This window comes from Bacteroides sp. 1_1_30 (assembly GCF_020982715.1).
GTDB classification, from domain to species: domain Bacteria; phylum Bacteroidota; class Bacteroidia; order Bacteroidales; family Bacteroidaceae; genus Bacteroides; species Bacteroides xylanisolvens.
Genome location: NZ_JAJKHN010000037.1, coordinates 1 through 57,671 on the forward strand (window position 1 = coordinate 1; position 57,671 = coordinate 57,671).

The 57,671-nt window shown below is 41.7% G+C and carries 42 protein-coding genes, 1 tRNA gene, 1 pseudogene and 1 riboswitch (1 of these 45 running past the window's edge); of the genes and pseudogenes, 31 read left to right on the forward strand and 13 right to left on the reverse strand.

Annotated elements, in window-relative coordinates; translation table 11 throughout:
• Positions 1-523: 523 nt before the first annotated feature.
• The 8 genes from LPH68_RS26850 (at position 524) to guaA (ending at position 10,081) form a co-directional block, all read left to right on the forward strand.
• Positions 524-604 carry a potassium-transporting ATPase subunit F gene (locus tag LPH68_RS26850; protein ID WP_073343870.1) on the forward strand — a complete coding sequence of 27 codons (81 nt, stop codon included), beginning with the start codon at positions 524-526 and terminating at the stop codon, positions 602-604.
• A 31-nt stretch (positions 605-635) separates the two neighbouring features.
• Entirely contained in the window at positions 636-2,342 is a 1,707-nt protein-coding gene (kdpA, locus tag LPH68_RS12585) for a potassium-transporting ATPase subunit KdpA (RefSeq protein ID WP_008025316.1), read from the forward strand.
• An 18-nt stretch (positions 2,343-2,360) separates the two neighbouring features.
• Positions 2,361-4,394, forward strand: coding sequence for a potassium-transporting ATPase subunit KdpB (gene kdpB, locus LPH68_RS12590; RefSeq protein WP_008025315.1), 2,034 nt, complete (start codon positions 2,361-2,363; stop codon positions 4,392-4,394).
• A gap of 16 nt (positions 4,395-4,410) precedes the next feature.
• Positions 4,411-4,983: a K(+)-transporting ATPase subunit C gene (locus LPH68_RS12595; RefSeq protein ID WP_004312961.1), complete on the forward strand. Its 573-nt coding sequence runs from the start codon at positions 4,411-4,413 to the stop codon at positions 4,981-4,983.
• A 121-nt stretch (positions 4,984-5,104) separates the two neighbouring features.
• On the forward strand, positions 5,105-5,869 hold the full coding sequence (locus tag LPH68_RS12600; protein ID WP_087322362.1) for a hypothetical protein: 765 nt from the start codon (positions 5,105-5,107) through the stop codon (positions 5,867-5,869).
• Positions 5,870-5,952: 83 nt separating this feature from the next.
• A complete protein-coding gene (locus LPH68_RS12605) occupies positions 5,953-7,083 on the forward strand; it encodes a sensor protein KdpD (RefSeq protein WP_008025310.1) in 1,131 nt (376 codons plus the stop codon).
• Positions 7,084-7,102: 19 nt separating this feature from the next.
• Positions 7,103-8,542 (forward strand): PAS domain-containing sensor histidine kinase, encoded by a 1,440-nt coding sequence (locus tag LPH68_RS12610; RefSeq protein WP_008025308.1) that lies wholly within the window; start codon positions 7,103-7,105, stop codon positions 8,540-8,542.
• 231 nt (positions 8,543-8,773) lie between these two features.
• Positions 8,774-10,081: a glutamine-hydrolyzing GMP synthase gene (gene guaA / locus LPH68_RS12615; RefSeq protein WP_230296950.1), complete on the forward strand. Its 1,308-nt coding sequence runs from the start codon at positions 8,774-8,776 to the stop codon at positions 10,079-10,081.
• Between the two features lie 220 nt (positions 10,082-10,301).
• On the opposite strand, the gene LPH68_RS12620 is transcribed toward guaA, so the two are convergent.
• Positions 10,302-10,375, reverse strand: a tRNA-Met gene (locus tag LPH68_RS12620).
• Between the two features lie 224 nt (positions 10,376-10,599).
• Between LPH68_RS12620 and LPH68_RS12625 the strand changes: the two genes are divergently transcribed.
• From LPH68_RS12625 to LPH68_RS12640, 4 genes are all read left to right on the forward strand, one after another.
• Positions 10,600-10,986: an START-like domain-containing protein gene (locus LPH68_RS12625; RefSeq protein WP_004306400.1), complete on the forward strand. Its 387-nt coding sequence runs from the start codon at positions 10,600-10,602 to the stop codon at positions 10,984-10,986.
• 76 nt (positions 10,987-11,062) lie between these two features.
• Positions 11,063-12,961: an LptF/LptG family permease gene (locus tag LPH68_RS12630; RefSeq protein ID WP_032812063.1), complete on the forward strand. Its 1,899-nt coding sequence runs from the start codon at positions 11,063-11,065 to the stop codon at positions 12,959-12,961.
• A 5-nt stretch (positions 12,962-12,966) separates the two neighbouring features.
• Complete coding sequence (locus tag LPH68_RS12635) at positions 12,967-14,184, forward strand: bifunctional 3,4-dihydroxy-2-butanone-4-phosphate synthase/GTP cyclohydrolase II (protein ID WP_004309056.1); 1,218 nt, start codon at positions 12,967-12,969, stop codon at positions 14,182-14,184.
• A gap of 82 nt (positions 14,185-14,266) precedes the next feature.
• Positions 14,267-15,460 carry a pyridoxal phosphate-dependent aminotransferase gene (locus tag LPH68_RS12640; RefSeq protein WP_004306402.1) on the forward strand — a complete coding sequence of 398 codons (1,194 nt, stop codon included), beginning with the start codon at positions 14,267-14,269 and terminating at the stop codon, positions 15,458-15,460.
• A 226-nt stretch (positions 15,461-15,686) separates the two neighbouring features.
• On the opposite strand, the gene LPH68_RS12645 is transcribed toward LPH68_RS12640, so the two are convergent.
• Positions 15,687-15,857, reverse strand: a complete 171-nt coding sequence (locus LPH68_RS12645) for a DUF362 domain-containing protein (protein WP_002559159.1) — start codon at positions 15,855-15,857, stop codon at positions 15,687-15,689.
• Between the two features lie 180 nt (positions 15,858-16,037).
• Between LPH68_RS12645 and metA the strand changes: the two genes are divergently transcribed.
• The 4 genes from metA to LPH68_RS12665 are packed head-to-tail and all read left to right on the forward strand — an operon-like array spanning position 16,038 to position 20,517.
• Complete coding sequence (metA, locus tag LPH68_RS12650; RefSeq protein ID WP_004314573.1) at positions 16,038-16,955, forward strand: homoserine O-succinyltransferase; 918 nt, start codon at positions 16,038-16,040, stop codon at positions 16,953-16,955.
• On the forward strand, positions 16,952-18,781 hold the full coding sequence (locus LPH68_RS12655; RefSeq protein WP_230296949.1) for a U32 family peptidase: 1,830 nt from the start codon (positions 16,952-16,954) through the stop codon (positions 18,779-18,781). The genes metA and LPH68_RS12655 overlap by 4 nt, the downstream gene beginning before the upstream one ends.
• Positions 18,778-19,962 carry a hypothetical protein gene (locus LPH68_RS12660; RefSeq protein ID WP_008025284.1) on the forward strand — a complete coding sequence of 395 codons (1,185 nt, stop codon included), beginning with the start codon at positions 18,778-18,780 and terminating at the stop codon, positions 19,960-19,962. The genes LPH68_RS12655 and LPH68_RS12660 overlap by 4 nt, the downstream gene beginning before the upstream one ends.
• A 36-nt stretch (positions 19,963-19,998) precedes the next feature.
• Positions 19,999-20,517 carry a GNAT family N-acetyltransferase gene (locus LPH68_RS12665; protein WP_004314570.1) on the forward strand — a complete coding sequence of 173 codons (519 nt, stop codon included), beginning with the start codon at positions 19,999-20,001 and terminating at the stop codon, positions 20,515-20,517.
• A gap of 532 nt (positions 20,518-21,049) precedes the next feature.
• Here LPH68_RS12665 and LPH68_RS12670 read toward each other — a convergent pair.
• From LPH68_RS12670 to LPH68_RS12695, 6 genes are all read right to left on the reverse strand, one after another.
• On the reverse strand, positions 21,050-23,515 hold the full coding sequence (locus tag LPH68_RS12670) for a TonB-dependent receptor (RefSeq protein ID WP_162613583.1): 2,466 nt from the start codon (positions 23,513-23,515) through the stop codon (positions 21,050-21,052).
• 256 nt (positions 23,516-23,771) lie between these two features.
• Positions 23,772-24,374 (reverse strand): response regulator transcription factor, encoded by a 603-nt coding sequence (locus LPH68_RS12675; RefSeq protein WP_008640722.1) that lies wholly within the window; start codon positions 24,372-24,374, stop codon positions 23,772-23,774.
• A gap of 16 nt (positions 24,375-24,390) precedes the next feature.
• A complete protein-coding gene (locus tag LPH68_RS12680; RefSeq protein ID WP_087322360.1) occupies positions 24,391-26,040 on the reverse strand; it encodes an NAD(P)/FAD-dependent oxidoreductase in 1,650 nt (549 codons plus the stop codon).
• 66 nt (positions 26,041-26,106) lie between these two features.
• Positions 26,107-27,474 carry a DNA repair protein RadA gene (gene radA / locus LPH68_RS12685; protein ID WP_008025275.1) on the reverse strand — a complete coding sequence of 456 codons (1,368 nt, stop codon included), beginning with the start codon at positions 27,472-27,474 and terminating at the stop codon, positions 26,107-26,109.
• A gap of 11 nt (positions 27,475-27,485) precedes the next feature.
• Positions 27,486-28,685 carry an ATP-binding protein gene (locus tag LPH68_RS12690; protein WP_008025260.1) on the reverse strand — a complete coding sequence of 400 codons (1,200 nt, stop codon included), beginning with the start codon at positions 28,683-28,685 and terminating at the stop codon, positions 27,486-27,488.
• A gap of 103 nt (positions 28,686-28,788) precedes the next feature.
• On the reverse strand, positions 28,789-29,826 hold the full coding sequence (locus tag LPH68_RS12695) for an asparaginase (protein ID WP_008025258.1): 1,038 nt from the start codon (positions 29,824-29,826) through the stop codon (positions 28,789-28,791).
• A 401-nt stretch (positions 29,827-30,227) separates the two neighbouring features.
• On the opposite strand from LPH68_RS12695, the gene thrA reads away from it, so the two are divergent.
• The 3 genes from thrA to thrC all read left to right on the forward strand — a co-directional run bounded on the left by thrA (position 30,228) and on the right by thrC (position 35,402).
• Positions 30,228-32,663, forward strand: a complete 2,436-nt coding sequence (gene thrA / locus LPH68_RS12700) for a bifunctional aspartate kinase/homoserine dehydrogenase I (protein WP_008025257.1) — start codon at positions 30,228-30,230, stop codon at positions 32,661-32,663.
• Positions 32,664-32,764: 101 nt separating this feature from the next.
• On the forward strand, positions 32,765-33,973 hold the full coding sequence (locus tag LPH68_RS12705; RefSeq protein WP_004315262.1) for a cofactor-independent phosphoglycerate mutase: 1,209 nt from the start codon (positions 32,765-32,767) through the stop codon (positions 33,971-33,973).
• A gap of 127 nt (positions 33,974-34,100) precedes the next feature.
• Positions 34,101-35,402 carry a threonine synthase gene (gene thrC / locus LPH68_RS12710; protein WP_004315261.1) on the forward strand — a complete coding sequence of 434 codons (1,302 nt, stop codon included), beginning with the start codon at positions 34,101-34,103 and terminating at the stop codon, positions 35,400-35,402.
• A gap of 172 nt (positions 35,403-35,574) precedes the next feature.
• Here the strand turns inward: thrC and LPH68_RS12715 are convergent, their stop codons facing one another.
• Genes LPH68_RS12715 through LPH68_RS12725 form a run of 3 tightly spaced genes read right to left on the reverse strand, consistent with a single transcriptional unit; the run spans position 35,575 to position 39,068 of the window.
• Entirely contained in the window at positions 35,575-36,201 is a 627-nt protein-coding gene (locus tag LPH68_RS12715) for a thiamine diphosphokinase (RefSeq protein WP_004315260.1), read from the reverse strand.
• Positions 36,198-36,806, reverse strand: a complete 609-nt coding sequence (gene pnuC, locus LPH68_RS12720) for a nicotinamide riboside transporter PnuC (RefSeq protein WP_004315259.1) — start codon at positions 36,804-36,806, stop codon at positions 36,198-36,200. The genes LPH68_RS12715 and pnuC overlap by 4 nt, the downstream gene beginning before the upstream one ends.
• 12 nt (positions 36,807-36,818) lie before the next feature.
• Positions 36,819-39,068, reverse strand: coding sequence for a TonB-dependent receptor (locus LPH68_RS12725; RefSeq protein ID WP_128859434.1), 2,250 nt, complete (start codon positions 39,066-39,068; stop codon positions 36,819-36,821).
• A riboswitch (TPP riboswitch) is annotated at positions 39,069-39,165 on the reverse strand.
• Positions 39,166-39,209: 44 nt separating this feature from the next.
• On the opposite strand from LPH68_RS12725, the gene LPH68_RS12730 reads away from it, so the two are divergent.
• From LPH68_RS12730 to LPH68_RS12770, 9 genes are all read left to right on the forward strand, one after another.
• A complete protein-coding gene (locus LPH68_RS12730) occupies positions 39,210-39,830 on the forward strand; it encodes an RNA polymerase sigma factor (RefSeq protein WP_008020090.1) in 621 nt (206 codons plus the stop codon).
• Positions 39,831-39,944: 114 nt separating this feature from the next.
• Positions 39,945-41,111 carry a FecR family protein gene (locus LPH68_RS12735; RefSeq protein ID WP_004315256.1) on the forward strand — a complete coding sequence of 389 codons (1,167 nt, stop codon included), beginning with the start codon at positions 39,945-39,947 and terminating at the stop codon, positions 41,109-41,111.
• A 34-nt stretch (positions 41,112-41,145) separates the two neighbouring features.
• On the forward strand, positions 41,146-44,523 hold the full coding sequence (locus tag LPH68_RS12740) for a SusC/RagA family TonB-linked outer membrane protein (RefSeq protein WP_004315255.1): 3,378 nt from the start codon (positions 41,146-41,148) through the stop codon (positions 44,521-44,523).
• Positions 44,524-44,534: 11 nt separating this feature from the next.
• Positions 44,535-46,007, forward strand: coding sequence for a RagB/SusD family nutrient uptake outer membrane protein (locus LPH68_RS12745; RefSeq protein WP_151923084.1), 1,473 nt, complete (start codon positions 44,535-44,537; stop codon positions 46,005-46,007).
• Positions 46,008-46,025: 18 nt separating this feature from the next.
• Positions 46,026-46,718, forward strand: a complete 693-nt coding sequence (locus LPH68_RS12750; RefSeq protein ID WP_008770671.1) for a DUF4843 domain-containing protein — start codon at positions 46,026-46,028, stop codon at positions 46,716-46,718.
• 18 nt (positions 46,719-46,736) lie between these two features.
• Entirely contained in the window at positions 46,737-48,218 is a 1,482-nt protein-coding gene (locus tag LPH68_RS12755; protein WP_004315252.1) for a PKD-like family lipoprotein, read from the forward strand.
• Between the two features lie 12 nt (positions 48,219-48,230).
• Positions 48,231-50,807, forward strand: a complete 2,577-nt coding sequence (locus tag LPH68_RS12760) for a zinc-dependent metalloprotease (protein ID WP_008025245.1) — start codon at positions 48,231-48,233, stop codon at positions 50,805-50,807.
• A gap of 4 nt (positions 50,808-50,811) precedes the next feature.
• On the forward strand, positions 50,812-53,352 hold the full coding sequence (locus tag LPH68_RS12765) for a zinc-dependent metalloprotease (RefSeq protein WP_004315250.1): 2,541 nt from the start codon (positions 50,812-50,814) through the stop codon (positions 53,350-53,352).
• A gap of 153 nt (positions 53,353-53,505) precedes the next feature.
• Positions 53,506-54,414: a mechanosensitive ion channel family protein gene (locus tag LPH68_RS12770; protein ID WP_007767329.1), complete on the forward strand. Its 909-nt coding sequence runs from the start codon at positions 53,506-53,508 to the stop codon at positions 54,412-54,414.
• A gap of 105 nt (positions 54,415-54,519) precedes the next feature.
• Here LPH68_RS12770 and LPH68_RS12775 read toward each other — a convergent pair whose 3' ends face one another.
• Positions 54,520-54,759, reverse strand: coding sequence for a hypothetical protein (locus LPH68_RS12775; RefSeq protein WP_128859437.1), 240 nt, complete (start codon positions 54,757-54,759; stop codon positions 54,520-54,522).
• Positions 54,760-54,828: 69 nt separating this feature from the next.
• Complete coding sequence (locus tag LPH68_RS12780) at positions 54,829-56,115, reverse strand: O-acetylhomoserine aminocarboxypropyltransferase/cysteine synthase family protein (RefSeq protein WP_128859438.1); 1,287 nt, start codon at positions 56,113-56,115, stop codon at positions 54,829-54,831.
• A gap of 177 nt (positions 56,116-56,292) precedes the next feature.
• Between LPH68_RS12780 and LPH68_RS12785 the strand changes: the two genes are divergently transcribed.
• The 3 genes and pseudogenes from LPH68_RS12785 to LPH68_RS12795 all read left to right on the forward strand — a co-directional run.
• Positions 56,293-56,763 carry an Lrp/AsnC family transcriptional regulator gene (locus tag LPH68_RS12785; protein WP_004315247.1) on the forward strand — a complete coding sequence of 157 codons (471 nt, stop codon included), beginning with the start codon at positions 56,293-56,295 and terminating at the stop codon, positions 56,761-56,763.
• A 216-nt stretch (positions 56,764-56,979) separates the two neighbouring features.
• Positions 56,980-57,606 carry a CatB-related O-acetyltransferase gene (locus tag LPH68_RS12790; RefSeq protein WP_151923085.1) on the forward strand — a complete coding sequence of 209 codons (627 nt, stop codon included), beginning with the start codon at positions 56,980-56,982 and terminating at the stop codon, positions 57,604-57,606.
• 11 nt (positions 57,607-57,617) lie between these two features.
• Positions 57,618-57,671, forward strand: a pseudogene (locus LPH68_RS12795) (GNAT family N-acetyltransferase) (its annotated part continues 75 nt past the right edge of the window); the annotation flags it as partial.

The following is a 57,671-nucleotide window of genomic DNA, read 5'->3' on the forward strand; positions in this document are numbered from 1 at the left end:
CATTCCGAACAGAGAAGTTAAGCCTCGTCACGCCGATGGTACTGCGTAACAGTGGGAGAGTAGGTAGCCGCCGTTTTAAAGAAGCCCCTTGATTCAGCAACGAATCAAGGGGCTTTCTGTTTTGGGTACTTTGCAAAATTTCTGTTTTTTGATTTATCAATGATACTTTGGTATACTTGTATTTCCTCTTTTACTACTCTTTTTTATTTTCACCTCTCTATTATATTGTTTTTCATAATAGCATAATCCATTTCAAAATGGTAAGGTGTTTTCCGTTTGTTATTCTTTTTAGTTCTTTTTTATTGTTTTGAAAATCAATAGCTTACTTACTTTTCTCTTTTTCTGGCATACCTTTAGCATTACTTATGGCAAATAATTAGGATTATTAATCATTTAAAAGGTAAAAACATGGGAATAACACTATCATTTATTTTCTGCTTGTTAAGCGGTTTCGCTTGTTTCTGGCTATTTTGGAAATGTGTAGACTGGTTTGAGAATATTTAAAGAAAAAGGAGAATTGATTATGTACACAGCATTATTCGTATTAGGTATTGCGATCTTCGGTTATTTGATGTACGTGCTCGTCAAACCCGAAAAGTTTTAAAGTAACACACACAGTTTAAGGTAAAAAGTATATGAATATAGAAATTTTAGGCGTGGTTGTTCAGATAGCCTTGATGGTGATTCTGGCTTATCCACTGGGAAAATACATTGCCAAGGTCTACAGAGGAGAAAAGACTTGGTCTGATTTTATGGCTCCTATCGAAAGAGTCATTTATAAAGTTTGTGGAATCGACCCCAATGAAGAAATGAACTGGAAACAATTCCTGAAAGCATTGTTGATTTTGAATGCTTTCTGGTTTTTCTGGGGAATGGTACTCTTGGTTTCACAAGGATGGTTGCCCTTAAATCCGGACGGCAACGGACCGCAGACTCCGGATCAGGCATTCAATACCTGTATCAGTTTTATGGTGAACTGTAACTTGCAGCACTATAGCGGTGAAAGCGGACTGACTTATTTTACTCAACTGTTCGTCATCATGCTTTTCCAGTTTATTACCGCAGCAACAGGTATGGCTGCTATGGCAGGTATTATGAAGAGTATTGCTGCAAAAACAACCAAAACGATTGGTAACTTCTGGCAATTTCTGGTAATAAGCTGTACACGTATTTTATTGCCTCTTTCTCTGATTGTAGGTTTTATCCTGATTCTCCAGGGAACTCCGATGGGATTTGACGGTAAGATGAAGGTAACTACGATGGAAGGCCAGGAACAAATGGTTTCTCAAGGTCCTACGGCTGCGATTGTTCCTATCAAACAATTGGGTACAAATGGTGGTGGTTATTTTGGTGTAAACTCTTCTCATCCGTTGGAGAATCCGACATATCTTACTAATATGGTAGAATGTTGGTCTATCCTGATTATCCCGATGGCAATGGTACTTGCGCTGGGATTTTATACCCGCAGAAAGAAGTTGGCTTACAGTATATTCGGAGTTATGCTTTTCGCTTTTCTGGTAGGCGTATGTATTAATGTCAGTCAGGAAATGGGTGGTAATCCACGCATTGATGAATTGGGAATTGCGCAGGATAATGGTGCGATGGAAGGTAAAGAGGTTCGTTTGGGAGCCGGAGCAACAGCATTATGGAGTATTGTAACTACTGTAACCTCTAATGGTTCTGTGAATGGTATGCATGATTCTACTATGCCGCTGTCCGGAATGATGGAGATGCTGAATATGCAGATTAACACTTGGTTTGGCGGTGTAGGTGTAGGATGGATGAATTACTATACATTTATTATCATTACAGTGTTTATCAGCGGTTTGATGGTAGGACGTACGCCGGAATTTCTCGGCAAGAAAGTGGAAGCCCGCGAAATGAAAATCGCTACGATTGTAGCTCTGCTTCATCCGTTTGTCATTTTGGTATTTACAGCACTCTCAAGTTATATTTATGTGTACCATCCTGATTTTGTGGAAAGTGAAGGTGGATGGTTGAACAACTTGGGATTCCACGGTTTAAGTGAGCAACTTTATGAGTACACTTCTTGTGCCGCCAATAACGGTTCCGGTTTTGAAGGTTTGGGAGATAATACTTATTTCTGGAATTATACGTGTGGTATTGTTCTGATTTTGAGCCGTTTTATTCCTATCATCGGGCAGGTTGCCATTGCCGGATTACTGGCACAGAAGAAATTCATTCCGGAAAGTGCCGGCACATTGAAGACCGATACATTGACTTTCGGAGTCATGACATTTGTGGTTATCTTCATTATTGCTGCGCTGTCGTTCTTCCCGGTACATGCATTGAGTACAATTGCTGAACATTTAAGTTTGTAATACTGAATTAGAGAAGATATGAAAGATAATAAATCAGCTTCTTTGTTTCCAAAGGAGCAAGTTATAGAAAGTTTGAAACAGTCATTCGTGAAACTGAACCCGCGGATGATGATAAAGAACCCGATTATGTTTACAGTAGAAGTGGCTACAGTGGTCATGCTACTCGTAACGCTCTACTCCATTGTAAATTCTTCACAAGGTTCGTTTGCTTACAATATTGCTGTGTTTATCATTCTGTTTGTAACCTTGTTGTTTGCCAATTTTGCCGAAGCTATTGCCGAAGCGCGTGGTAAAGCACAGGCCGACAGCTTGCGTAAGACTCGTGAAGAGACACCGGCAAAGAAAGTGGAAGGCAATAAAATTGTTACCGTCAGTTCTTCACTGTTGAAGAAAGGAGATGTGTTTGTTTGTGAGGCCGGAGACGTAATTCCTTCCGATGGTGAGATTATTGAAGGCTTGGCTTCTATTGATGAAAGTGCTATCACCGGCGAGTCTGCTCCGGTTATTCGTGAGGCAGGTGGCGACAAGAGTTCCGTAACGGGTGGCACGAAGGTATTGTCCGATCATATAAAAGTACTGGTGACTACTCAACCGGGAGAAAGTTTCCTTGATAAGATGATTGCATTGGTGGAAGGTGCTTCCCGTCAGAAAACCCCGAATGAGATTGCGTTGACTATTCTGCTGGCAGGTTTTACGCTTGTTTTCGTCATAGTGTGTGTTACCTTGAAACCGTTTGCCGACTATAGTCATACGGTCATCACCATTGCTTCGCTTATTTCTTTATTTGTGTGTCTGATTCCGACAACTATCGGTGGACTTCTCTCTGCCATCGGTATTGCCGGTATGGACCGCGCGCTCCGTGCCAACGTGATTACTAAATCCGGTAAAGCAGTAGAGACTGCTGGTGATATTGATACGTTGTTGCTGGATAAAACGGGTACTATCACCATCGGTAACCGTAAAGCAACTCATTTCCATACGGCTCCGGGTGTCAATTTGCACGATTTTGTAGAGACTTGTCTATTGTCTTCCTTGTCCGATGAAACGCCGGAAGGTAAGTCTATCGTAGAACTGGGACGCGAGTCGGGCATCCGTATGCGTAACCTGAATACAACGGGAGCACGAATGATTAAGTTTACGGCTGAAACCAAATGTTCGGGAGTAGACCTGGCAGATGGAACTCAAATTCGTAAAGGTGCTTTCGACGCTATCCGTAAGATGGTGGAAGGTGCAGGAAATGAATTCCCAAAAGAAGTGGAAGAGGTCATCTCTTCTATCTCCAGTAATGGTGGTACGCCGTTGGTAGTATGTGTAAACAAGAAAGTGACCGGTGTCATTGAGTTGCAGGATATTATCAAACCGGGTATTCAGGAACGTTTCGAACGTCTGCGTAAGATGGGAGTGAAGACGGTCATGGTGACAGGAGATAACCCATTAACTGCAAAATATATTGCCGAAAAAGCCGGTGTGGATGATTTTATCGCTGAAGCTAAACCGGAAGATAAGATGGAATATATCAAGAAGGAACAGCAGGCTGGTAAATTGGTTGCAATGATGGGAGACGGAACGAACGATGCTCCTGCTCTGGCACAAGCCAATGTAGGTGTAGCCATGAATAGTGGTACACAGGCTGCGAAGGAAGCCGGTAATATGGTCGATCTGGATAACGATCCGACGAAACTGATCGAGATTGTGGAAATCGGTAAACAATTGCTGATGACACGCGGCACTCTGACCACTTTCTCTATCGCCAATGACGTAGCGAAGTATTTTGCGATCGTTCCGGCCTTGTTTATGATTGCTATTCCTGAACTGGCAGCTCTGAATATCATGCATCTGCATAGTCCTGAAAGCGCCATTCTTTCAGCGGTCATTTTTAATGCGATTATTATTCCGATTCTGATTCCGCTGGCTTTGCGTGGCGTGCAATACAAACCGATAGGTGCAAGTGCTTTACTTCGCCGTAATCTGTTGATCTATGGTTTGGGTGGTGTGATTGTTCCTTTTGTGGGAATCAAGTTGATAGATTTATTGGTAGGTTTATTCTTTTAATTAAAAAACAATAGCAATGAAAACTTTATTGAAGTCATTAAAAATAACACTTGCTTTTTGTGTCTTTTTCTCCGTGTTCTATATCCTTATCTTGTGGTTGTTTGCGCAGGTTGCAGGTCCTAATAAGGGAAATGCCGAGGTAGCTACGCTGGATGGGAAAGTAGTGGGAGCAGCTAATGTGGGCCAGATGTTTACAAAAGATATTTATTTCTGGGGACGCCCGTCTTCTGCCGGTGACGGATATGATGCTACGAGTTCTGCAGGTAGTAATAAAGGTCCTACGAATCAGGAATATCTGGATGAAGTGAAAGCGCGTATTGATACTTTCCTTGTACATCATCCTTATTTAGACCGTGCGGATGTGCCTGCCGAAATGGTTACAGCCAGTGCTTCGGGGCTAGATCCTGATATTACTCCCCAATGTGCATACGTACAAGTGAAGAGAGTGGCACAAGCACGCGGATTAACAGAAGAACAAGTAAGAGCGATTGTTGATAAAAGCATCGAAAAACCGTTCCTGGGATTGTTGGGAACAGAAAAGGTGAATGTGCTGAAATTGAATATAGCTCTTGAAGAAAGTAATAAGTAGATGAAGATCAGGAGCAGCGTTCCTGTCCGAATCGTTTGGGTGATACCAGCGGTTCAAATAAACAGGGGGGGATGGGGCGCTGCTTTTTTACAGGAACATAAAATAGAATTAGATAAGAAGTATGAAAAGTTTTTTTAGTAAAAAGAGTATTTTAGGAACAATGGCTGTAGCGGCCGTATGTATGTTGGGAACTGGCAATGCACAAGCACAAGAGTTTACTATACAAGGTGATTTGGTAAGTTCGTATGTATGGCGTGGTATTTATCAGGGGGGGGCCGCTTCTTTTCAACCGACTTTGGGAGTTAGCGTAGGTAATTTCTCACTTACTGCATGGGGATCAACCAGTTTGAGTGAGAGTAATAAAGAAATTGACCTCACTGCAGCTTATAAGTTTGGTGAAGCAGGACCGACACTTTCAGTAGCCAGTCTTTGGTGGAACGGACAAGCTGATGTAGTCAATGGAGAACTAACAAATGATTATTTCCATTTTAAGAGTGGCGACACCGGACATCATTTTGAAGCAGGATTAGCTTATACGCTTCCTGTTGAAAAATTCCCGTTGTCTATTGCATGGTATACCATGTTTGCCGGTGCTGACAGGAAGATGACTGACAAGGGGGAAGAAAAACAGGCATATTCTTCTTACGTAGAACTGAATTATCCGTTCAGCGTAAAAGGGGTAGACTTGAATGCTACCTGTGGAGTGGTTCCTTATGAAACTCCGCAGTATAATGTGAATGGTTTTGCAGTGACGAACCTTGCTTTGAAAGCAACGAAAGCTATCAATTTTAATGATAAGTTTTCATTGCCTATATTTGTGCAAGCTATATGGAATCCGCGTTTGGAGGATGCCCATCTAGTATTTGGCGTAACTTTAAGGCCATAAAATAAACTCATGAATTTTTGTGAACCCGTGGTGATCGTGATGATTGCTACGGGTTAGGATGTTTAAAATAACAGAGCAACATAATGGATGATAGAGAACAAAGTGTACAGCATTTTCTGGATCTGATAAAGAGATCTCAGCGAGGTAAGTTTAAGGTCTATATCGGTATGATAGCCGGTGTGGGAAAGTCATATCGTATGCTTCAGGAGGCACATGAACTGTTGGAAAATGGTGTGGACGTGAAAATCGGCTATATCGAGACTCATGGACGTGTCGGGACGGAAGGGATGCTAGAAGGACTTCCTGTCATTCCGCGACGTAAAATCTTCTATAAGGGAAAGGAATTGGAAGAAATGGATTTAGATTCTATTATTCGCCTTCATCCCGAAATTGTGATAGTGGATGAATTGGCACATACCAATGTGGAAGGAAGTCTGAATGAGAAACGTTGGCAAGATGTAATGACATTGTTGGATGAAGGAATCAATGTGATTTCGGCAATCAATATTCAGCACATCGAAAGCGTGAATGAAGAAGTGCAGGAGATTACGGGGATTGAAGTGAAAGAACGGGTGCCCGACAGTGTGCTTCAGGAAGCGGATGAGGTGGTGAATATTGACTTGACGGCAGAAGAACTGATTGCCCGTTTGAAAGCGGGAAAGATCTATCGTCCGGAAAAGATTCAGACAGCATTGGATAATTTCTTTAGAACCGAGAATATTCTTCAATTGCGTGAGTTGGCTCTGAAGGAAGTGGCGTTGCGGGTAGAAAAAAAGGTGGAGAATGAAGTGATGATGGGAGTAGCCGTCGGACTTCGGCATGAGAAGTTTATGGCTTGTATCAGTAGTCACGAGAAAACACCCCGACGAATTATCAGAAAGGCGGCAAAGTTGGCAACCCGGTATAATACTACTTTTATAGCTTTGTATGTTCAGACTCCGAGAGAGAGTATGGATCGAATTGATTTGGCCAGTCAACGGTATTTGTTGAATCATTTTAAACTGGTGGCGGAACTTGGGGGAGAAGTTGTCCAGGTGCAGTCGAAAGACATTTTGGGGAGCATCGTCAAGGTTTGTAAAGAGAAACAGATATCGACAGTGTGTATGGGAACTCCTAATTTGAGGCTACCGTACGCTATTTGTTCTATACTGGGATATAGAAAGTTTTTAAATAATTTGTCGCAAGCTAATGTAGATTTGATTATACTTGCATAATATTAATCGTATGAACGTTATGAATATTAAAACGAAACTGATTCTTGGCATTGGGATGTTGGCAGGAATGATTATTTTGTTGGTAACACTTTCAGTAGTGAATCTTCAAACTCTGACTGCGACAGAGCCTGATAGTCCTGCTGCTATGCCTGCCTTGGAACGTGCATTGCTATGGATTTCCATAACGGGGGGAATCTGTATCTTGACTGGGCTGATATTGCTTTATTGGCTGCCTCGTTCTATCAGTAAACCGGTTAAAGAGCTGAAAGAAGGAATTCTAGAAATAGCCAATCATAACTATGAGAAGCGTCTGCAAATGGATAATAATGAAGAGTTCCGGGATGTAGCGGATAGTTTTAACCGGATGGCAGAACGTTTGACCGAATATCGTGCCAGTACTTTGTCGGATATCCTTTCTGCCAAGAAGTTTATTGAAGCCATTGTTAATAGTATAGATGATCCGGTGATTGGTCTGAATATGGAACGTGAGATTTTGTTTATCAATGAGGAAGCACTGAATGTGCTGAATTTGAAACGGGAGAATGTGATTCGTCAATCGGCGGAGGAACTGGCTTTGAAGAATGATTTGCTGCGTCGGCTGATTCGTGAACTGGTGACACCGGGCGAACAGAAGGAACCGTTGAAAATATATGCAGACGATAAAGAGAGTTACTTTAAGGCATCTTATGTTCCCATCATTAATACGGAGGCTGAAAAAGATGAACCTCGCAAACTGGGTGATGTCATTTTACTAAAGAATATTACGGAATTCAAAGAACTGGATTCTGCCAAGACTACGTTTATCTCGACCATCTCTCATGAACTGAAAACTCCGATTGCTGCTATTATGATGAGTCTCCAACTGCTTGAAGATAAACGTGTCGGTGCGCTGAATGATGAGCAGGAACAGCTTTCAAAGAGTATCAAGGAGAATAGCGAACGTTTGTTAAGCATCACCGGAGAATTGCTTAACATGACGCAGGTGGAAGCTGGTAAATTACAGTTGATGCCGAAGATCACCAAACCGATTGAACTGATTGAGTATGCGATCAAAGCTAATCAGGTGCAAGCGGATAAGTTTAATATTCAGATAGAAGTGGAGTATCCGGAAGAGAAAATCGGTAAGCTTTTTGTCGACAGTGAGAAGATTGCCTGGGTGTTGACGAATCTGTTAAGTAATGCTATTCGCTATTCAAAAGAAAACGGGCGTGTGGTTATCGGTGCCAGGCAGGATGAAAACTGGATCGAATTGTATGTTCAGGACTTTGGCAAAGGCATTGATCCGCGTTATCACAAAAGTATCTTCGACCGCTATTTCCGTGTACCCGGAACGAAAGTGCAAGGCAGTGGTTTGGGATTATCTATTTCTAAGGATTTTGTGGAAGCTCATGGCGGTACGCTGACGGTAGAGAGCGAATTGGGTCAGGGGAGTCGGTTTGTGATGCGGATGAAAGCATAGTTTTGAAGGAGTTTATGAAAGAATTGGGTTATTGCTATCCATCTGCTTCCTATGTTGTTTTAATTCTTTGTTGAATTGAATACTATAACAGCAAAAAAAACGCGACTCTGTTCTGAAACTTTAGAGAATCAATGTATTATAGTCTCTCTAAAAATCTTTATATTTGCAGACCGTTTGGAAACGATAGTGAATAATAAACAATACAATAACTTAAAAAACAACCAAAATCAGATGAAGCAGGATATGATTGTTATCCTTGACTTGGGTAGTCATGAGAATACGGTGTTGGCTCGCGCCATCCGTGCATTAGGAGTTTATAGTGAGATTTATCCTCACGATATCACAGTGGAAGAACTGAAAGCATTGCCCAATGTAAAGGGTATTATTATTAATGGTGGACCGAATAATGTAATTGATGGCGTTGCCATTGATGTAAATCCGGCTATCTATACTTTGGGGATTCCTGTCATGGCTGCAGGTCACGATAAAGCAACTTGTGAAGTGAAGTTGGCAGAATTTGCGGATGATATTGAGGCTATAAAGGCGGCAGTGAAATCATTTGTTTTCGATGTCTGTAAAGCTGAAGCTAACTGGAACATGAAGAACTTTGTCAATGATCAGATAGAGTTGATTAAGCGTCAGGTGGGCGATAAGAAAGTATTGTTGGCTCTGTCGGGTGGAGTTGATAGCTCTGTGGTAGCAGCTTTACTTCTGAAGGCAATTGGTAACAATCTGGTTTGCGTACATGTTAATCATGGTTTGATGCGTAAGGGAGAGTCAGAAGATGTGGTTGAGGTATTCAGCAACCAGTTGAAAGCAAATCTTATTTATGTAGATGTAACCGATCGTTTCCTGAATAAACTGGCAGGTGTGGAAGATCCGGAACAGAAACGTAAAATTATTGGTGGTGAGTTTATTCGTGTGTTCGAAGAAGAAGCACGTAAATTGAATGGTATTGACTTCTTGGGGCAAGGGACTATTTATCCGGATATTGTGGAAAGTGGAACGAAAACTGCTAAAATGGTGAAGTCTCACCATAACGTAGGTGGTCTGCCTGAAGACCTTAAGTTCGAGCTTGTGGAGCCGTTGCGCCAATTATTTAAAGATGAAGTTCGTGCTTGTGGCTTGGAGTTGGGATTGCCTTATGAGATGGTTTACCGTCAACCTTTCCCTGGTCCAGGTTTGGGCGTACGTTGTTTAGGTGCTATAACGAGTGACCGTTTGGAGGCTGTACGTGAGTCCGATGCTATTTTGCGTGAAGAGTTTCAGATTGCCGGATTGGATAAAAAGGTATGGCAATACTTTACGGTAGTACCCGATTTTAAATCTGTTGGTGTACGTGATAATGCCCGCTCTTTTGATTGGCCGGTGATTATTCGCGCTGTCAACACGGTAGATGCTATGACGGCTACTATCGAACCGATAGAATGGCCTATCCTGATGAAGATAACAGACCGTATCTTGAAAGAAGTGAAGAATGTAAATCGCGTTTGCTATGATATGTCACCGAAACCTAACGCGACTATAGAATGGGAATAGAGAGACTTTTTAAGTGATATTTCGATAGCCTCAATTTTTTGTAAGTTGAGGCTATTTTTTTATATGTTGAACCTTGCCACATTGAATTTGACGGATGTTTAATCTGATTGATATATGATTTGCGTTGGTGTAAACCATAGTGTAAACCGGCACCAATTGATGTATAAAAGAAAAAGGCACCCAGAAGTGGAAGCCTCCCAAATGCCTTATTCTTATCAAGTAGCGGGACCCGGGATTGAACCGGGGACCTCATGATTATGAATCATGCGCTCTAACCAGCTGAGCTATCCCGCCATCGTTTCTCGATTGCGGGTGCAAAGATAGATGATTTTTTATAATCTCCAAAACAATTCATAACTTTTTTGTGTTTTTTCTTTAAGAAGGGGTTTGATTTTCCCTATAAACAGGGAGTTTGAGGCTCGATAATGAAAGAATAATTAAATAAAGTGTCTGATTTATGCGGTGTATTTAGAAAAAAGTATTTATCTTGGCACACGTAAAAACAATTCGAAATTGCTATGAAAAAGGAAAAGATTCATTTGGAGTATTTGTTGAATGCAACATCTAAAAATATACTTTGGGGAGCTATTAGCACACCGACCGGGTTGGAGGACTGGTTTGCAGACAAAGTTATTTCTGACGATAAAATAGTAGAGTTTCATTGGGGCAAGACAGAACAGAGGAAAGCAGAAATTATTGCCATTCGCTCTTTCTCTTTTATCCGCTTCCGTTGGCTGGATGATGAAAACGAGCGCGATTATTTTGAAATCAAGATGACTTATAATGAGCTGACTAGTGATTATGTGCTGGAAATTACCGATTTCGCAGAGCCGGATGAAGTAGATGATATGAAAGAATTGTGGGAGTCACAAGTAGCTAAATTAAGAAGAACTTGTGGTTTTTAGTTAACTTTCAACTAAAAATTTTCGATGCTCCTTTTTTTGTGCTAATTTTGCATCCTAATTGCACGAACCTATTAAGATGCTACGCATAAAGAAATTAGATATATTCATCGTAAAGAGTTTTTTGATGCTCTTTATTGGTACATTCTTCATCTGTCTGTTCATATTCATGATGCAGTTCCTGTGGAGATATGTAGACGAATTGGTCGGAAAGGGATTGGAGATGAGCGTAATGGCTCAATTCTTCTTTTATTCCGCGTTAACATTAGTGCCGGTATCGTTGCCATTGGCAGTGCTACTGGCTTCTTTGATTACTTTCGGTAACTTTGGCGAGCGTTATGAATTGCTTGCGATGAAAGCCGCAGGTATTTCTCTCCTTAAAATCATGCGTCCGCTTGCTTTCTTCGTTTGCGGGCTTGTCGGTGTCTCATTCTATTTCCAAAATGTAGTAGGTCCTATCGCCCAAGCTAAATTGGGAACCCTGATCCTTTCGATGAAACAAAAATCTCCGGAGTTGGACATTCCGGAAGGAGTTTTCTATTCTGAAATCAAGGACTATAATTTAAAGGTAGCTAAGAAGAACCGGAAGACCGGTATGCTATATGATGTGCTGATTTATAGTATGAAAGATGGCTTTGAGAAAGCACGTATTATATATGCTGATTCCGGGCGTTTGGAGATGACCGCGGATAAACAGCATCTTTGGCTGCATTTGTATAGCGGAGATTTATTTGAGAATCTGAAAGCTCAAAGTATGAAATCGGAGAATGTACCTTACCGACGCGAGGAATTCAGGGAAAAACATACCATTATTGAGTTTAATTCCGATTTCAATATGGTTGACGGTGAGATTATGGGTAAGCAGTCCAGTGCTAAGGACATGGCGCAGTTGCAGAGTTCCATTGACTCGATGACGGTTGTGGGAGATAGTATCGGACGACAGTATTACAGGGAAGTGGCAGAAGGAAATTTCCGTCCTTCTTATGGATTGACAAAAGAAGATACGGTCAAAATAGAAAAGGCGGATATTCATGAATATAATGTAGACAGCCTTTACGAAGTAGCCTCTTTAACGCAGAAACAGAAGGTGATTTCTTCTGCTGTCAGTCGTGCGGAGAACGTGGCTAACGATCTTGGGTTCAAGAAATTCACGATGGAGAACAATGATTATAGTATTCGAAAACATAAGACGGAATGGCATAAGAAGATAACAATTTCACTTTCTTGTCTGCTGTTCTTCTTTATCGGAGCTCCGTTGGGCGGTATTATCCGTAAAGGAGGTCTGGGAATGCCGGTCATCGTATCAGTGTTGGTGTTTATCATTTATTATATCATTGATAATACAGGATATAAAATGGCCCGCGACGGTAAGTGGATTGTTTGGATGGGGATGTGGACAAGTAGCGCAGTCCTTGCCCCGTTAGGAATCTTCCTTACTTATAAATCGAATAAAGACTCTGTGGTGCTTAATGCAGATGCTTATATCAACTGGTTTAAAAAGATTGTGGGAATTCGTAGTGTGCGTCATATATTTAAGAAAGAAGTGATTATTCATGATCCTGATTACGCACGTCTGACGGGTGATTTGGAACAACTTTCGGCAGAGTGTAAAGCGTATGCCGCCAGGAAACGATTGGAAAAAGCACCGAATTACTTTAAGTTGTGGATGGCGAGTGAGGATGATAACGAGGTGATGGCAATCAATGAAAAGCTGGAAGCGTTGGTTGAAGAAATGTCCAATACGAAATCTGCCACTTTGATCGGTGCATTAAACAATTATCCGGTTATTTCCGTTTCTGCTCATGTGCGCCCGTTCCATATATATTGGTTGAATCTGGTAGCCGGAGTCATTTTCCCTATCGGTTTATTTTTCTATTTCCGCATCTGGGCGTTCCGCGTTCGTCTGGCTAAGGATATGGAACGGATTATAAAGAACAATGAACAAATTCAATTCATCATACAGAAAATCAATAAATAAGTGTTATGAAAGAGACTATTAAAATGGATAGAATAGAAGATGCGATTGCCGACTTCAAAGAAGGCAAGTTTGTCATAGTAGTGGATGATGAAGACCGCGAAAACGAAGGCGACTTGATTATTGCAGCTGAAAAGATAACTCCCGAAAAAGTAAATTTCATGTTGAAACATGCACGTGGCGTACTTTGTGCACCTGTCACAGTGTCTCGTTGCAAGGAGTTGGATTTACCGCATCAGGTAAGTGATAATACTTCCGTGTTGGGAACTCCTTTTACGGTTACTATTGACAAATTGGAAGGCTGTACAACAGGTGTTTCCGCTTCCGACCGTGCCGCTACTATTCAGGCGTTGGCCGATCCGACTTCTACACCGGCTACTTTCGGGCGTCCCGGACACATCAATCCGTTGTACGCGCAAGAAAAAGGAGTACTTCGCCGTGCCGGACATACAGAAGCTACGATTGATATGGCTCGTCTGGCAGGACTTTACCCCGCAGGTGCCTTGATGGAAATCATGAGTGAAGACGGAACAATGGCACGTTTGCCCGAACTCCGTCAGATGGCAGACGAACACGGACTGAAGCTGATTTCTATCCATGACCTGATCGTTTATCGCCTGAAACAGGAATCCATTGTAGAAAAAGGAGTAGAAGTAAATATGCCTACCGAACACGGAAAGTTCCGTCTGATTCCTTTCCGCCAGAAATCAAACGGATTGGAGCACATGGCTATATTTAAAGGAACATGGAGTGAAGACGAACCGATCTTGGTACGCGTCCATTCCTCTTGCGCTACTGGAGATATCCTTGGCTCACAACGTTGTGACTGTGGCGAGCAGCTGCATAAAGCGATGGAAATGATCGAAAAAGAAGGAAAAGGCGTGGTGGTTTACCTCAATCAGGAAGGACGTGGCATCGGTCTGATGGAAAAGATGAAAGCATATAAGTTGCAGGAAGACGGTATGGATACCGTTGACGCGAATATTTGTTTGGGACACCTTGCCGACGAACGTGATTATGGAGTAGGCGCACAAATCCTTCGTGAACTGGGAGTACACAAAATGAGACTTTTGACAAATAATCCGGTGAAACGTGTTGGTTTGGAAGCATACGGATTGGAGATAGTAGAAAATGTACCTGTTGAAACAGTTCCTAATCCGTATAATGAACGATACTTGAGAACAAAGAAAGAAAGAATGGGGCATACTTTACATTTTAATAAGTAAATTGCCAATTTGTTTTCATATATCAAATATTATCGCTTATTTTGCAACGATTTTCACTCAACAACAATAAAATAGATACAAAATGAATCAATTATCAGATCGTTTGAACAGCTTGTCGCCATCGGCGACGCTTGCCATGTCGCAAAAGAGCAACGAGCTCAAGGCACAGGGTGTTGATGTTATTAACTTAAGTGTAGGAGAACCGGATTTTAATACTCCTGACCACATCAAAGAAGCTGCGAAAAAAGCCATAGATGATAACTTTTCTCGTTACTCTCCGGTACCGGGTTATCCGGCTTTGCGCAATGCTATTGTTGAGAAACTGAAAAAAGAAAACGGTCTGGAATATACAGCCGCTCAAATTTCGTGTGCCAATGGTGCCAAACAATCTGTTTGTAATACCATCCTTGTATTGGTAAATCCGGGTGACGAAGTCATTGTGCCGGCTCCTTACTGGGTAAGCTACCCGGAAATGGTGAAAATGGCAGAAGGTACTCCCGTAATTGTTTCGGCAGGTATCGAACAAGATTTCAAGATTACTCCGGAACAGCTGGAAGCAGCCATCACTCCGAAGACGAAAGCATTGATTCTTTGTTCTCCGTCTAATCCGACAGGTTCTGTATATACAAAAGAAGAATTGGCCGGATTGTCAGCAGTATTGGCTAAACATCCGCAGGTGATAGTAATCGCTGACGAGATTTACGAACATATCAATTATATCGGTGCGCATCAGAGTATCGCTCAATTCCCAGAAATGAAGGAACGTACAGTGATTGTAAACGGTGTATCCAAGGCTTACGCTATGACAGGATGGAGAATCGGTTTCATTGCCGGTCCGGAATGGATTGTAAAAGCTTGCAACAAGTTGCAAGGTCAGTACACTTCAGGTCCTTGCTCTGTTTCTCAAAAAGCTGCTGAAGTGGCATATACAGGAACACAAGAACCGGTAAAAGAAATGCAGAAGGCATTCCAACGCCGTCGTGACCTGATTGTGAAGTTGGCTAAGGAAGTTCCGGGATTTGAGGTAAACGTTCCGCAAGGTGCTTTCTATCTGTTCCCGAAATGCGATGCTTTCTTTGGAAAGAGCAACGGCGAACGTAAGATTGCAGATTCAGATGATTTGGCAATGTACTTGCTTGAAGAAGCTCACGTGGCTTGTGTAGGTGGTGCCTCTTTCGGTGCTCCTGAATGTATCCGTATGAGTTATGCTACAAGCGATGAAAATATCGTAGAGGCTATCCGCCGTATCAAAGAAGCATTGGCTAAGTTGAAATAATAGTTCGCCACAGATTGAAAAGAGATTGTCTGTCTGAAAAATATTAGATTAATAAAATCATCTTTACTACAGTATGCAGTAAGGATGATTTTTTGTTTAAGGAACTTCTTTGTATTTTTCTATCCGTTTGATTGTGAATTAATCTGTGTTAATCTGTGGTGAAGAAAGAGCAATAAAAAAGGCTGCCTTCCATAGAAAGCAGCCTATACTCTTTTTGTAACTTGTATTATTCAGCCGGGTGAATTGCTTCAGACGGACAAACGTCTGCACAAGTACCACAGTCAGTACATACATCTGGGTTGATAGAATAGATATCACCTTCAGAGATAGCTTCTACCGGACACTCGTCAATGCAAGTTCCGCAAGCAATACAATCGTCACTAATTACGTATGCCATTTTTCTAAGATTTAAATTATTAGTACTAATTTCTCCGGCAAAAATAAGGCTTTTATTGATTGGTTGTTATGCTTCTATGTTTAAATTGACTTAATTTGTACGTCTTCTAAATAAGCTACCTCCCTATAATCTGCTATATTTTTCGTATTTTTGCACTCAAATTACTAATATATAGCGATTATGCCTTTAAATTTACCCGATAAACTACCTGCGATAGAGCTTTTGAAGGAAGAGAATATTTTTGTGATCGACACTTCCCGCGCTACGCAACAGGATATTCGTCCGCTACGGATTGTGATTCTGAATCTGATGCCGTTGAAAATTACAACGGAAACAGACTTGGTGCGCTTACTCTCCAATACACCTCTTCAGGTGGAGATTTCATTTATGAAGATCAAGAGCCACACGTCAAAGAATACGCCGATAGAACACATGAAAACGTTCTATACGGATTTCGACCAGATGCGTCACGAGAAGTATGATGGTATGATTATCACCGGAGCTCCTGTAGAACAGATGGACTTCGAGGAGGTGACCTATTGGGATGAGATTACGGAAATCTTTGATTGGGCACGTACGCATGTCACTTCTACCTTATATATATGCTGGGCTGCGCAGGCCGGATTGTATCATCATTATGGAGTTCCTAAATATCCGTTGAAAGAGAAGATGTTCGGTATCTTTGAACATCGGGTATTGGAACCTTTCCACTCCATCTTCCGTGGTTTTGATGATTGTTTCTATGTGCCGCATAGCCGTCATACAGAAGTACGCAGGGAAGACATTCTGAAAGTTCCGGAATTGACGTTGCTTTCCGAATCGGAAGATGCCGGTGTCTATATGGCAATGGCACGGGGCGGTCGTGAATTCTTTGTCACGGGACACTCCGAATATTCTCCGCTGACACTGGACACGGAATACCGTCGCGATCTCGATAAAGGCTTGCCGATAGAGATGCCCCGCAATTATTATATAGACAATGATCCTGAAAAAGGCCCGTTGGTACGTTGGCGTGCTCATGCTAATTTGTTGTTCTCCAATTGGCTGAACTACTTCGTTTATCAGGAAACACCTTACAACATCAACGATATTCAATGATAAAGCAGCGTAAAATAGAACTTCTCGCTCCGGCGAAAAACCTGGAATGTGGCATTGAAGCTATCAATCATGGGGCAGATGCAGTATATATCGGTGCTCCGAAGTTCGGTGCCCGTGCGGCGGCTGTGAACTCATTGGAAGATATTGAAGCATTGGTGCAGCATGCCCATTTGTATCATGCACGTATTTATGTCACGGTCAATACGATTCTGAAAGAAGAAGAGTTGAAAGAGACGGAGGAGATGATTCATGCACTTTATCGGATTGGCGTAGACGCGCTGATTGTGCAGGACATGGGGATCACGAAGTTGAATCTTCCTCCGATACCGCTTCATGCCAGTACACAAATGGACAACCGTACACCGGAAAAAGTAAAATTCCTTTGGAAGGCGGGTTTCCGGCAAGTAGTCCTGGCGCGGGAACTATCGTTGCGTGAAATAAAAAAGATACACGAAAATTGTCCGGAAGTGCCTTTAGAGGTATTCGTACATGGGGCACTTTGTGTCAGCTATAGCGGGCAGTGCTATGTCAGCCAAGCCTGTTTCGGTCGTAGTGCCAACCGGGGAGAATGTGCGCAATTCTGCCGGTTACCTTTTAGTCTGGTAGACGCGGACGGGAAAGTGATTGTCAAAGACAAACATCTGCTTTCCCTGAAAGATATGAATCAAAGTGACGAACTGGAGCAATTGCTGGATGCCGGAGCTTCCTCGTTCAAGATAGAAGGGCGGCTGAAAGACGTTTCTTACGTGAAGAATGTAACGGCCGCTTATCGTCAAAAGCTGGATGCCATCTTTGCCCGTCGTCCGGAATATGTAAGGGCTTCTTCGGGTACGTGCAATTTCGAGTTTAAGCCGCAACTGGATAAGAGTTTCAGCCGTGGATTCACACATTATTTCCTGCATGGACGTGACAAAGAGGTTTTCTCTTTCGACACTCCCAAGTCGTTGGGCGAGGAGATGGGGACTGTGAAGGAGATTCGCGGCAATTATCTGACGGTTGCGGGACTTAAATCCTTTAACAATGGAGACGGTGTTTGTTATATCGACGAACAGGGACGTTTACAGGGATTCCGCATCAACCGGGTGGACAGCAACAAACTATATCCACAGGAAATGCCTCGCATCAAGCCTCGTACCACATTATATCGTAATTTCGACCAGGAATTTGAACGAGTGCTTTCCCGTAAGTCTGCCGAAAGGAAAATCGCAGTGCGAATGTTGCTTGCCGACCATCATTCCGGTTTCTCTTTGACATTGACTGACGAAGATGATAATAGAGTCACAATCACCCTTCCACGTGAAAAAGAGCCGGCCCGGACTCCGCAGACGGACAACCTGAAAACGCAACTGTCTAAATTGGGGAATACGCCTTTCGAAGCAAAAGAAATAGAAATCTCTTTTACCGACAACTGGTTTCTGCCGGCTTCGGTATTAGCCGATTTCCGCCGGCAGGCAATCGACCGGTTAATAACTGCCCGTCGAATCAATTACCGTCAGGAATTGTCGGTATGGAAGTCAACCAATCATGCTTTTCCACAAACGACGCTAACCTATCTGGGAAATGTCATGAATACTCGTGCAGCCTCTTTCTATCAGGAGCATGGGGTTCAACAGGTAGCAGCGGCTTACGAAAAAGAAGCGGTGGAAGATGCGGTACTGATGTTCTGCAAACATTGTTTGCGTTACAGTATGGGATGGTGTCCCATCCATCAACGGGTACGTTCACCTTATAAAGAACCCTATTACCTGGTGTCAAATGACGGCAAACGTTTTCGTCTGGAATTTGATTGTAAGAATTGTCAAATGAAAGTAAAAGCGGCTCAATGAGAATCATTATTCACAATTTTCACCACAGTTTTCACCACAGAGGACGCAGAGGACACAGAGGATATAGTGGAGGTAACATCTTCACTCATTCTTCTGATACAGACTGTTTGAGTGTTTTTTGGAAAAAGTGTAGAAAGTTTTTCTCTTTACCTTCTTTCCCCTTTTTACCCTCTTTATCCTTTTTATCCTCTGTGTCCTCTGCGTCCTCTGTGGTGAAAATAGTGATGAAAACAGTGATGAACCTCCTACTATGTTTACTTTTGCTCTCATCTTGTTATTATAAAGCACCGGCTTTGGATTCGGAAGAACTGTCGAAGAAGACGAAAGACTCGTTGACTTACTTGTACGAACGGCATTATACATGGAATACAAACTTGGAAGTAGTCGATGATTCCATCTCTTTGGAATGTCTTCCGATAAAAGATACTTTTATTCAGTTGAATAAAGGGGATAGGGTAGTGGTGGCAGAGTTTGCGGTTCACCCTGCCGATAGTGTAGACAGTGTTTGGGTGAAGCTGGCTCACACACAGGATGAACAGGGCTGGATACGTGAAAAAGAACTCAAGAAGTCATTTGTGCCGACTGATAGTATTTCGCAGGCCATTCATCTTTTCAGTGATACGCATGCTTCTTATTTCATTATCATCTTCGCTTTATTCGTCGGTGTATATCTGTTTCGCGCTTTTCGTCGAAAGCAGTTGCAGATGGTCTATTTTAATGATATAGATAGTGTTTATCCGTTATTTCTCTGTTTGTTGATGGCTTTCAGTGCAACGATTTACGAATCGATGCAGGTCTTTGTGCCGGAAACGTGGGAGCATTTTTATTTCAATCCTACTTTGTCGCCGTTCAAAGTTCCTTTTATTCTCTCTGTCTTCTTGTTGAGTATTTGGCTGTTTTTGATAGTCGCTTTGGCGGTGCTGGATGATTTGTTCCGACAGTTGACTCCCGCTGCAGCTATCTTTTATCTGCTGGGGTTGATGTCTTGCTGTATTTTCTGCTATTTCTTCTTTATCCTGATGACACATATTTATATCGGTTATCTGTTTCTTGCCTTTTTTATGCTGGTTTTTGCGAAGAAAGTCCATCGGAACATTGGGTATAAGTATCGTTGTGGGCGTTGTGGGGAAAAGTTGAAGCAAAAAGGTGTATGCCCCCATTGTGGAGCAATCAATGAGTAATTTTATTATCTGTTTTATTCTTGAATAACTTTTCAAATGATGGAAATCAGATCTACCGAAATAAAAGATCTCCCTTTAGTGATGGAGATTTATGACTATGCCCGTGCCTTTATGCGTGCAACCGGAAATACTACTCAATGGATTGACGGTTATCCTTCTGAAGTATTGATTCGTCAGGAAATTGAAGATGGACATAGCTTTGTCTGCATAGATGAACAGGGAGAAATTTTGGGGACTTTTTGTTTTATCTTGGGAGACGACCCTACTTATCAACAGATTTATGAAGGAACATGGCTCAATAATGAACCTTATGGAGTGATTCATCGGCTGGCAACGAACGGAAAACAGAAGGGGGTATCGGAAACCTGCTTGAACTGGTGTTTCGAACGTTGGCCCAATCTCCGGGTAGATACTCATCGGGACAATAAAGTCATGCAGCATATATTGACGAAGTATGGTTTTCAACGCTGTGGCATCATTTATGTAAAGAACGGTACAGAGCGTATCGCTTATCAGATGACGCGTGTATCTGATGGAACAGAGAAACTTGCTTAATCGTGGTGGAGTGTAGTTGAAGTGTATTAGATGTGGGCAAGATAATCTTAGATATAAGCAAACCAATAGGAAACTGTAGGTAAAGTAATGCCAGAGTACCGGTATAGTTCCGTTAAGATGCCGGTATAGTTGTGTGAAGGTACCGCTATCTTTACCTTCCCACGGCCGTGGTGACTTCTTCCCACAGCCGTGACGAGATCTCTCCACGGCCGTGAAGAGAAGCTACCACAGCCATGGAAAGGTAAAGATAGCGTAGGGTTAAGAGAACAATGCCTATTGGATTAATTAAGTATAACGGCTTTATAATGCATACTTCATAGAGGCATACGTTCTTCTATCACGTATTCCATGCCATCAATCTATAAGAGACAGGCTGACAATAAAAGTCCGAATCTTTTATTGTCAGCCTGTTTTTGGGTTATTGTCAGCACTTATTGTCAGGTGTCAATGACTTGATAATCATTGTTCTATATGGATAAAATCTTTAGCTGACAATAAAATGACTAAATAATATCTCTATGAGTGAAAATGATTAGAACCGGCAGCGGAGATCTACTCCAAATTGCATTGGGCGTCCTTTTTGCATAAAACCTTTGTTCATTGTTTCGAAATAGAAGGCGGCATATTCTTTATTCAAGAAGTTGCGTGCCCAGAAACTAATCATTGCGTCACCGATTTCCAGATTCGTTCTCCAGTTGAGTGTGCCATAGAAAGATTGGCTGACATCGTTTTGTTCAGTCCAGTAGATACGTCCGGCAGCGTTATAATTAGCTTGGAATACAACCCGGTCGAAGATAGAGCGCGGACTGCAGGTGATGGCGTATTCTCCTCCGATATTTAAGGTATGTTTGGGGACAAAGGGAACATATTTGCCATTATAATCTGCGGTTACTTTAAAAGTGCCGTCTTTTTGCTCTTCGGTGATTACATAATCCGTAAAGGTGGCATACGTATATCCGTAACTGACATTCAGGCTAAGTTCTTTTGTCACACTGGCACGAAGGGCTGCTTCTGCACCATAGCTACGGCTTTTTCCTGCATTGATCGTGATACGTCCCAGACCACTTTCTGCAAATTGGGAGAGTTGTTGGTCGCGGGTATCCATATAGAATGCTGCGACGTCAGCCCAAAGTCTGCCTTCCCATAAAGTAAGGTGGCTACCTGCTTCGTAGTTCCACGAATATTCGGGTTTGTAAGTGGTGGATGCTTTTACATCAATCTCTTTTGTAGGTACCATTTGGTTCATCATATTAATGATGGTTTTTCCCCAGGTGGCATCTTGCCCTATTGTCGGACTTTCTTTGATGGCATTCATCATCGAATTTTTCAATTCTGTTTGTGATAAGTCAGAGAACATCTGGATGTTATATCCTCCCGAACGATATCCCCGGGTGACGGTGGCATAAACGTTATTTTGATTCTTCCATTCATATTGAATAGCAAATTTGGGTAGAAGCTGTACATAATCAGTAGAGAGCTTGCCAACGAAAGAGGCCGGGGCTTTCATATTCTGATCAGACAAGTTTATTTGGTTGGGTCCCATAGCTAAGTGAAAATCAAAACCAAAGTCGATAGGAGTGCTAAGAGAATTATACTTCATACTGATCTTCTCGTAATCGAGCCGGAGGCCGGCCGTAACGGACAGTCCTTCTATGAACAAGTTGTTGAAAGTAGACTGATGATAAAGTGCACCGCTAAGAGTCGGGGTGTCGAAAGTTCCTCCTACGCTTAAGGTCGGGTTGTGCACAGTCATTCCCATGGTGGGAGCTCCGGGTTTGGCAGATACTTCTTCAAAAGCTGCATTGGCGTTGTTTTCAATGACCGACTTCACTCCTTCTTCTTTAAACAAAACAGGTCCCGTAGTATGCAGCCATTGATAGAATCCGAAAGCTCCCGTAGCCCACTGCCATCTTTTTCCGGGTTTGGCTTTCAACACAATCTCTTCGGAAATGGTGTTTGCACGTTGCTTTTGCTCAATATTGAAAATATCTCTTTCTGTGAAATCCTGATCGAGAAACATACGGTCGTTCAGGTTCTGATAACCTGTCACGGCACTTAATATAAAGTTGTTGGCTTGATATTCGATGTTAACACCGGAGTTGAGCAATCCACGGCGGTAACTGCTGCGGTCGTTATATGAAATCTTACCGATATAATCTGCCCGGTCTTCTGTCATTTCTTTACCATTTTCTTTCGCTTTAGCTATCGCACTGGGGGTAATCCCGGTATAGTAATACGGATATCCGCCCTGATCGCTATATTCATAGCTAAGGGCCATATCTATTTTCAGGTTCGAACTAGGCAGGTAAATACCACGGAAACGTCCGCCACCGGCATTGCTCTTGTCTACCTTTTCGTTGTTTCTTGCCGAATTTTCAAAGAAGCCACCTGTGTGTTCGTAGAAACCTCCGGTAGAAAAAGCGAAGCGGTCGGATGTCCGGTGATAGTGGGTGAGTGACACATTATAATTATTGTAGGTCGCTGCTCCCATGCGGATATCAGTACCTTGATAAGTGAAAGGCGATTTTGTGTGCACTTTGATAAGTCCTCCCATCGTATTACGCCCGTAGAGAGTGCCTTGTGGTCCGCGGAGAATATCAATACGTTCGATATCAGCATAGTTGAAGTCGAAAGCGGATTTGTCGATATAAGGGATGTTGTCTACGTAAAGTCCTACGGACGGAGTGTTGATACGTGAGCCGATTCCGCGGATATAAATGGAAGTGGTCAGTTTGGAACCATAATCGGGGATAAACAGATTAGGGACGATGCCTGTCAGGTTTTTCACAGAGTTCACCTGATTGGCACGCATATTATCTTGCGATAAAACGGTGGCTGCCACCGGTAATTCACGCAACTTACGATTCTCTTTCGGAGTGGCAATCACTACCACTTCTTCGATGTCTACTATTTTTAGTGAGTCTTTCGGGAAATCTTCTGCCCATGCTGTACCAGTCGTCAGGAGCGTAAGGGCAATCATAAAATTCTTTCTCTTCATCTGCTGTTCATTTATCTGCTGCAAAGTAACGGCAAATATAGACAATGGTCAATCCTCATTTATTAGGATTTGTTTCACCACAGTTTTCACCACAATTTTCACCACAGAGGACGCAGAGGACACAGAGGGTATAGTGAAGGTAACATCTTCACTCATTCTCTGATACAGACTGTTTGAGTGTTTTTGGGAAAAAGTGTGGAAAGTTTTTCTCTTTACCTTCTTTATCCTTTTTATCCTCTGCGTCCTCTGTGGTGAATCAGATTCGGTCTGCTTCTATATACCCGTTCATTACCGCATAAATAGTCAGTCCGGAGACGGACTTGATACCTAATTTCTCTGTGATATTTTTCCGGTGAGTGATAACGGTGGTCAGGCTGATATTCAGTTTATCTGCTATCTCTTTGTTGATTAATCCTTTGGTTATCAGTACGAGCACTTCTATTTCACGGGAAGATAGAATCTCCTGATGAGGCTGCGCCGGAGGCATGGATGGCATGTCTTTCACCGGATAACCGTTGTGGTGGGCGTGTTGATGGAGTTTCAATATATTTTTCACCAATTCTTCCTCGGATTCATGGATGTTGAGTACAGGCACGCCGGACAGTTGGAATTGCGGACTGTCGCTTGCCAATACAATTGTTTTTCGTTTCCGGGGGAGAAAGAAGGCATTGTGCTCCACATAAATCTGTGCGGAAATGAAATAATGGGCATACATATCCGGCGTATCGTCCATCAGTTCACTGAATTGATGGAAGGTACGTATGGTTGCCATAGGAATCATTTCCTCCAGGATTCCTTTCAGGCCGAGACTGGTCAGGGTGTTTGCTTCTACAATGGCTATTTCGGGTTGATGATTCATTTTCATGTAGTTTTAGTTAACGATTGAAATAATTGGCTACCGCTTCCGCACACCGTTCTCCATCCACTCCGGCAGAAACAATCCCTCCGGCATAGCCTGCACCTTCTCCGCAAGGAAATAATCCGCGAACGGTTGTATGTTGCAATGTCTCTTTATCGCGTACGATGCGGACAGGCGAAGAAGTACGTGTCTCTACGCCGATCATCACCGCTTCATTAGTGAGGAAGCCATGACTGTAACGTCCGAATTGCTGGAAACCGAGAGATAATCTTTTGCTGATAAACTCCGGCATCCAGAAATGAAGCGGAGAAGAAATCAATCCCGGACTGTAAGAAGATTCGGGTAAGTCGTAACTCAACTTCTTGCGGGTGAAGTCCTGCATACGCTGTGCCGGTGCTGTCTGCCTTCTGCCTCCTTGTAACCAGCATTGGCGTTCCTGTTCTTCCTGAAAGTAAAGGGGAAGAAGTTGAGAGTTGAGAGTTGAGAGTTGAGAGTTATTTAGAGATGGGTTAAGAGCCAGCAGCTGTTCATTTCGTTGCGCAGCTAACTCTTCATTCTCCACTCTCCACTCTCCATTTATTAAATCTTCCGGTTGCACTTCCACCACCATGCCCGAATTACTCCATCGCGAGCCACGATTAGAAGGAGACATTCCGTTCACTACCACTTGCTCCGGTCCGCTGGCAGCAGGAACAATGAAACCGCCGGGGCACATACAGAAGCTATACACTCCTCTGCCTTCAACCTGTGTGACGAAGCTATATTCTGCGGCAGGCAGATACTTGCCTCGTCCCTCCTTGTTATGATATTGTATCTGATCGATCAACATTGCCGGATGCTCCAAACGGACACCGACTGCAATGCCTTTCGCTTCAATCGCCACATGATTCGCAGCCAGCCAACGATATACATCTCTCGCCGAATGTCCGGTTGCCAGTATCACAGGTCCGAGAAAAGTCTTTCCTGTATTTGTTTCGATACCCTTTACTTCGTCATTCTCGATAATCAGTGCCTCCATTCGTGTTTGGAAATGTACTTCTCCGCCACACTCGATGATGGTATTCCGCATATTTTCAATGACACGTGGCAACTTGTCTGTCCCGATATGCGGATGCGCATCTACTAATATCGCCGTAGAAGCCCCATGCTGGCAGAATACATTCAATATCTTATCTATATTTCCTCTCTTTTTGCTCCGGGTATAGAGTTTCCCATCCGAATAAGCTCCTGCACCGCCTTCGCCAAAACTGTAATTCGATTCCGGGTCAACCGTGTGTTCCCTGCTGATTTGTGCTAAATCTTTTTTCCGCTCGCGTACGTCTTTTCCGCGTTCGATAACAACGGGACGTAACCCCAGTTCGATGAGACGCAGGGCTGCAAATAGTCCGCCGGGACCTGCGCCCACGACAATCACTTGCGGCTTTCCCTCTACCTTATTATATATAGTATGCTCGTATTCATCATCTTTAGGCATCTCACGGATATATGCTCGTACCTTCAGATTGACGAAGATAGTCCGCTGCCGTGCATCGATGCTTCGTTTCAAGATTCGGGTAGCGGTGATGTCACGCAGGTTCAAACCTTTTTCTTTAGAAAGATATTCTTTTAGTTTCTGTTCGTTTGCTGCGATTTCGGGAAGTATGCGGAGTTGGAATTCTTGTGTCATTTAGTTATTATTGATATTGTTTTCGATTATAAAATAGATAAAGCGGATAATGTATGCATCAGTGCCCTATCCGAATAGAGCCCTGAATGCTTCCTCCACCTTTCTTACCGGCACTAATTCGATCTTCAGTTTCGTAGTGTCAATACCTTGCAGATTGTATTTTGGCAACAAGAACCGTTTAAAACCCAATTTCTCGGCTTCACCGATACGTTGCTCTATTCGATTTACAGGACGTATCTCTCCCGACAGTCCGATTTCTCCCGCCATGCAAACTTCCGGCTCAATGGCTGCGTCCATATTGGAAGAAAGGATGGCACTGATAACCGGCAAGTCGATAGCCGGGTCATTCACCTTCAGTCCTCCGGCAATATTCAGGAACACATCTTTCTGTGCCAGCTTGAATCCGACACGCTTTTCGAGAACAGCCAGCAGCATATTCATTCTTCTTAAATCGAAACCGGTTGCCGAACGTTGAGGATTTCCATAAACAGCAGAACTGACCAAAGCCTGTGTCTCGATCAAGAACGGGCGGATTCCTTCGATAGCGGAAGCAATAGCTACTCCACTCATTCCCTCATGATCCTGACTAAGCAAAAGCTCGGAAGGATTATTCACCTGGCGCAACCCATCCTGACGCATTTCATAAATCCCTAACTCTGCCGTACTGCCGAAACGATTCTTGATGCTGCGCAGAATACGATACATATAATGCTGATCGCCTTCAAATTGAAGGACGGTATCGACGATATGTTCCAATACTTTAGGTCCTGCAATACTTCCTTCTTTATTAATATGACCGATCAGCAACACAGGGGTATGCGTTTCTTTCGCGAAACGAAGAATAGATGCCGAACACTCTCTGACTTGCGCAATACTTCCGGGAGATGATTCGATACTCTCGGTGGAAATAGTCTGTATAGAGTCAATAATCACTAAATCGGGATTCGTATTCTTGATATGCACATAAATTTGTTCGAGCGAAGTCTCACAAACAATCAGGCAATCGCTGGAAGTATCAGAGAGACGGTCGGCACGGAGTTTAAGCTGTCGTGCACTTTCTTCACCGGACACATAAAGGATTTTCTTTTCCGGCATGTGCAGTACGGTCTGCATGACGAGCGTGGATTTACCGATTCCCGGCTCACCGCCTATCAGGACAAGAGAACCCGGCACAAGTCCGCCACCCAATACGCGATTCAATTCATCATCGTGCATATTGATGCGTGGCTCGTCGTTCGCTTCAATATCGCTAAGTGCCAGTGGTTTGGGTTTCTGTGTTTCAATGCCCGACACCGGGCGGCGGTTGGTAGGTTCTTTCCGTACGATTTCCTCAACATACGTATTCCATTCTCCACACGACGGACATTTACCCACCCATTTCGGTGAATCCTGTCCGCAATTACTGCATACATATACGGTTTTCTCTTTTGCCATATTCTCTTTCTTTAATATAAAAATCCGAATGCCCAGAGTGGAATCTTATTTCCGGCCGAATATTCAATATCATCTGCGGCAATAAATGCTTGTTTACTGTTAGCTATCTGTTTCCCGTCTTTGCTTTTCCCGCCAACTTCTATCGTATATTTACTGTCTATCGTATAGTCTGCGCTACGCGTGCAATATTCCACACGATGTTGATAGGCGAGTTGGTTTACCATGAACACCTCTCTCAATGTTCCTTTGTTTACATCTTTAAAGGTCAATGCATAAAGCAGGTTAGTATTTTCCATATAAATCTTATCCGGTTTTTGTAACTTTTTGATAGAGTCATTATCCGAATAAAGAAGGTGGATTAATTTAGCTCTGTCCAGATACTGTAAATAGGCCAAAATAGTAGTACGTGAAAGTTCTGCCATAGCAGAGAGTTTAGTGATGTCCACCATAAAAGGCACTTCGGAGGAGAGGATTCCCAGCAGACTTTTTAGTTTTCGCACGTTACTGATGTCCACTCCGCATTGCTGGGGAAGTTCGATTTCGAGTATCAGGTTGGCTATATTTTCGATACGTGTGTAGTATTCCGCATTTCCTTCCAAATAAAAAGGATAGTATCCATGTTTCAAATAGTCTTCAAAATAGGCGAGGGGACGGCATTGGGAATTCACTTCATTACAAATTCCATCACTATTGTCCAATATCTCTTCCAGCGTGTAAGGGCGGATGTCAATCTGATGGTATAAATTCAGATATTCACGGTAGGATAGCCCTTGCATATTATATGATATGCATCGACGAGACAAGTCGGCCTCCGCATTCAGCAGTTGGAGTAAGGATGACCCGGTGAATACTATTTTCAGTTCAGGAAACTCATCATATATATTTTTAATTTCCTTGCTCCATGACGGATATTTGTGCACTTCATCCAAGAACAGGCATTTACCTCCTTTCAGGTAAAACTGTTCGGCGAGTTCGCTAAGAGAATGCTGTGTGAAATACAGACTATCTAAACTTGTATATAAGGCACTTTGGCTATCATTGGCATAATGAAGTTTTAAGTATTGAAGCATTAAAGTTGTTTTCCCAACTCCGCGAGCTCCCCGGATAGCAATCAGACGGTTATCCCAATTGATTGTATTCATCAGGCTTCTGATATAGGTTGTGGAAGTAGCTGTTAATAACCTTTTGTATCTTCTGATTAGTGTATCCATATCTTTATTTGTTTTCTATGGAATACAAAAATAGGCATAATTTGTTCAACGCGCAAAACAAATTCAGATAAAATCTGTTCAATGCGTAAAACAAACAGGGAATTTACAGAGTTATCTCTCCTGCCATCGAACGGTTCATCCGGTCGCGCACCTCGTCCGCTGTATATCCATGTCCCAGTAAGAACATTAATTTCGTCACAGCAGATTCCGTCGTACTGTCATATCCGGAGACAACACCTGCCTGCAATAACTGGTAGCCCGTTTCATAACGTTCCATCTCTACCATTCCTGCGCTGCATTGCGTCACGTTGACAATCACAATTCCACGTTCGCTGGCCTGACAAAGCCGACGTATGAACCATTCCTTCCGGGGAGCATTTCCCGAACCGTATGTTTCGAGCACGACAGCCTTCAATCCGTCAATCCCCAGAATGGCGGCAATCACATTTTCCTGGATGCCCGGGAAGAGTTTCAGTACCACAACATTGGTATCTAGCAGATAATGAGGCTTCAATTCCCGCTCTTCACCATTTACGTGAATCTGCACATTATTATATTTGATATGGATTCCGGCTTCCGCCAATACCGGATAATTGAAAGAACGGAACGCGTTGAAGTTTTCCGCATTCATCTTGGTCGTGCGGTTTCCCCGCATCAGATGATTTTCAAAGAAGATGCACACTTCCGGTACGAGCGCCCTCCCTTCCTTGTTTTGTGCGACGGCAATCTCGATGCTGGTCATCAGGTTTTCCTTTCCGTCCGTGCGAAGTACACCTATGGGAAGTTGTGAACCTGTGAGGATAACAGGTTTATCGAGTCCTTCGAGCATAAAACTTAATGCGGAAGCAGTGTAAGCCATTGTATCCGTTCCGTGCAGGATGACGAAGCCGTGGTAGCGGTCGTAATTTTCATGAATGATGCGTACCAGCTTCCGCCACATATCCGGTTCCATGTCCGACGAATCCATTGGAGGATCAAACTGATAGGTGTCAATCGGGAAGTTGAACTTTTGCAGTTCGGGGATATACTTTTGCAGTTGCTCGAAGTTAAAGTTCTCCAGAGCACCCGTCGCGGCATTCTCGATCATGCCAATTGTTCCACCGGTGTATATTAGCAATACGGAAGTATTTAATGGATTCATAAGCTGATTTTGTGCGATTGTTTTCGCAAATATAATAATATATTTGATATATAAGTAGCAAAATGTCATAAAAGTAAAGGCGAATGACAGGACGAATAGAAGACGGAAGATTCTTTTTATCAGAAAAAAACCGAAAAAAGTGATAGATTGAACGTTTTTATTATTACTTTTGCGACACTTATCAAAAACAAGAGTAGAAACAAGGACTATGATGAAGTACTATCCACATACAGTCACATCCATGTGTACCATGACCCTTAGGGGTTAATGGATAGTTTTTGTGTATCTACGTGATTCACGCTTGTATAAGCAGGCAAAATTCAATTTCAATTTTATTCGTAAACAACCAATCGTTCTGTAAAAAGTAAACTGCAGGACATTGCATTTAAATAAGTATCTTCATGAAAGTAATGAAATTCGGCGGGACGTCCGTAGGTTCCGTGAACAGCATTTTAAGCGTAAAGAGAATTGTAGAGTCGGCAAGTGAGCCGGTAATTGTAGTTGTTTCCGCATTGGGAGGCATCACTGACAAATTGATAAATACATCAAAGATGGCGGCAGCAGGAGATTCAGCATACGAGGGTGAGTTCCGCGAAATCGTTTACCGTCATGTGGAGATGATTAAGGAGGTGATTCCTGCCGGAGAAAAGCAAGTGTCGTTGCAACGTCAGATTGGCGAACTGCTGAACGAGTTGAAGGACATCTTCCAGGGAATTTATCTGATTAGAGACCTTTCTGCTAAGACCTCGGATACAATCGTCAGCTATGGTGAACGCCTTTCATCCATCATCGTTACCGAACTGATTGACGGAGCAAAATGGTTCGATTCGCGCACTTTTATCAAGACCGAAAGAAAACATAGTAAACACACGTTGGATACTGACCTGACTAATAAGTTGGTGAAAGAGGCTTTCCAGTCTATCCCTAAAGTGTCACTGGTGCCGGGATTCATCTCTTCGGATAAAACGACAGGAGATGTGACGAACCTCGGACGTGGTGGCTCGGACTATACGGCTGCCATTATTGCTGCGGCTCTGGATGCGGCAAGTCTGGAAATCTGGACGGATGTAGACGGGTTTATGACGGCTGACCCGCGTGTCATTTCAACTGCTTATACCATTACGGAATTGAGTTATGTAGAAGCGACCGAACTTTGTAACTTCGGTGCAAAGGTGGTTTATCCGCCGACTATCTATCCCGTATGTCACAAGAATATTCCTATTCTAATAAAGAATACCTTCAATCCGGACGGAGTGGGAACGGTTATCAAACAAGAAGTTTCCAACCCGCAGAGCAAGGCTATCAAAGGTATTTCCTCCATCAACGACACCAGCCTGATTACTGTTCAGGGACTCGGTATGGTGGGTGTGATCGGTGTAAACTACCGCATCTTTAAAGCATTGGCTAAGAACGGAATCAGCGTATTCCTCGTGTCGCAGGCTTCATCGGAAAACAGTACTTCTATCGGTGTGCGTAATGCCGATGCCGACCTGGCTTGTGAAGTGCTGAACGAGGAATTTGCGAAAGAAATAGAGATGGGCGAGATTTCTCCGATTCTTGCGGAAAGAGATTTAGCTACTGTTGCTATCGTAGGCGAGAATATGAAACATACCCCGGGTATCGCCGGTAAACTTTTCGGTACGCTGGGACGCAACGGTATTAACGTAATTGCCTGTGCACAGGGAGCTTCGGAAACAAACATCTCTTTTGTGGTCGATTCCAAATCTTTGCGTAAATCCCTGAATGTCATTCACGACTCTTTCTTCCTCTCCGAATATCAGGTACTGAACCTCTTTATCTGCGGTGTCGGTACAGTAGGCGGCAGCCTCGTAGAACAGATTCGTTGCCAACAGCAGAAACTCATGATGGAAAACGGATTGAAACTCCATGTGGTAGGTATCATTGATGCTGCCAAAGCAATGTTCAGCCGTGAAGGTTTCGACCTTTCTAATTTCCGTCAGGAACTGTTGGAAAAGGGTAAAGACAGTAGTCTGCAAACCATCCGCGACGAGATTATCGGAATGAACATCTTTAACTCCGTTTTTGTAGACTGTACGGCCAGCGCCGATATCGCATCGCTTTACAAAGATTTCCTGCAACACAATATCTCTGTGGTAGCAGCCAACAAGATTGCCGCTTCTTCCGCTTACGAAAACTATCGTGAACTGAAAACAATTGCCCGCCAACGTGGTGTGAAATATCTGTTCGAAACAAACGTAGGTGCAGGTCTTCCGATTATTAACACGATCAACGACCTGATTCATAGCGGCGACAAGATTCTGAAGATTGAAGCAGTGCTTTCAGGCACACTGAACTACATCTTTAATAAGATCAGCGCCGATATTCCTTTCAGCCGTACCATCAAAATGGCACAGGAAGAACGCTACTCCGAACCGGACCCGCGTATCGACTTGAGTGGAAAAGACGTCATCCGTAAATTGGTGATTCTGGCACGTGAAGCCGGATACCGTCTGGAACAGGAAGATGTTGAAAAGAACCTCTTTGTCCCCAATGACTTCTTTGAAGGTTCTCTGGAAGATTTCTGGAAACGTGTTCCAAGTCTCGACGCAGACTTTGAAGCCCGCCGTCAGGTATTGGAGAAAGAAAATAAACACTGGCGTTTCGTTGCCAAACTGGAGAACGGAAAAGCCTCTGTCGGCTTACAGGAAGTAGGCGCCAACCACCCGTTCTACGGCTTGGAAGGCAGCAACAACATTATCCTGCTTACTACAGAACGCTATAAAGAATATCCGATGATGATTCAGGGATACGGTGCCGGCGCCGGAGTTACCGCTGCCGGAGTATTTGCCGACATCATGAGCATCGCAAACGTTTAATTAAATGAAGAACTAAAAATGAAGAATGAAGAATTACTATGCAGCGTAATGGTGCAGCCAATTCTTCATTCATCATTCTTCATTCTTAATTTTCAAAAGAAATGAAGCATATCATTATATTGGGAGACGGAATGGCCGACTGGCCAGTGAAGTCATTAGGGGACAAGACGCTCCTGCAATATGCGAAGACGCCATATATGGATCAGTTAGCCCGAATGGGGCGTAACGGCCGCCTGATTACCGTGGCGGAAGGTTTCCATCCGGGTAGTGAAGTAGCCAACATGTCAGTGTTGGGATATAATCTTCCGAAAGTGTACGAAGGTCGTGGACCGCTGGAAGCTGCCAGTATCGGCGTGGATTTGAAACCGGGCGAGATGGCAATGCGTTGTAATCTGATTTGTGTGGAAGGAGAAATTCTGAAGAATCACTCCTCCGGACACATATCTACAGAAGAAGCGGACGTATTGATTCAATACCTGCAAGAGAAACTGGGCAATGACCGCGTACGGTTCCACACAGGAGTCCAGTACCGTCATCTATTGGTTATCAAGGGAGGAAATAAAGAACTGGACTGTACTCCTCCGCACGATGTTCCTTTGAAACCTTTCCGCCCATTGATGGTGAAACCATTGACCCCGGAAGCACAAGAAACGGCAGACCTGATTAACGACCTGATTCTAAAATCACAGGAACTGTTGAAGAATCATCCGTTGAACCTGAAACGCATAGCTGAAGGCAAAGACCCCGCCAATAGTATTTGGCCCTGGAGCCCCGGTTATCGTCCGCAGATGACTACTTTCTCCGAAACTTTCCCGCAAGTGAAAAAAGGTGCGGTGATTTCGGCTGTCGATCTGATAAATGGAATCGGTTATTATGCCGGATTACGTCGTATTGTGGTAGAAGGGGCAACCGGCCTGTATAATACGAATTATGAAAATAAAGTGGCTGCTGCATTGGAAGCCTTGAAAACCGATGACTTTGTCTATCTTCATATCGAAGCCAGCGATGAGGCCGGACACGAAGGAGACATCGACTTGAAACTTCTCACTATCGAGAATCTGGATAAACGTGCCGTAGGACCTATCTACGAAGCAGTGAAAGATTGGGATGAACCGGTAGCAATAGCCGTATTGCCTGACCATCCTACTCCCTGCGAACTTCGCACGCACACTTCCGATCCTATCCCGTTCCTTATTTGGTATCCGGGAATTGAGCCGGACGAGGTGCAAACTTACGACGAAGTATCTGCCTGCAATGGTAGTTACGGTGTGTTGAAAGAAGACGAGTTTATTAAAGAATTTATGAAATAATGTTCACCGCAGATTACACAGATTCGCACAGATTTAAAGTGATAAGAGACTTTTGTATTATGTAATAATAGAGAAAATATCTGTGTAAATCTGTGTAATCTGTGGTGAGCACTAAAAATATCATCCCATGAAATATTATAGTACGAATAAACAAGCGCCGGTGGCTTCTCTACAGGAAGCAGTTGTAAAAGGTCTTGCAGCCGATAAAGGGTTGTTTATGCCTATGTCTATCAAGCCTCTTCCACAAGAGTTTTACGATACGATTGATACGTTGTCTTTTCAGGAAATAGCTTATCGTGTAGCCGATGCTTTTTTCGGTGAGGATATTCCTGCCGACACCCTGAAACAGATTGTATATGATACCTTAAGTTTTGATGTACCTTTGGTGAAAGTAGCGGATAACATCTACTCGCTCGAACTTTTCCACGGACCGACACTGGCCTTCAAAGATGTAGGCGGTCGTTTCATGGCGCGTCTGCTGGGATACTTTATTAAGAAGGAAGGTCAGAAGAATGTGAATGTACTGGTAGCCACTTCCGGTGATACGGGAAGTGCTGTGGCTAACGGCTTTTTGGGTGTGGACGGTATTCATGTATATGTGCTCTATCCGAAAGGAAAAGTCAGCGAAATACAGGAGAAACAATTCACTACACTGGGACAGAACATCACTGCGCTCGAAGTGGACGGAACGTTTGATGATTGCCAGGCATTGGTAAAAGCTGCTTTCATGGATAAGGAGCTGAATGAACATCTATCATTGACTTCTGCCAATTCCATCAATGTAGCCCGTTTCCTGCCGCAAGCATTTTATTATTTCTATGCATACGCTCAACTGAAGCGTGTCGGAAAAGCGGATAACGCCGTCATCTGTGTACCTAGCGGAAACTTCGGAAATATCACCGCAGGACTGTTCGGAAAGAAAATGGGATTGCCCGTGAAGCGTTTCATTGCTGCCAACAACCGCAACGATATTTTCTATCAATATCTGCAAACAGGTAAATACAATCCCCGTCCGTCTATTGCAACAATTGCTAACGCTATGGACGTGGGAGATCCTAGCAACTTTGCCCGTGTACTTGATTTGTATAATGGTTCGCACGCTGCTATCTCTGCCGAAATTTCAGGAACAACTTATACCGACGAACAGATCCGTGAAACGGTGAAAGAAACTTGGAAAGAACATCATTATCTCCTCGATCCTCACGGAGCTTGCGGATACCGTGCATTGGTAGAAGGCTTGAAAGAAGGCGAAACGGGTGTATTCCTTGAAACGGCTCATCCGGCCAAGTTCCTTGAAACAGTGGAAAGCATTATCGGTGAATCAGTAGAGATACCTGCCAAATTGCAGGAATTTATGAAAGGCGAGAAGAAGAGTTTGCAAATGACGAAAGAATTTGCAGATTTCAAGAGCTATTTACTTTCATTGTAGTCGGTCTTAATAGGTTGTTATACAGTGATCTATGAGGCGTTGACAGTCTATTGAAATGAAAGAAAGATTCTCACCGCAATGAGAAAAAGTTCTCATTACTATGAGTATTTTTTCTCGTCGCAGTGAGAATTTTTTCTCATAGTGATGAGAATGTTTGAGAATTAATATCGGTTTACATAGAAGCTAGAAACACTAAATACTCTCCCGTGCATTGAATGGTAAAACGATTGCTTGTAGCTTCATTAAGAGTTCCTTGCCACCAATTCGTAAAGTCGCTAAGCGGATAAACCAATCCTTCCCCTTTCAATCCTTTCGCTCCGAAATTGATAATGGAAATTTGCTGGCCTGTGTGAGAAACGAAAGTCTGCGTGCCGCTTGCCGGAATAAATACTCCGTAATCCGTAACGGTTCGTACTTCCATACCGCTTTTCATATAATCCAGCAGCAAACTGATATTTCCTAATGTGTGGTCTTCCCGTTTTCCGGTAGCACCGACGATGGCTATTCTCTGGTAGCCTTTTTCTTGCAGGAAGTGGACAGCCTTGGTTTGGTCGTTTGTTTCCTGATCGGCAATATGGTGAATAATGTCCGAAAAGCGTGTTTTGTTTTCCGGCGAAAGAGAGTCTCCGTCGCCAATAATAATATCGGGAGTATGTCCACGTAAGATATATTCGTTGGCTGCTCCATCGCAACAAACCACGAATTTAGCCTCTTCCAGTATTTTCAGGGGAAGCACATGCGTAGGATATTCGCCGTTGGCAAGTATGACGGCTTCGGGAGTATAGTGTTCACTTATCATTGTACGCTCATTAATTTTTTCCATTTAAAGTAGCCAAAGATAGCTATAATGGAGTAAAGTCCGTATAAAGCAGAAGTAAAATAAAGGTCTTTATAGATATAAAGTCCGCAGCAGACAATATCCACAAGAATCCAGGCAAACCATTGCTCGACGTATTTACGCGCCAGCATCCACATGCCGACAATGCTCAATGCCGTAGTAAAACTATCCAGCCAGGGCACGTTGCTGTCCGTATATTCGATCAGTATCCACGCAATGCCGATAAATGCAACAATAAATACCAGAAAAAGAGGTAAGTAACATTTCCATGGAGTATGCACGATAGGAAGGTCTTTGGGTTTGTCACCGATTGAAGCATCTGCTGACTGCTGACTTTTTTTCTTTCTGTGTCCCCACATCCAGAAGAACCAACCATAGATGGCAGCTATCAGATAGTAGATATTGATACCGAAATCGGCATACAGTCCTGCTTTGTAATATACGAAGATATAGATGGCAGGCATCACGATACCTGCTATCCAAAGGTAGATACTTGCCCGGTACTCCAACCAAAGGTAGACTAGCCCGACAATCGTACCGAATATTTCCAGAAAATTCAATTCCATAGCCCTGTGGTATTAAAAGCGGAAAGAAACATGTCCCATAACGTTTGTTCCTGCCTGCGCTGCATATCCGGCATAGTTTCCCCGATTCTCCACCGTATCGGTGTAGTCGCTCGAGGCCCAACCGTTGTTTTCATATTTTTCATTAAACAGATTGTACACAGTGAACCCTACCGTGACTTCTTTCAACACCTTCTTGGGACGGAAGGAGTACGCCAGATTGAGGTTACTGACAAAATATTTATCAAGAGTCAATTCTTCTACTTCCGCATTTGTCATATACTGCTTGCTTACGAACTGCGATTGCAGAGCCGCTTCGAATCCCTTATAATTGAATGAGAAACGGTTATTAAATAGAAAGTCAGGTGAGAAAGCGATGTGAGTGTCTTTATGCTTGATCTGAACAGTCGGGAGGGAAGTAGAACTGCCGTTTTCATTATAATGGTAGCCCGGCAGGCTTTCTACAAAATCCTGGATGCGGTTTTTGCTCCATGTAGCGTTTATATCCCATTGAAACCATTTACACGGTTTGATTCCCAGCATTAGCTCGACTCCCATACGATAACTGTCCGGCACGTTTTCGGTCAGTGCTTCACCGATGTCATTTAAAGCTCCGGTCAGAACCAGTTGGTCGGTATAATCCATGTAGTAGAAGTTTGCACCTGCTGTCAGCCATTGGTTGGCGAAAGTATATCCCGCTTCATAGTCGAGTAATTTTTCTGCTTTGGGATACGAATCCGGATCGCCATCCGTATAATTGTTTCTGGTCGGTTCCTTTTGAGCAACCGAGAAAGAGGCATAAACGCGATGGTTGGACGTGATGTTCCAGTTTAATCCGACTTTCGGGTTAAAGAAATCGAACTTCTTGTCTACTGCCAGTGGACGCAGGGCATTTTTGCTCCAGTCATATTTATCATTGTTGCCGTCAATGGTATAGTCGATGTGTCGATACTGAAGATCGGCATACGCGCTTAATCCTCTGGTAAGATCGTAGTTTGCTTTCAGATAAATATTGCCATCGGTCTTTTTGGATTTATTGCGGTAATATTCATGGTCGGGAGATAGAGTGCCCACATAATTCTTCACCCAAGGAACTCTTCCGAAGTTATTGCCCCGGTATTGATTCAAACCACCTCCTAGAGACGCATTCAGCCTGTTGACTGTATAATTGAGAGAAAAAACGCCGCCGCCGAATTTGTTGTCCATTTTCTTCTGACGGACTAAATCACTTTTGGTTATTTCGGTTCCATCAATTGTGAATGGTTTCAGGCCATATTCTATAAGGGATCTGCCGTCTTTGTACTCTTCGTAATAGCCGTCACCTTTGGTATAATGTAAGGCAACGTTTAGGTTCCAAGCCGTTGAGAAAGTGTGATTGAAGAGAAGTTGATAATTCTTTTGCAGATAATTATCCGTTTGGTCGTCATAAAAATGCTTGTTGCCGTTGGCATCGGTGTACATCTCGCCACAGGGGTTGTAGCGTCTGCCGAAATCCTCCATTTCCTTTTTGGTTGCGTATCCCCAGGCGTGATATGTCTTTTCTTTTCCGGCAAATGCAATCAGCTTCACAGATGTGTTTTCTGCAAAGTAGCCTCCTTGCAGGTAGTAAGAATTCAGGTCTACCGAAGCGCGGTCTATGTATCCGTCCGTACCGATGTTGGAAAGACGGGCGTCAAACGTCCAATGATTATTGAGCAAACCAGTTCCCACTTTCACCGTTTCCTTGTGCGTGTTGAATGAACCGTATGAACCGTTGAATTCGGCATACGGCTTCATGGATGCACCTTCAGTCTGCATATTAACGCTGGCTCCGAAGGCACCTGCCCCATTGGTAGACGTACCTGCGCCGCGTTGCACTTGCATATCTTTTACGGAGGAAGAAAAGTCGGGCATATTTACCCAGAACAGATTATGGCTTTCAGCATCGTTCATCGGTATGCCGTTTACCGTGATGTTGATACGTGTACCGTCGGTTCCGCGCACGCGAAGAGTCGTGTAGCCGATACCTGCTCCTGCATCCGATGTGGTCAGTGTAGAAGGAGTCATGCTTAACAGATAAGGGATGTCCTGTCCGAAGTTAACCTTCTTCAATTCCGCTTTGCCTATATTGGTGAATGCCACGGGAGTTTTGGCGGTGGCACGCGTGGATACTACCTGCACTTCTTGCAGGTTTACTACTCTCATACTATCCTTTACACTCGTCTGTGCATGAACAGTGATGCCTACGCCCGATAAGGCGATGGCCATCCATACAATTTTTTTCATCTTGCTTACTAATTAGTTCTCTACGCCGGCATTACCCGGATCAGATTCTATGGGTATGTTCTCAGCCCGTCATGTTAAGGCACCCCTACCAGTGAATCGGTTACAAAAATACGGTTTTTGCCCGAAGAAAACAAAAAATATATGTTTTATTGGAAAAATAGTATAACTTTGTCCAGCCATAAGATATATTTGGAACTAATTACTATTCCTTCGTTTTATTATAAGCCTATGATTATCCAACCAATTGAGTGGGGAAAAAATAAGAAGAATGAAGAAAACTTCGAACTTCTTTTTGAAAGATACCATCTTTCCCTCTTAGTTGTAGCTAGTCATTTTGTTCCTCGTACAGCTGCTGAAGACATTATTCAAGATGTGTTTCTAAAATTATGGGAGAAGCGGAAGGAGTTGGATAAGATTGAATCAGTGAAAGATTATCTTTATTCAGCAGTAAAGTATGGTTGCTTTAATTATATTCGTTCGCAGGCAATGGAGCAGCGCTGCATTGAGAAAATCACGGATGAGGCTTTTGAAGAAGTCATGCTGGATGAAGAAGTTTTTATTGAGTTGAGTAAAGCGATAACAGAACTCCCGGAATCTTATCGTAAAGTGATCGAACTTAGTCTGGAGGGCAAACATGCAGATGAAATAGCGCAAATAATGGGAGTTACTCGGAATGCGGTAAATGCGTACAAGAAACGAGCTAAGAGTAGCTTGAAAAAGAAACTTTCATGTCGGGCATACAGTCTGGTTGTTCTTATCTAAATCATAACTTTTGGGCCGGGTAACTGACAAAAGAATAATTTCTTGAAAAAAAAGTAACCACGAAGCGACTAATTTCTCCAGCTCGTGTGTCTTTAAGTAAATAACGACAAGATTATGGGATATAATGACATTTATCGCATTGCTGCGCTAATCGTAAAATCTATTAAAGGAAAAGAATCTGAAGAGGAACGCAATGAATTAGATGTATGGCGTAATGCTTCAGACAGAAACCGGAGATTATATCAGAAATATCAGGATGCTGAGTATTTTAGAGCACGGTCTATCGTGAAAGAAAAAGAATATGAAAGCTCGGAAAGAATCTGGAAAAGTATTAAGACTGGCATTGCCAAAAAGAAGAAACGGGCATTATTAGTAAAGGTCGTTTCTTGTGCTGCCGTTTTTGCCTTGCTATTGTCTGCAGGTGCTCTTTGGATTATTCAATCTGATGTTCATCAATTCGAGTATCAAGATGATCTGACCGCTATTAGAGCGGGAGACTCCAAAGCTATACTATCTTTGGTTGATGGGAGCGAATATTATTTGAACTCCCGTATACGTCTGGCATTGGTAGGAGAAAATTATGCTATTAGAGATGAAGCAGGTATTCATATTCTTGACAATAAAAAAGGAACAGATACAAAGAGGAAAAATAAACTGTTTGTTCCAAGAAATGGTAAGTATGACATAACTCTTTGCGATGGAACTAAAGTTTGGGTAAATTCTGATTCGGAGTTATACTATCCATCTGCTTTTGCTTCTGATCAACGAATTGTGAAAGCAAGCGGAGAAATGTATTTTGAGGTGTCGCATCACGATAGTTGGCCGTTTATTATTGAAACCGATTATGGCCGGGTGGAGGTAAAAGGTACTTCTTTTAATCTGAGGAGTTACCGGGAAGAAAAGAAGTTGGTAACCACACTGGTACAGGGAAAAGTGTTGGTTTCATCCCATGAAACAGAGGATATTATAGAGCTTCATCCGGGTGAGACTGCTGTTGTTACAGACAATCAAGAGATAGATGTAGTAACTGCCAATGTACAGGAAGTCGTATCCTGGAAGGATGATATGTTTGTTTTCCGCAGTTCTACTTTGGAACAGATTATGGAAGAAGCAGCACGCTGGTATGACATCCGGATAGTATGGGTTTCAGAAGAAAGAAGGCATACACTGTTCAGCGGAGAGTTGCCGCGTTCTAAAGATTTTGTAGACTTTGTACGTATGATAGAACTTACAGAAAAAGTGAGTTTCTCTGTCAAAGGGCGTACTGTTTATATCGATTAAACTTCATAAATATAAATACTAACTTTAATTTTTAATGATGAAAGAGCTTTCTAAAACAGGCTATAGTCTGGCAGTTATACAGGCGATAGCGTTAAGAATGGCATTTGCATGCTGGTTGCTGTTTACGACCTTTCCAATTTTGGCGCAGGAACACTCTGTTAGTTTACATTTGAATCATGTATCCTTGCTTGAGGCCATTAATGAGATTAAACGGCAATCAAATCTGAATCTCATGTATAGTGATGAAGATGTGAAGTCAGTAACTGATATTACGGTAAACGTGGATAATGTGACACCGGAAGTTGCATTAACTGCTTGTTTAAGTGGTACTAACTTGGTTGCCCAAAAACAAAACGGAGTATTTGTTATCCATCTGAGAAAAAAGGAGAAGAAGATCAAACTTACAGGAAAAGTAATGGATAGTAAAGATGGATCTCCGTTAGCAGGAGCTACCGTTTTTATTATGAAGAATGATAAGCGCACGGTGGGGACAGCGGCTACTTTGGATGGAGATTTCTCATTGGAAGTTCCGGCAGATACAAAGGAGGTTGTTGCATCATATATAGGCTACAAGAACAAATCTGTAAAGGTCGTTGCTAATAAACCTTTACAGATCTTTTTGGAAGAAAACTCGAATAGTTTGAATGAAGTGGTCGTGAATGGTTATTCGAGTGTGAAACGTACAAGTTTTACCGGAAATGCGGTAACCGTCACAAAAGATGACTTATTGAAAGTGTCTACACGTAATATGATTGATGTATTGCAAGTGTACGATCCTTCTTTACGGATAGCGGTTAATAATGAAATGGGGTCAGATCCCAATAGTTTGCCGGAGTTTTATATCCGTGGACGTTCCGGTGTCGGAGTCATGGAATTGGATAAGGATGCAGTTTCCCAATCCGCTCTTTCAAATAATCCGAACACTCCTATTTTTATTATGGATGGTTTTGAGGTATCTGTGTCGAAAGTGTATGACTTTGACCCTAACCGTATAGAACGGATTACGATTTTAAAAGATGCGGCCGCTACTGCCATATATGGTTCACGTGCGGCAAATGGGGTGATTGTGATTGAAACGAAAGCACCGGTTCCCGGCAGATTGCGTGTGAACTATAATTTCTCTGCAGAACTCACAGCTCCGGACATATCTGACTATAATCTGATGAATGCCAGTGAGAAACTTGAGGCTGAACGTCTGGCTGGACTTTATGAAAGCGACTCGCCCAGTACAGCCCTGAACTTACAGAAAGAGTATCTGGCAAAACAGAATAATATATTAAAGGGTATTGATACCGATTGGATTGCACAGCCGTTACGAAACGGTTTTAATCACAAACACAGTCTTTATATAGAGGGAGGCGTTAATGATATCCGTTTCGGTGCTGAGATGAACTATGACATTCAGAATGGAGTAATGAAAGGTTCATATCGAAAGCGTGCGGGAGGAGGATTTTACATCGATTATCGTATTAACAATCTGCAAATCAAGAATTATGTGACATTCAACTCTGTAAAGTCGGAGAATTCTCCGTATGGGACTTTTTCTGATTATACTTCCAGGCAACCCTATGACTCATTTAAAGATGAAGAAGGTAATTACGTGGAATATCTGACTACTTGGCATACGGGAACTTCGAATCTCCGTAATCCTTTGTATGATGCTACCATGTTGAGCAGTTATGATCGTTCGTCTTATACGGACTTGACTAACAACCTAAGCCTAAATTATCATCTGGCGGATGTCTTTCAGTTGAAAGCACAGTTCTCCGTAACAAAACGTGATGATGAATCCAGGCAATTTACAGATCCGGGAAGCGGTAAATATGTCAATTATGCGGATAGTGATCCTAAAGGAGAATTATTGTCCGGCCGTTCGCAAAGTATTTATTGGAATGCTAACTTATTGGCAAATTATGTACAGACAGTAAACCGTAATCACATGAATTTTTCTTTAGGTTTGAATATACGTGAAACCAAGGATGAATCGGAGAGTGCGCTGTATCGTGGATTTCCTTCCGGTAAGCTGGACTCTCCGAATTATGCGGATGAAATCGCTACCAAGCCTTCGTTTTCGGATAATCATACCCGATTAATGGGTACATTCCTTTCTACCAACTATACGTATGATAACATTTATCTGATGGATGCCTCTTTCCGTATGGATGGTTCTTCGGAATTTGGCTCGAAAAAGAAATTCGCTCCTTTCTGGTCGTTTGGAGCCGGATTGAATATTCATAATTATCCGTTTATGAAACAGCAGACATTATTTAGCCAATTCAAGATTCGCGGTTCTTATGGTCAGATTGGTAAAGTCAATTTTCCGGCTTATGCAGCAAAGAACACTTATCAGATCTTATCGGATAAATATGGAACCGGAGCCGGTGTATTACTTTATTACATGGGGAATGAAAACTTGAAATGGGAACGTACTAACACTTTTGATATCGGTACGGATATATCATTGCTCAACGATGCGGTTTTATTCAGATTCTCTTGGTATAACAAGAAAACGGTCGATTTGATTACGGATGTTACTCTTCCTTCATCAACAGGTTTCACCGTATATCGTGATAATCTCGGAGAGGTACAGAATCGTGGTATTGAGTTGGATATCAGAGCCGATGTATTCAAAAATAGAGATTGGACAGTAACTTTGTTTGGTAACCTGGCACATAATAAGAATAAAATATTAAAGATCTCAGAATCATTAAAGGCTTATAATGATCGTGTAGACACATACTTTGCCGATTATGATAAGAATATAGGTACCATGCAGGATTCTAAGTATAGTAAACCTTTTATGAAATATACAGAGGGCGGTTCGTTGACTTCCATTTGGGGAATGCAGTCATTAGGTATTAATCCTTCGGATGGTCAAGAGACTTTTCTGAAGAAAGATGGAACAATTACTTCCGATTGGAATTCATCGGATCAGGTGATCATAGGCGATACGGAACCTACTGCACAAGGAGCTTTTGGTGTAAATCTACGTTATAAGCAATTCACTATGTATGCTACTTTCAAATACGAATGTGGCGGGCAGCTGTATAATAGCACGTTGGTAAACAAGGTCGAAAATGTGAATATTTACGAAGTCAATGCAGATAAACGGGTATTGACTGACAGATGGAAACAGCCGGGAGATGTAACTATGCTGAAATCAATAAAAGACCGTTACCAAACGACACGACCGACTTCTCGTTTCGTGCAGGATAATAATACACTCGAATTTAATTCATTTACTTTGGCCTATGAGTTTAGCAATAAGTTGCTTGCTCCTATCAATCTCAGTATGTTGCGTGTACAATTTAATATGAATAATATTGCTCGTATTTCTTCTATTCATCAAGAAAGAGGTCTCTCTTATCCTTATGCACGTACATTTACTTTCTCTTTAAATTTAGGTTTCTAAAAACAACGGATATGAAAAAATATAATTTTGCTATAATAGGTGTTACCTTGTTGCTGTCATTAAGCGCTTGTAATGATTGGCTGGATATTGATCCTTCTGATCAGGTATCAAGCGAGAAATTGTTTGAAAGTGGAGATGGATTCAGAAATGCGTTAAACGGAATTTATATTGCTATGTCGTCTTCCGAACTGTATGGGCGCGAGTTGTCTTGGGGGCTTACCAGTGTTCTTTCTCAAACATATGCAGATAACGATATCGCCAAATCTAAAGCATATGGTAGCGCTATGGAATATGAATACGGAGAAACGGAGATCAAAGCGGTGCTGGAATCAGTTTGGTCAAAAGGATATAATGTAATTGCTAATTGCAATAAGTTGATATCAGAAGCAGAAGCAAAAGATTCGACTGCTTTTCGTGAGGGAGCACTTGAAAGAAATCTGATTATCGGGGAGGCTAAAGCATTGCGAGCCATGATGCATTTTGACATTTTACGTTTATTTGCTCCTTCGGTAGAGTCCGGTGATGAAAGCAAGCGGATTCCATACTTTACTGTATATCCATCTAAATATGAACCGAATCTTTCAACAAAGGAAATACTGAAGAAAGTAGAAGAAGATTTACTTGAGGCTCGTCAGCTGGTTGCAAAGCATGATACGATTGTCAATACGTCAACAATGGCAATGCCGGATTACCGGATGGGAGGTACGAATAAGGCTACAGGTGGTGACTTTTTTGGTCAAAGAGGAATTCGTATGAATTATGTGGCTATTAATGCGCTTTTAGCTCGTGTATATTTGTATGATAATGATTGGAACAATGCTGCTAAGTATGCCAAGCATGTAATAGATGATTTCGTAACTCGTCGAAAATGGTTTTATTTTACAGATCCTTACGATTATGCGAAAGCTACGGATAAATATAAATATGTCAAATTGTATGAAGACACATTCCTGGCTTTTTACGACCGGGAGTTATTGGAGCGTATTGATAATTTTAAATCTGCTAATAATAGTTTATTAATGACTCTGAAGAATTACGATGCTTTGTTTGAACTGGATGCGGACGACTATCGTACTTCTTTAGCGACCTCTGACGGTAAAACTGGTAAAACATCAATGAAATGGATAAATACGAATTCAACGAACCAGAGTGTCACCATTCAGTATAAGCTGATACCGATGATTCGGTTAAGTGAAATGTATTATATCTTGAGTGAGGCTAGTTCTAAGACAAGCCTGTCGGAGGCTCTCTCTTATTTGTCGGTAGTTAGAAAAGCACGTGGAGCGAAACGAGATATTTCAGGCACAGCATCGAAAGACTATTATAATGAGTTGGTAGCAGAATACAAGAAAGAATTCTTGGCGGAGGGACAGATGTTTTATTTCTTTAAACGCTGGAATATGCCTGTCACCACGGGAACACAAGTAATACAAATGGATGGCAGATATGTAATGCCGATACCGGAAAGTGAGATAATCTATTAATTTATGGAGATAAACAAAATGAAAAAGATATATTCATTATTGATAGCAACCTTCTTTTTGTTGGTTGCTTGTGAAAAGGACGAAATCCGGATATGGGATTCCGGTAACTATGTGCAGTTTGTGGAAGAGTATAAAGATTCCTTGACTTATTCTTTTTTCTTCTATGGGACACAAGAGGAAATAAAGGTACCTCTCAATATGCGATTGATAGGATTACCGTTGGCAAATGATGCTTATGTTAGTCTGAGGGTTAATAAGGAACTGACAACAGCTGAACCGGATTCGTATGAATTGGAGAATGAGATGGTTTTTCGGAAAGATGTTTTGGAAGAAACTGGGTATTTTTTGTTGAAGAAAACGGCATTGTTGGATACAAAAGAAGTCCGGCTTGTGATTGACATTGTGGAGAATGATGTTTTAAAACCCGGACAAAATATATATACTCGTAAAGTCGTTCGTTTTAGCTCTTTAATATCTCAACCTCTTTGGTGGGATGATGTTGTAACAGAAAGCTTATTAGGAAAATATACAGAAACTAAGTTCAGGCTTTTCATGGAAGTTACAGGAGTGGGAGATCTGACGGAGCTGTCAGAATCTGAAAGATGGTCTTTGGCTCGCCAGTTCAAGTACTATCTCATAAAAAAAGAAGATGAGGGAAATCCGGTGCAGGATGAAGATGGATCGTATATGTCTGTTCCGGTAGTAGGATAATTTAAAAACGATATGATTATGAAAGCAAGATATCTTATTTATTTATTGAGTGGGTTGATGACCTTTTACTCTTGTGTAGATGATAAAGGCTCTTATGACTACTTACAAACTCCCACGGTGAAGATAACTTTTAGTGAGTCTATATATGACGGGGTCATTGGAGAAGAAACGCATATTGAACCTAATCTGTCTTTTAGCGAGGGAGATGATGTCTCTAATTATGAATTTGAATGGGAACTAAATGGTGAGGTTGTGTGTAACGAACAGATACTCTCATTTGTACCCAAAGAAGCTATTACTTATTATGTTTTGTACTCAGTCATCCATAAAGACAGTAAGATTAGAACAATGAAAAATCTGCAACTGGTAGCTAAATCTTCTTATAAAACAGGATGGGCTATTTTGTCAGATTTGAATCATAAGGCTATATTAACACAAGTTCGTGACGATAATGATGAGTATGTGGATTATTTAAATATTTATGAGAAGGTAAATGGCGAGGAACTAGGCAGTCAACCATATAAATTAGTAGAACATTATTCCGGTAAGAAAACTAATCCGGAAATTCTGGTTGTCAATCAGGATGCAAAAGGTCCATTGGAATTGGAGGGGAATTCGATGATGAAAGTTTTATATACTACACAGGAATTTACCGAAGGAGTGCCTGAAGATTTTGTTGTGACAGATGCTGCTTATCTTTATTATACAGATGTTCTGTTGACAGCTAACGGACAAATATATATTCGTTTGTTGAAGAATCCTGATAATGCGGGGTTCCATTCGGCACCTTACAGTAGTATTCCCGTGCATTATAACATGGGAATGAAAATAACACGAATGGTACAAGCCAATTTTTATAAAACACGACATGTATTGATGTATGATGAGAAGAATCATCGTTTCCTCAGTTTGAGTAGCCTTTATAGTTACTATACGGGTGCAATAGATGATGTTCCGATCAATGGATTGGAAGGTAAAAAGTTAATATATGCAGATGCTTATCTTCCAGATCCTTATACGGATTATCTTTGTGGTTATGTATTAGTGTTGCAAGATGCGGATGGAAACTATTCGGTGAAGACATTCGATTTGGAATATGATTGGCAGGGTAAGGTAATAATAAAGAATGAAACAGATTTTAGTTTCTCTGACGGTGGCGACTATTTGACAGATAAATCTAAGTTTTATTGTTCAAAGGATGCTTCAGGAAGTTATTTGTTCTTTTCAGGTGGAGCCATTAATAATGAATTGTATTATTATGAGAAAAGTACTCAGCGTGTAATACCTTATACTATTTGTAATAGTGAAATTACAGATCTTCAATTGAATTATGAAAGTATGACTTTAGGAGTTGGAATGAAGGACGGTTTTGTCGTATACGCTGTAGATGAATCGACTATTATGGGTGGTGAAGCAAAGAAACTTCACGAAGTAAATAATATTGGAGAAGTGGTAGACGTGATTTACCGTTATGGAAGTCCGTCAAAAATGTATCGTTAATAATTTATTCAAATGAAAATACGTTTATTGACTCTAGTGGGTCTTTCGTTGTTAGTTATGTTTTCTAATGAAGGGCATGCTAAGTTTCCTTGGAAAAAGAAAAAGGCAAAATCGGAACAGGTGAAGAAAGCTACTCCTTATGAGAAACTGTTTCGTGGCAAAAAGTGTGAAACAGTAAAAGGTATGATAACACTTCATAAAATGGATGACCGCGTCTATTTTGAATTACCTTTGAATTTGTTGGAAAAGGATATGTTGTTAGGCTCTACTATTAGTGAGACTACAGATAATCGTTTTGGAAGTGTTGGTGAAAAACCGTATGCTCCTTTGCATATTACATTTATAAAAACAGACTCGTTGATTAGCTTATGTGAAGTATCTGATGATTATATGTCACATGATAGCAATCTACAGCAGAGAATATCAGAAAGTACCCGACCGGCAATTCTGAAGAACTTTAATATAAAAGCATATTCACCGGACAGTACAGCTGTGGTTTTTGATATGACAGATTTTTTATTGGCAAATCGGGACAATATGAATCCCTTTTCCCCATTTTCTCCTATTATGGCAGCATACACTGTCAGCAAGGAGTTCAGAAAGGAGGATTCATCTATTATGTCAATCAAATCATTCGATGATAATTTAAGTATTCGTTCTTCTTTGACTTACAATGTTACTGTATCGAGTATGGGAGTGACATATATTAAGCAGATGCCTTTTACAGCGGTGTTGACACGTAGTATTATTTTACTGCCGGAGAAACCGATGCGTCCTCGTTATGCGGATTCTCGTATCAATATCTTTTATACTCCTAAAGTTAAATTCAGCAATGAGAGTCAACGCGTTGAGAATGTTTATTATGCATTAAGATGGCGTTTAGAGCCTGTAGATGCAGAAAAATATGAGAAAGGGGAATTGGTGGAACCTAAGAAGCCGATTATATATTATATAGACAATGCTTTCCCTAATTTTTGGAAAAAATATATTCGTCGTGGAATTTTAAGATGGAATGATGCTTTTGAGAAGATCGGTTTTAAGAATGCAATTTGTGTGAAAGACTTTCCATTAGATGACCCTGAATTTGATCCGGATAATATAAAATATAGTTGTGTGAGATATTCTCCTTCTTTTATAGCCAATGCTATGGGACCTTCTTGGAGTGATCCGCGTACGGGGGAAATTTTGAATGCATCTGTTTATTTGTACCATAATTTAGTAGGGCTGGTACGTAACTGGCGTTTTGTACAGACGGCACAGGCGGACACGGATGTTCGCCGGAAACAACTTCCTACAGATATATTGGGTGATTGTATCAGTTATGTGGTGGCTCACGAAGTAGGACATACGTTTGCTTTTATGCATAACATGGCCGCGTCTTCTTCGATTCCTGTGGATTCATTACGCTCTGCCTCTTTTACCAATAAGTATGGAACTACTTATTCAATTATGGACTATGCACGCAATAATTATGTGGCACAACCGGGAGATAAAGAAAAAGGAGTTCGTTTGACCCCTCCTGATTTGGGGATATATGATTATTTTTCAGTAAAGTGGTTATATTCTCCTATTATGTCAGCCAAATCCAGTGAGGAAGAAATTCCTATTTTGAGGCAATGGATTAGTGAGAAGTTGCCCGACCCGGCCTATCGTTATGGCAGACAACAGATTCGTACTCGTATCGACCCAAGTTCTTTTGAAGAAGATCTGGGGGACGATCCGGTGAAAGCTTCCTCTTACGGAGTCATGAATCTGAAATATATTTTGTCTCAGATGAACGAGTGGATTAAAGACGATGTAGAAGGTGACTTCCGAAAAGAAATTTATAACGAGATTATCGGTCAGTATATACGTTATATTAATAATGTATTATTTAATATTGGCGGTATTTATGTAAATGAACATTATGAAGGCGATCCGTTCCCTTCATACGTTCCTGTGACAAAGGAGAAGCAGAGGGAGTCGTTAAAATTTCTTTGGGAGCAGGCTCTTGATTGTTCATGGATAGATGAACCGGCTCTACAAAAAATATTGCCTCTTCATTCGAATTTGAGCAGTGTGATAGAGAACCTGATTATTGACTATGTGCTAAAACGTTTCCCTTCGGTGGCAATTTGTGGGGATAAGATGGAGCAGAATCCTTATACGCAGCTGGATTATATGGATGATCTATACTATTATATGTTTATGGTCCCGGATAAAAAAAATGTACTTTCGGCTTCTGAGAAAAATATGCAGCTAAAGTTCGTATCCTATTTAATGAATGGAATCAAAACAGTCAAGAAAGGAAGTGCTGCCGGAACATCAGGGAGAATGTTGACGGATGAACGAATACCTTTGCCTGAAGGTATTGTTGCTCCCACTTATTTGTATGATGGACCATTGAATCATTTCAATGATCCTAAAGAAGTTATGGGATTTGAAGATACTGTTTCTGTTACTATCCCTGTAGAGTCGATGGAACATCATTATTATTCTATGTTACGGAAGATTGAGCGGTTGGCTAAAAATCGAATGTCTGCCGGTAGTGATGAGAATCGCACTCATTATCGTCTGTTGGTTTATAAAATATCTCAATCTTTAAAATAGGTGTATGAATAGGAAAATTATATATTTCTCTTTGTTGTCTCTATTGTTGCTCTTTACTGTACAGGATGCTTGTGCACGTAAAAAAAAGGAGAAGTCGGCAAAAACGGAAATCAAAGGATATGAGAATCATTTAAAAGATTGTGTTGCTTCTGATTCGACGGGGTTAATGATCATGCACCGGACTAAAGATAAAGTTCTGGTAGAGTTTCCAGTCAGGTTATTGGAGAAAGAAATGCTTTTAGCCTCTTCGATTATTAATATCAGTGACAATGGAGAAGGAGTAGTCGGGCAGTTCACTTCTCCGGAAGTCATGTTCCGTTTTGTGAGAAATGGCAAAAAGTTGGAAGCAAGAATGATGACTAACCAACCTTTAATGCGTGAGGAAACGGGAAAAGAAGGAGTAGCATCTTCTTTGTTGAAGTCTGCTTCGGGAGGTGTCTATAAATCTTTTAAGATAGAAGCTTTTGCAAAAGACAGTTCTTCGGTTCTGGTTAACCTGGCTCCTTTATTTTTGGAACATTCGGATTACTCGAATCCTTTTTCGTCTTATGCACCTAATTCAATGTATGGAATGGTAACCCGGAAATTCAGATGTGACACTTCACGTTCTTTTTTAAAGGATATTCATAGTTATCCGGATAATATTTCGGTAACCTGTGTATTGGGATATGATGTGGATTATACTGCTTTCGGAACAATTACTATGCAACGAAATGTACCGGTGACGGTTACTGCAGCACGAATGTTGGTATTACTTCCGGAAACGCCGATGGATATCCGATATGCTAATCAAAAAGTGAATACGGCATTTCTAGTCCGTAAGCAGTATGTAGATGAGATGTCTCCTTTGAAAAGCACTCATTTAGTAAAACGTTGGCGTTTGGAGCCTTCGGACAAAGCTGCGTTTAAAAGGGGAGAAAAGGTAGAACCTAAAAAGCCGATAGTATTTTATATCGATACGTTAATGCCGGATTCTTGGAAACCTTATATCAAGGAAGGAGTAGAAGAATGGAATAAAAGTTTTGAGAAGATTGGCTATTTAAATGCTGTTCAGGCTAAAGAATGGCCGAAAGGAACAGACTTTTCTTCTTCCAACATCCGTCATTCTTCTATTTGTTATGCACCGGATTGGATGTATATGGCACAGACTTCTATGCACACAGACCCTCGTACCGGCGAAATACTGAATGCTTCAGTTTACATCCATCATAATTTTCTTTCTTTGTTATATAGCGGTCGTTGTACGCAGACTATGGCTTCTGATCCGACGGCCAGAACATTGACACTTTCGGAAAAGCAGATGGGAGAATTGTTAAAAGTCGGTATTGCACAGCAAGTAGGTCGTTGTTTGGGACTTACAGATAATATGGGGGCTTCTTATCATTACCCGGTAGACTCGCTCCGAAGTGCTGAATTTACGCGTCAGCACGGATTGACTGCTTCTGTTATGGATAACATAATGTGTAATTATATTGCCCAGCCGGAGGATGTTGAAAAGGGTGCTGTGTTAGTGCAACCGGGAATTGGTCCGTATGACTATTTCCCAATTCGTTATTTGTATGCTCCTGTTGTTGCTGATAAGCCGGAGAAGGAACTCGTTACTTTAAATAAATGGGTAGAAGATGCTTATACTGCTCATGAGTATCATTATGGGCCAAGACAGGAGTTTTATGCCCTATATGATCCGACTGCATTATATTGGGATCTCGGTGATGATCCGTTTAAAGCAGCAGATTATCAGATTCAAAATTTGAAAATTTCAATTGCAAACTTTATGAAGTGGTATGCAAAAGAGGATTATGATATAAGTCGGCGTGCAGAACTATATGCAAGTTTGATAAAGCTATTTACCAATAGAGCAATGGAATTATCATTCTGGATAGGTGGACTTTATCTGGATGAAGGAAAGGAAGGAATAAGCTTTCCGGTATCTAAGGAAATGCAACAGAAAGCATTGAATTATCTGGTGAAAATGTCGATGGATTTGGACTGGCTGACAAATGCTGAAGTTAAATCCAGTTTGGAATTACAGGATTTGATCGTAGATAAGACACGCAAATACATTTTTCAGTTATTATTCGACAGAATCCGTTATGTGGCATTATGCTCGGAGAAATCCGACGGAGAATACTCTGTAAAAAACTATATGGATGATATTCATTCTATTGTTTGGAAAGGAGTGTTGCAAAACAGAGTACTGACGAATACGGAGATGCTGTATCAAAATGCCTTTATTGATTATTTAGTAAAGAATATATCGAAAAATATGGGTGGAGGTACGGCTAAGAATGCCGGACGTCAGCAAGCTTTACGGGGAGATAGTTTTAAAATGGATATTTTTAATGAGGCTAATTCTTTCGTAATGGGTTGGCAGGCGCAGGATATAGTACCAGTGAACTCACATCAAGACGCCTCAGTTTATTGGGATATGCTATTAAAAATAAGAAATCTTTTGAGTAGCCGTATTTCATCTGCTTCTCCGGACATGAAGGAATATTATGGTTTTTTGATTTACAAAATAAATCAGATCTTAGATGATAACTGATATAAATGAAGTTGTATGCAATAAAGTGTAGGAAATAAAAGGAATAATAATCTCGATTATTAAAAAACTTTTTTATTTACGAGAAACAATATAACTTTGTAAATTGTTGAAATAACAAAACAACAATTTATTCATTTAATATACATTTTAATTATGCTACTATTATTGCAAGCAACACAAGCTGCGGACTCTGTGCAAGTGGCTGCAGATGAATTAATAAAAGAGGCGATTGCCAATGCTGACGGCTTAGATAAACTTTCGCTGATTACTCAACAACTGATAGACTTCGGTATTCGTGCCGGAGAACGTATATTGATTGCGATCCTTGTCTTTGTCGTCGGACGTTTCCTCATCTCGCTGCTCAACAAGTTTATCAGACGCCTGATGGATAAACGAAAAGTGGATGTAAGTATCAAAACTTTCGTTAAAAGTCTGGTCAATATTCTGTTGACGATTCTGTTAATCATTTCTGTCGTTGGCGCTCTAGGGGTTGAAACCACTTCGTTCGCAGCTTTATTGGCTTCTGCCGGTGTTGCTGTCGGTATGGCTTTATCCGGCAATCTGCAGAACTTTGCCGGGGGATTGGTTATTCTTTTGTTCAGACCTTATAAAGTTGGCGATTGGATAGAAACACAGCAAGGTTCAGCTGGCACGGTAAAAGAAATTCAGATATTCCATACCATCCTTACTACCGCGGACAACAAACTGATTTATATTCCCAATGGTTCATTGAGCAGTGGAATAGTGACCAACTACAGTCATCAGGAAACCCGCCGTGTAGAATGGATTATTGGTATAGATTATGGAGAAGATTATGAGAAAGTACAGAAAATCGTTTATGAGATTCTTGCTGCTGATAAACGCATCCTGAATGAGCCGGTTCCCTTTGTGGCTCTTCATGCGTTGGACGCCAGCAGTGTGAATGTAGTGGCACGTGTATGGGTAAATAGCGGAGATTACTGGGGTGTTTATTTCGATATAAATAAAGCGATTTACGAAACCTTCAATGAAAAAGGTATCAACTTCCCTTTCCCACAACTTACAGTACATCAGGGAAATTAATTATTCTACGCTGATTATTACAAAAAACGAGGGAGTCTCACATTAAGTGAAACTCCCTTATTTTTTGGAAAACTTGTCTGGTGTGATTGAATAAATTTCTTTCTTTTATTTTATGCCGAAATCTTCAGCTAGTTCATATCTATCTTCTTTGATTCCCAGTACATGATTAATTTTTCTCCTTTTCTCGAGATCTTTAAAGTAGTTTTCCACAACCTGATAGAGATCGAAGTTAGTAGTTGATCCCGCGGCTAAATCGAGTGATTCCACCATCTTTTCTACGGCTTGATGGATTTTCTCTGCGTCTATCAGATGCAGTTCGTTGCTGTGTATTAAATGTTTTTCCATGACTGCAATGTTTTTAATGTTATTACAGATATAACATTCCGCAGTCATGGAAAGTTCAATGATTGAATGTTAGATTTTGGCAAGTGCCTGATCCAAATCCGCAATCAGGTCATCAATATGTTCTGTTCCGATGGATAGGCGTACGGTGCCCGGATAAATTTCCTGTTCGGCTAGCTCCTGTGCATTGAGTTGTGAATGGGTAGTGCTCGCCGGGTGGATCACCAATGATTTCACGTCAGCCACATTGGCAAGCAGGGAGAAAATCTCCAGGCTGTCGATGAAACGGTGTGCCTCGTCTTGTCCGCCTTTTACCTCGAAAGTGAAGATAGAACCGGCGCCATTCGGGAAATAACGTTGATATAGTGCATGGTCAGGATGGTTGGATAATGACGGGTGATTCACTTTCTTCACTTTCGGGTGATTGTTTAAGAAATTCACTACCTTCAATGCATTTTCTACATGACGCTCTACACGTAAGGAAAGAGTTTCCAGACCTTGTAACAGGATAAAAGCGTTGAATGGACTGATGGTAGCTCCTGTGTCGCGCAGCAAAATGGCACGGATGCGGATTGCATAGGCAGCCGGACCGGCTGCATCGACGAAGCGTACGCCATGATAGCATGGATCGGGTTCGGTCAGTTGTGGGAATTTGCCGGAGGCTACCCAGTCGAATTTACCTGAATCTACAATGACCCCTCCCAATGAGGAACCGTGTCCGCCAATGAACTTTGTTGCGGAATGTACTACGATATCTGCTCCGTGTTCGATGGGGCGGATTAAATACGGAGTTCCGAATGTGTTGTCAATAATCAAAGGTATTTTGTGGCGGTGGGCTATTTCTGCTACTGCTTCTATATCAATGATATTTGAGTTCGGATTTCCGAGGGTTTCGATAAATACAGCTTTCGTATTTTCCTGAATAGCTTTTTCAAAGTTCGACAAATCGCTTGGATCAACGAATGTTGTTGTGATGCCATAGCTGGGCAAGGTATGAGCCAGTAGGTTGTAGCTTCCTCCGTAAATAGTTTTGGATGCTACAATATGATCGCCTGCACGAGTGATATTCTCAAAAGCATAAGTGATGGCAGCGGCACCCGAAGCGACTGCCAGCCCTGCTACTCCTCCTTCAAGGGCGGCAACGCGTTGTTCAAAGACTCCTTGAGTGGAGTTGGTCAGACGGCCGTAGATGTTTCCTGGGTCCTGCAGACCAAAACGTGCGGCTGCATGGGCGGAGTTGTGAAATACATAAGAGGTGGTCTGGTAAATAGGTACTGCGCGGGCATCTGTTGCCGGGTCTGCTTGTTCTTGTCCTACATGAACCTGTAAAGTCTCGAAGTGTAATTTCTTTGTTGCCATAATCGTATATTTTTAAAGTTTATATTCTTTCTTTATTTTCTTGCAAAGTTATGAGATGAAGATATATCGAACAAGATATGGCTGAAATGTAGAAAATAATGCTATTTTTGTGCCGTTATATGGAATAATACAACTGCATTATTCTTGGAAATTACCTTTTAGAAGAATATTTTTCTTATGGATACTTTTGATAAACTGGATAAAGTAGATTTGCAAATACTCCGTACTTTGCAAGAGAATGCCCGATTGACAACGAAAGAGTTGGCTGCGCGAGTGAGTCTTTCTTCAACTCCTGTTTTTGAACGTCTTAAACGGTTGGAGAATGGAGGTTATATAAAGAAGTATATTGCCGTATTGGATGCGGAAAAACTGAATCAGGGATTTGTCGTGTTCTGCAGTGTGAAGCTTAGACGCCTGAACAGGGATATAGCGGCAGAGTTTACACGGATCATACAGGATATTCCTGAAGTAACCGAATGTTATAACATATCGGGAAGTTATGATTATCTGTTGAAGATTCATGCTCCCAACATGAAATACTATCAGGAGTTTATTCTGAATGTATTGGGAACGATTGACAGCTTGGGATCACTGGAAAGTACATTTGTGATGGCGGAAGTGAAGCATCAATATGGGATACATATTTAGTCCTTTGTGTGATAGTCTGAAATTTATCTTGTATATTTGCTATGTAATATAAATCCTGTTCTCCTAACACAATGAAATGGCAACTTTGTAAATAGCTTCGCCCATATGGATTGTAACAATAGAGAGTTCTGCTGCTACAACTGTTTGTGATTTAACGTAAGTCACAAGTTATTTTTTTTATTCTATTCAATAAACTATATAAAAGAAGCCATTACAATGAATTCGAACATATATCCTCGTTCTAATGATTTTCAGACTATTTATCTGAATATGGTGATTAAGAATCCTGCTATTATCGTAGGTGATTATACAATATACAATGACTTTGTAAATGATCCAGTTCTTTTTGAGAAAAACAATGTCTTATATCATTATCCGATTAATAAAGACCGCTTGATAATAGGAAAATTCTGCTCCATAGCCTGTGGAGCTAAGTTTCTTTTCAATAGTGCAAACCACACATTGAATTCTTTATCCAATTATACGTTTCCTATCTTTTTTGAGGAATGGAATTTAGATAAGGGGGATGTTACTTCTGCCTGGGATAATAAAGGGGATATAGTAATAGGTAATGATGTATGGATTGGATATGAAGCTGTTATCATGGCAGGAGTACACATCGGGAATGGAGCAGTCATTGCGTCGTGGGCAGTGGTTACTAAAGATGTTCCTCCTTATACAATAGTAGGCGGAACGCCAGCCAGGGAGATTAGGAAACGTTTTGATGAGCAAACGATTGCCCGATTGCAAGAATTGCAATGGTGGGATTGGAGTGTCGAAAAGATCTCCGAATGTATACCTTATATTACAGGTGGAAAGATAGAAGAACTAATGAAAAGATAAACAATGCATATATGAAATTTATAATAGAACCCGGAACTTCTGCTGATATAAATGAATTGGAAAAG

What these genes read in the sequence shown, in the direction of transcription:
- LPH68_RS12770 (WP_007767329.1), top strand. Translation starts at nt 53,506, where the DNA reads ATGCTACTATTATTGCAAGCAACACAAGCTGCGGACTCTGTGCAAGTG.
- LPH68_RS12595 (WP_004312961.1), top strand. Translation starts at nt 4,411, where the DNA reads ATGAAAACTTTATTGAAGTCATTAAAAATAACACTTGCTTTTTGTGTC.
- LPH68_RS12665 (WP_004314570.1), top strand. Translation starts at nt 19,999, where the DNA reads ATGATGGAAATCAGATCTACCGAAATAAAAGATCTCCCTTTAGTGATG.
- LPH68_RS12780 (WP_128859438.1), bottom strand. Translation starts at nt 56,115, where the DNA reads ATGGCAACAAAGAAATTACACTTCGAGACTTTACAGGTTCATGTAGGA.
- LPH68_RS12745 (WP_151923084.1), top strand. Translation starts at nt 44,535, where the DNA reads ATGAAAAAATATAATTTTGCTATAATAGGTGTTACCTTGTTGCTGTCA.
- LPH68_RS12660 (WP_008025284.1), top strand. Translation starts at nt 18,778, where the DNA reads ATGAGAATCATTATTCACAATTTTCACCACAGTTTTCACCACAGAGGA.
- LPH68_RS12715 (WP_004315260.1), bottom strand. Translation starts at nt 36,201, where the DNA reads ATGATAAGTGAACACTATACTCCCGAAGCCGTCATACTTGCCAACGGC.
- LPH68_RS12725 (WP_128859434.1), bottom strand. Translation starts at nt 39,068, where the DNA reads ATGAAAAAAATTGTATGGATGGCCATCGCCTTATCGGGCGTAGGCATC.
- LPH68_RS12675 (WP_008640722.1), bottom strand. Translation starts at nt 24,374, where the DNA reads ATGAATCATCAACCCGAAATAGCCATTGTAGAAGCAAACACCCTGACC.
- LPH68_RS26850 (WP_073343870.1), top strand. Translation starts at nt 524, where the DNA reads ATGTACACAGCATTATTCGTATTAGGTATTGCGATCTTCGGTTATTTG.
- guaA (WP_230296950.1), top strand. Translation starts at nt 8,774, where the DNA reads ATGAAGCAGGATATGATTGTTATCCTTGACTTGGGTAGTCATGAGAAT.
- LPH68_RS12600 (WP_087322362.1), top strand. Translation starts at nt 5,105, where the DNA reads ATGAAAAGTTTTTTTAGTAAAAAGAGTATTTTAGGAACAATGGCTGTA.
- LPH68_RS12690 (WP_008025260.1), bottom strand. Translation starts at nt 28,685, where the DNA reads ATGGATACACTAATCAGAAGATACAAAAGGTTATTAACAGCTACTTCC.
- LPH68_RS12610 (WP_008025308.1), top strand. Translation starts at nt 7,103, where the DNA reads ATGAATATTAAAACGAAACTGATTCTTGGCATTGGGATGTTGGCAGGA.
- kdpA (WP_008025316.1), top strand. Translation starts at nt 636, where the DNA reads ATGAATATAGAAATTTTAGGCGTGGTTGTTCAGATAGCCTTGATGGTG.
- LPH68_RS12655 (WP_230296949.1), top strand. Translation starts at nt 16,952, where the DNA reads ATGATAAAGCAGCGTAAAATAGAACTTCTCGCTCCGGCGAAAAACCTG.
- LPH68_RS12705 (WP_004315262.1), top strand. Translation starts at nt 32,765, where the DNA reads ATGAAGCATATCATTATATTGGGAGACGGAATGGCCGACTGGCCAGTG.
- LPH68_RS12790 (WP_151923085.1), top strand. Translation starts at nt 56,980, where the DNA reads ATGAATTCGAACATATATCCTCGTTCTAATGATTTTCAGACTATTTAT.
- LPH68_RS12645 (WP_002559159.1), bottom strand. Translation starts at nt 15,857, where the DNA reads ATGGCATACGTAATTAGTGACGATTGTATTGCTTGCGGAACTTGCATT.
- metA (WP_004314573.1), top strand. Translation starts at nt 16,038, where the DNA reads ATGCCTTTAAATTTACCCGATAAACTACCTGCGATAGAGCTTTTGAAG.
- LPH68_RS12785 (WP_004315247.1), top strand. Translation starts at nt 56,293, where the DNA reads ATGGATACTTTTGATAAACTGGATAAAGTAGATTTGCAAATACTCCGT.
- thrA (WP_008025257.1), top strand. Translation starts at nt 30,228, where the DNA reads ATGAAAGTAATGAAATTCGGCGGGACGTCCGTAGGTTCCGTGAACAGC.
- LPH68_RS12640 (WP_004306402.1), top strand. Translation starts at nt 14,267, where the DNA reads ATGAATCAATTATCAGATCGTTTGAACAGCTTGTCGCCATCGGCGACG.
- kdpB (WP_008025315.1), top strand. Translation starts at nt 2,361, where the DNA reads ATGAAAGATAATAAATCAGCTTCTTTGTTTCCAAAGGAGCAAGTTATA.
- LPH68_RS12740 (WP_004315255.1), top strand. Translation starts at nt 41,146, where the DNA reads ATGATGAAAGAGCTTTCTAAAACAGGCTATAGTCTGGCAGTTATACAG.
- thrC (WP_004315261.1), top strand. Translation starts at nt 34,101, where the DNA reads ATGAAATATTATAGTACGAATAAACAAGCGCCGGTGGCTTCTCTACAG.
- LPH68_RS12755 (WP_004315252.1), top strand. Translation starts at nt 46,737, where the DNA reads ATGAAAGCAAGATATCTTATTTATTTATTGAGTGGGTTGATGACCTTT.
- LPH68_RS12605 (WP_008025310.1), top strand. Translation starts at nt 5,953, where the DNA reads ATGGATGATAGAGAACAAAGTGTACAGCATTTTCTGGATCTGATAAAG.
- LPH68_RS12730 (WP_008020090.1), top strand. Translation starts at nt 39,210, where the DNA reads ATGTTTTATTGGAAAAATAGTATAACTTTGTCCAGCCATAAGATATAT.
- LPH68_RS12735 (WP_004315256.1), top strand. Translation starts at nt 39,945, where the DNA reads ATGGGATATAATGACATTTATCGCATTGCTGCGCTAATCGTAAAATCT.
- LPH68_RS12695 (WP_008025258.1), bottom strand. Translation starts at nt 29,826, where the DNA reads ATGAATCCATTAAATACTTCCGTATTGCTAATATACACCGGTGGAACA.
- LPH68_RS12680 (WP_087322360.1), bottom strand. Translation starts at nt 26,040, where the DNA reads ATGACACAAGAATTCCAACTCCGCATACTTCCCGAAATCGCAGCAAAC.
- LPH68_RS12750 (WP_008770671.1), top strand. Translation starts at nt 46,026, where the DNA reads ATGAAAAAGATATATTCATTATTGATAGCAACCTTCTTTTTGTTGGTT.
- radA (WP_008025275.1), bottom strand. Translation starts at nt 27,474, where the DNA reads ATGGCAAAAGAGAAAACCGTATATGTATGCAGTAATTGCGGACAGGAT.
- LPH68_RS12630 (WP_032812063.1), top strand. Translation starts at nt 11,063, where the DNA reads ATGCTACGCATAAAGAAATTAGATATATTCATCGTAAAGAGTTTTTTG.
- LPH68_RS12635 (WP_004309056.1), top strand. Translation starts at nt 12,967, where the DNA reads ATGAAAGAGACTATTAAAATGGATAGAATAGAAGATGCGATTGCCGAC.
- LPH68_RS12760 (WP_008025245.1), top strand. Translation starts at nt 48,231, where the DNA reads ATGAAAATACGTTTATTGACTCTAGTGGGTCTTTCGTTGTTAGTTATG.
- LPH68_RS12625 (WP_004306400.1), top strand. Translation starts at nt 10,600, where the DNA reads ATGAAAAAGGAAAAGATTCATTTGGAGTATTTGTTGAATGCAACATCT.
- LPH68_RS12765 (WP_004315250.1), top strand. Translation starts at nt 50,812, where the DNA reads ATGAATAGGAAAATTATATATTTCTCTTTGTTGTCTCTATTGTTGCTC.
- LPH68_RS12775 (WP_128859437.1), bottom strand. Translation starts at nt 54,759, where the DNA reads ATGGAAAAACATTTAATACACAGCAACGAACTGCATCTGATAGACGCA.
- LPH68_RS12670 (WP_162613583.1), bottom strand. Translation starts at nt 23,515, where the DNA reads ATGAAGAGAAAGAATTTTATGATTGCCCTTACGCTCCTGACGACTGGT.
- pnuC (WP_004315259.1), bottom strand. Translation starts at nt 36,806, where the DNA reads ATGGAATTGAATTTTCTGGAAATATTCGGTACGATTGTCGGGCTAGTC.